Origin of the sequence: Streptococcus hepaticus (genome assembly GCF_043656315.1) — a bacterium.
Lineage (GTDB): Bacteria > Bacillota > Bacilli > Lactobacillales > Streptococcaceae > Streptococcus > Streptococcus hepaticus.
The window spans coordinates 115,344-159,546 of record NZ_JBINIY010000004.1; the positions used below are offsets into that span (position 1 = coordinate 115,344).

The window sequence follows — 44,203 nt, forward strand, 5'->3', positions numbered from 1 at the left end:
TTGACCGCGGAACTTAGCAATCAAGAGATTTTCTGCTACCGTCATGCGAGGAGCTGTTCCCATTTTAGGATCTTGGAAGACACGCGCCAGATACTTAGCACGCTTTTCAGCCGGCCAATTGGTCACGTCCTCACCCAAAATGTAGACAGATCCACTCGTCAAGGTCAAGGTCCCCGCAATCACATTGAAGAGAGTCGATTTACCAGCACCATTTCCACCGAGAATGGTAATAAAATCTTGCTCGTAAATGGTCAAATTGACATTGTCCAGAATGACTTTATCCTCATCAAAGCCATTGTTGACAATCTTTGTTGCATTTTTTAATTCGACAATTGCTTTCATCGTGATAAGGTCACCCCCTTAAAGAATTTTTCCTTGAGAACTGGAATCAAGAGACAGAATGCCAAGACAAGAGCACTAAAGAGCTTGAGGTAGTTGGTATTGAAACCAAGGACAATCACAGCCGTAATCAAGAATTGGTAGAAGATGGAGCCAACTACAATGGCAATCAGGCGTTCCAAGAGGGTTAAGCCTGTTGAATAAAGAACTTCCCCCACGATAATACTAGCAAGTCCGATAACGATGACCCCAATTCCCTTTGAAATGTCCGCATAGCCATCCTGTTGACTGACCAAGGCACCTGCAAGGGCAATGAGACCGTTTGACAAGACCAAGCCCATGACCTCCATACGGTCCGTGTTAATGCCAAAACTCTTAGCCATATCTCGGTTATCCCCCGTTGCGATATAGGCCTGCCCAATACGGGTATAAAGGAAATAAATCAAGCCACTGATGACTAAGAACACCGCAATCAAGCCCAGCGCCAGCAGATTGACATCCGCCTTAAATGGAAAAAAGTCTGGTAAGGTTTTAATGTCAAGAAGACCGAGATTGGCCCGTCCCATGAGCATAAGCATGATGGAGTTACAAGATGTCATGACCAAAATTCCAGCCAAAATCGTCGGAATTTTTCCCTTTGTATAGAGAAGTCCTGTTGCCAAACCAGCCACACAGCCTGCCAAGGCACCAGCCAAGGTTGATAAAAGTGGGTCTAGTCCCTGATTCATAAGGGTAACAGCCACGGCTCCTCCTAGTGGAAAGGAGCCCTCTGTCGTCATGTCTGGAAAGTTCAAAATGCGGAAGGTCAGGTAGATTCCTAGTCCTAGAATCCCCCATAATAAACCTTGTGATACAGATGAAATAATCATAATCGTCTCTTTCTAACATTATTTTGCTTCAACAGCAATGTCGGCTGTATTCAGCAAATCTGATGGAATTACAATTCCTAAGTCTTTTGCTGCTTGCAAATTCAAGGTTGGTGTACCAGTGTCTACCACATTTACAGGGACATCTGCTACTTTTTTACCAGCCAAGATTTTAACAGCAATTTTTGCGGTCTCTGTTCCCAAGCCATATTGGCTTTGAGCAACGGAAGCAATTGACCCTTGTTTGACCATGGTATCTACGCTTGAATAGACTGGAACTTTAGCTGGAGTTGCTGCTGAGATAACTGTTGGAAATGCGCTAGCAATGATATTGTCCTGCGGTACGAAGATCGCGTCAACTTTTCCAGTCATAATCCCAACAGTTGTCTTGATTTCATTGGTTGATGGAACTGCAAATTCTTCCACTGTCAGGCCTGCCGCCTCAGCGTATTCCTTGAAGGTTTTCACTTGTGAAACGGAGTTATCTTCACTACTTGAGTAAAGAACACCGATTTTCTTAACACTTGGTGTCACTTGTTGGATCAATTCCACCGTTTGTTTGAGGGGAACTTGGTTGGAAACACCTGTGATATTGGCTTCTGGTTTATCCAAATTTTTAACCAATTTGGCACCAACTGGGTCTGAAATGGCACCCATCACAACCGGAATGTCTGAAGTTGCTGCTGCCAATCCTTGAGCGGCTGGAGTTGCAATACCGATCACCACATCATTTTGATCGCTGACCAATTTTTTACTCATAGTCTGAATCTTACTTTGGTCACCTTCTGCATTGAGAACAGTCAGCTCCACATTGTTCCCATCGTAACCAGCATCCGACAAGCCATCTTCAATCCCTTTTTCAATCTCATCCAAGGCATCATGGGTTACAAACTGTAAAATCCCAATCTTAACAATCTTATTTTCAGCTGTCTCTGTAGACTTTTTACCATCAAAATACAGGGCACCCGCCACCAGAACAACCAAACTAATCAATGTTGCAATCAAGGCTTTATTTTTCATCTCTTTACTCCTAAAATCAATCTATTATGTCTTATATTCTTCCAATGTCCATCTAATTTTTCCTAAGCTACGCCATCGTTTGTTCATGATTTTCCCCTTTTAACTAATGACTACTTTCAATCCAAAATGAGACTAGGAAGCAACAGCAATTTCTATCAAGTAAACTGGATGAAATTGCACGCCAGTCGCTATCCTGCGAACTGGCTAGTGACTTCGTTAAGTCATCTCATAAAGGATTTTACACTAAGGAACGTAGTTTTCCAAAGGAAAACTGCGTCAATATCTCTAAGTTCAGATACGTCATACTGACTTTCCTCACTAAGAGCTATAGAAAAAGCCCCCGCATACCAAATAGTATGCGAGGGCGTCAATGACACGGTGCCACCTCACTTATGGGAATTGTCTAGAATCCTCCCATATCTCATCTCCTCTAACAAGGAGTTGCACGGTAAGGTGTGCCGACCGAACTATCATTGTTTTAAGTTCATTTGCGTGATTGATTTGGCTAGTGACTTCGTTAACTCTCCTTGCTATACCGCCAGTATAAGCTACGTCGACCTGCCTCGTACTCAGCCAAAACAGTCTACGCAAAGTATGTTATGCCAAACAATCCTTGTGAATTTAGGGCATTTTAGGACTAGGCAGTCGGGTGAAGGCAGTACTGGTGGTACGGCAAGACCGACTAACGACGTCATAAAATAGACATAAATGCACATCAGCCCATTTCATAAAACTCCGCCACCCGTTCTCAGTACCACAGGCTCCCTGAAGACTTCTGCTTTACTACTTCTTCTGATTACAGACGATTATACGTCATCCATCAGTCTTTGTCAATACTTTTGATTAAATTTTCTGAAAACTTTCTAATACCTTAAGAGTCTATTTTAAGCTATTGCCCAGGATACTGCCATTGGATTGAATAACTTCTTTATACCAGTAAAATGATTTCTTTCTATATCTAGTTAGACTGCCGCTTCCATCATCATTTCTATCAACATAAATTAGTCCATATCTTTTAGATAATTGTGCGGTAGACATAGATACACAATCAATACAGCCCCAAGAAGTATAACCCATGACTTCTACGCCATCCTGTATCGCCTCCGCAACTTGTAAAAGGTGTTCTTGCATGTATTGAATTCGATAATCGTCATGAACAGTCAAACCACCAGCCTCATCCTTCACTAGCTGATCTTTAGCTCCCAAACCATTTTCAACAATGAATAAAGGAATCTGGTATCGATCATAATAACGATTTAGTGTCAATCTTAAACCAATTGGATCAATCTGCCAACCCCAATCAGAAGCTTCTAAATAAGGATTGACCAAACCACCCAAGATATTTCCTTTTCCAGATGAATATTTTGATGGATCTGCTGCCTGAGTAATACTCATATAATAACTGAAGGAGAGAAAATCAACCGTATTATTTTTTAATAACTCTTCATCACCTTCCACGAAAGTAATCTTTATGCCATTTTCTTTAAAGTATCTTTTGGCATAATTAGGATAATATCCTCTAACATGTATATCCGAAAATAAATAGTTCAAATTTTCATAGGCATGAGCCGCCCAAACATCTTCAGGATTGGGTGTCATTGGATAGGTCGGCATAGCTAAGACCATACAGCCAACCTTACAGTCAGGAATAATTTCATGAGCAATTTTGGTAACAAGACTAGAAGCTACAAGTTCATGGTGAATGGCCTGATATAAATCTTGTTTTGAAAGTTCTTCATTCGGCAAGTCAATTCCACCACTTGTAAAAGGCAGTTCTAAGACAGAATTGACCTCGTTAAATGTCAACCAGTACTTAACCTTATCTTTGTATCGCTCAAAAACTGTACGAGCAAATTTTTCAAAAAATTGAATCATTTTTCTATCCACCCAGCCATGATATTTCCTTGCCAGATACAGGGGAGTTTCATAGTGAGAGAGAGTTACAAGAGGCTCTATACCATTCTTTAGAAGTTCATCAAAAAGTTCATCATAAAACTGTAGCCCTTCTTCATTTGGAAATTCTTCATCTCCATTCGGAAATATTCTACTCCAAGCAATTGATGTTCTAAATACCTTAAATCCCAACTCTGAAAACAGGGCTATATCTTCCTTGTATCGATGGTAAAAATCAATAGCTTGTAATTTCAAATTATCTTCCGTTGGTTCTTGGGTAGCTTCACCCAGTCCACCATTGGGGAGAACATCTTGAACGGATAATCCTTTTCCTCCTTCATTATATGCACCTTCTACTTGGTTTGCAGCTACTGCTCCTCCCCATAAGAAATTGTCTGGAAAAATTGACATATACCCTCCTCGAATTATAAGACTGCTAATAAATCATTAGCATAGTTGACTTCCTCTTTTGTCGAAAGCAAGAGAACATCCAAATATTCCTGTGTATTTGTAACAACTACAGGAGTCACTATATCGTACCCTTCTGCGACAAGCATTTCTACATCCACTTCCAACATCAGTTGACCCTTTTCAACTTTTTCCCCATCTGAAACATGACTTACAAAACCTCTTCCTTTTAGCTCGACTGTTTCTAATCCAAAGTGGATAAGCAACTCTACCCCTTCATCACTTGTTAAACCGATTGCATGTTTTGTTGGAAAAAGACTGGTAACAGCCCCGTCAAATGGAGCATAGACTTTTCCATCCTTAGGGATAATTGCAACTCCTTCTCCAAGCATTTTTTTTGAAAACGTTGCATCATTTACTTTTTCTAAAGGGAGAATTTGACCTGAAAGAGGAGAGAAGACATTTTTTCTACTTGAAATGCCAGGTGCTACTTTTTCTAAATTAACTGTTGACGTTTCTTCATCGATACCTAGGAAATAGGCCAAAATAAATGTGACAATAATTGAAATTGCCGCAGCAATCATAGCGTTAGTAATGTTTGAAGCTGCTTCAGAGTAAATAAATTGTGGCAAAGCAATGAGAGAAGGTACTGCAAAAAGGTATGCTTTTACACCTGTCAAACCAACAAATAATCCTGCTAGACCACCACCAATCATTGCTGCATACAATGGTTTTTTATACTTTAGAGTAACACCATATAAAGCAGGCTCAGTGACACCAGCAAATAAAGATGAAAATCCAGCTGCAAAGGCTATTTGTTTCGTGTTACTATTTTTACTCTTAAATGCAACTGCCATAGAAGCGGCACCTTGTGCCAAGTTAGAACCTAACATTGCTGGTAGAATCAGTACATCAGGTGTCGCGATTGAAGCTGCCAAGAAAATCGGTGCAAAAGCCCAGTGCATACCGGTCATAACGATAAATGGCATGATTGCTCCAAGAACTGCTAAAGTTAACCAACCAGCTACACCATGCATTTGTTCAACCAATTGCGATAATCCTTCACCAACAATAACGCCGAGAGGTCCAACAAGAACTAAAGCTATGAAACCTGAAACAAGCAGGACCAAGGTTGGCTGTAAGAAACTTTTTGTTATTGCTGGAGTGACCTTATTGAAAACAGCTTCAATATACTTCATTAGCCAAACCATAATAAGAATTGGAATAACTGATGAACCATAGCTAGCAGGTGTAACAGGGGCACCTAAAAAATGAAGTGGATCACCTGAAGATACCATTTGAACAAAATTAGGATGTAGCAAAATACCAGCAACCGACATGGCTAAAGCAGGTGTAACTTTGAGTTTTTGTGAAGCTGAGTAGGCCAAAAAAATCGGCATAAAGTAATATGGTGCATCTCCAAAAAAGGCTAAAAATGAAATAGATTGGGAATCCGCTTTTAAAAGCCCCAGCATCGGTAAGACAATGACTAGAACTTTTATCATACCTCCACCAAGCATAGCTGGAATAAGTGGTGTCATAGAGCCAGCGATATACTCGATGACTTGTTCTAAGACATTTGCTTTTTTAACCTGTTGAACTGAATCAGAATCAAATTTTCCTAATGCAGTAAATTCTTTATAGTAATTAGCTACATCATTACCTAAGATAATTTGATACTGTCCATTTTTCTTCATAATACCGAGTACTCCAGAAATGGATTTAACACGTTCATCGGACACGATATTCTCATCTTTCAATTCCAGTCGCAATCTAGTAACGCAATGGGTTGCACGAAGAACATTCTTTTCTCCTCCGATTGCCTCTAGGATTGCCAATGCAGTATTCTTGTACTTCATAATAGACTCCTTATGATAAATTTTTTGTTAAACGCCGAATGTGAGCAATTAAATAGACTAATTCACTTGGACTCAGTAGATAATCATATTCTAACCGAATAAAGTCCGCTACTCGAGTTCCACATTGGTACTCTCTTGGATACTTCTTTTTCATTAACTCTAAAAGATCCACATCATCTTCATCATGGTATTCATTCCCCTCTACCAAACGATGAGCAAACAATTTAACATGTGTGATGAATCGGTAGTAATCAATAGAATCTTGATTGAATTCTGTAGAATAATAGTCTTGAATAATTTGTTCAATCTTCATGATAATTCCAGTAATACGATAAGATTCTTGAAAAATATTTTCCAAATTCGCATTGACAAAATGCAAAGCGATGAAGGCTGCTTCATCAACTGGGAGTTCGACATGTAAATCTTTTTTTATGATGGATAATGCTTTTTTCCCCAGTTCAAACTCCTCTTTATAATATTTGGCAATTTCCCATCTAAGAGGGTTCGTAACGACTACTCCTTCCTTATGTCTTTCTATACTAGAATTGATATGATCTGTCAAATTGATGTAAATAATCTCATCAAAATGATTTCCAAGTGTTATCTTTCCTAAATTTATTATTTTCTCACAAACATAAACCAACTCAATAGGAACATCGATAAATAGTTCCGTAAAGCGATTCATATTATCGCTATTCTTGAGCAAAAAACTTTTTTCTATCGAAGAAGGTGGGATCGCATCTCCGACCTTCTTTCCAAATGCAATTCCTTTACCAAACAACAAGATATCAACGTTCTTATTATTTTGTGCTATGACTGCATTATGATTTAATACACGCTTTATGATCATAAATTTTCCTTTAAACTTAAAATAAAAGAACCTACTTAAAAGAAATCGACATATATCGTATCGATTCATTTAAATAGGTTCCTGCTCGCCTTAAAGCGATAACATCCTTTTATTTCAATTATTAGTTGGTACTTCTAGCTTAAAAAATTTAATAACTCTGTAACCATTTTCAATTTTAATATAAATTAAAGAATTTGTCAATAATTTATAAAAATATAAGAATACTTCTTTTAGTCCCCTTCGTTAAAAAGTCACTGATTTATGATATACTAGACTGAGTTATAGCTATTAGAAAGAGGAAAACCATGTCTTTTGACGGATTTTTTTTACATCACATGACGGCTGAGTTAAGGGCCAATTTAGAAGGTGGGCGGATTCAGAAAATCAACCAGCCCTTTGAACAGGAGATTGTCCTCAATATCCGTAGCAACCGTCAGAGCCATAAATTGCTCTTGTCTGCACATTCCGTTTTTGGCCGTGTCCAGCTTACTCAAACAGAATTTACAAATCCTAAGGTACCTAATACCTTTACCATGATTCTACGGAAATACTTGCAGGGAGCCATTATCGAGGAAATTCGTCAGTTGGACAATGACCGCATCTTAGAGTTTTCGGTATCCAACAAGGACGAGATTGGAGACCATATCCAAGCAACCTTGATTGTGGAAATCATGGGCAAGCACAGCAATATCATCTTGGTGGATAAGTCTGAACAGCGGATTATCGAGGCTATCAAGCACGTTGGTTTCTCGCAAAACTCCTACCGAACCATCTTGCCAGGCTCCACCTATATTCGTCCACCGGAGACGCATTCTCTCAATCCTTATACGGTGTCTGACGAGAAATTGTTTGAAATCTTATCGACTCAGGAACTGAGTCCAAAAAATCTCCAACAGGTCTTTCAAGGTTTGGGTCGGGATACGGCTTCTGAACTGGCCAATCATTTGCAGACAGACCGCCTGAAGAACTTCCGTGCCTTTTTTGACCAGGCAACTCAGCCTAGCCTGACAGACAAATCCTATGCTGCTCTGCCATTTGCCAATAGCCCTGAAAACCAGCCACACTTTGAGAGCCTGAGCAGTCTGCTGGACTTCTACTATCAGGACAAGGCGGAGCGGGATCGGGTGGCCCAGCAGGCCAATGAGCTGATCAAGCGGGTAGCCAGTGAGTTGGAGAAAAATCGCAAGAAACTGGTCAAGCAGGAGCAGGAATTGGCGGATACGGAGACGGCGGAGTTGGTGCGGCAAAAGGGCGAGCTCTTGACCACCTATCTGCATCAAGTGCCAAATGACCAGGCTAGTGTGACCTTAGACAACTACTATACGGGCCAGGAACTGGAGATTGAGTTGGACGTGGCTCTTACTCCTAGCCAGAATGCCCAACGTTATTTCAAAAAATACCAGAAACTCAAGGAGGCGGTCAAGCACCTGACCAACTTGATTGAGGAGACCAAGGCAACCATTGTCTATCTGGAGTCCGTTGACACCATGCTGGGACAGGCAAATCTATCTGAAATCGATGAGATTCGCGAAGAGTTGATTGAAACAGGGTATCTCAAACGCCGTCATCGTGAAAAAATCGCCAAACGTCAAAAGCCTGAACGTTATTTGGCTAGTGATGGCAAGACCATTATCCTAGTTGGGAAGAATAATCTACAAAATGATGAACTTTCCTTCAAAATAGCCAAGAAAGGCGAGCTTTGGTTCCATGCCAAGGATATTCCAGGAAGTCATGTCATCATCACTGAAAACCTTGACCCCAGCGATGAAGTCAAGACCGACGCAGCCGAACTAGCCGCCTACTTCTCCAAGGCACGCCTATCCAATCTAGTCCAGGTCGATATGATTGAAGCCAAAAAGCTGAATAAACCAAGCGGTGGCAAACCAGGTTTTGTTACTTACCGAGGCCAGAAAACCCTCCGCGTTACCCCAACTGAAGAAAAAATAAAATCCATGAAAATGTAATGCATGCAAAGCTAAAAACTCCTAGATTTGGACAAAACCGTCCTCCTAGGAGTTTTTTCTTTATTTTGCTGCAAGTTGCTGACACCAACCCAACCACTTTTCTTGGTATTCCACAGAAGATAATTTCCGATTTTCCAAATCAGCAATGCTATAGACTCCACGGTCTTGGCAGGCTTGGACACATTTCCAGTAGAAATCCCAATCCAAGTCGTCTTCATCCCAATAAACTGAAATTCCTGATTTGTAAGCCATATAAGCCCGACTATGACCGTCTGTCAGAAAGATTCTTCCATTCATTTCCTTTACAGATAAAGGGGCTAGTTGCTGGTCCGCAATCCATTCTCCAACCGCTCTTAGTTTATCTTTAGATAGGTAAAATTGACTCGGTTGCAAGGACAAAATCTCTATTTCCATCTCACTCAGCCTTTTCAATATCCTCACAGATTTCTTTGGCATTGAATTTGGCAAAAAGGTATTCGCGATCCTGAACTGGGAAGCGTTGGTCTAACTGGTCAACGGCACCAATTTCCACACGACCATGGTCAATGATATAGTCCATAACATGACCACCAAAACTATGGTCATCCGAAATAAAATGCAAATGGTATCCAGCTACACTGACTCCATGAAAGATTTCTGGCGTCCAAATCCCCACAATGGTCCCTGAGATATTTTCCGCATGAAATTCGGGTTGATGCGTAGCCACTTCCACAAACTTCTTGTCTGAACTGGACTTGGGAATCATACGAACATGCATGTGCTTAAATTCCCCTTGAATTTTAATGGAACGGAAGAGATTTTCTCCGTCATAATAAGACTCAATTCGTTGGTGTAACTCCTGATCCGTCATTTCAAAACGTTGCTTAAAAATAACTTCAGGCTGATGAAAAATAACTGCTGCATAGGGAACCTTGGTATCTGCACTGACTTCCACTACTTGGGGCTTATCTGCCATCCCTGTAGCCTGATAAGCCTTACCATCTAAAACAATCAACTCTCCGTCAATAGAATCCAGTGTTCCTAGCCCCAGATCACCATGTTCTAACAATTCTCCAACCGTCAAGGAACCACCATAAAGTCCCGCCATGAGGGCACCCAAGGTATTGTACTGAAATAATTTTTGTGTTTCCATGCTAGTCCATTACCTCATTGTAAAATTCCTGCATAGCGACATCATCTGGTACCAAATGCAAATAGCGGTGAGCCAAGTCTTTCGCCAACTGTAAATCGCCTTCTAAGCGTAACAGGCTGATATAGTCTGCCAAAAATTCTGGATTATCTGCCAAATCTTCTCGTAATTGGTCGTATATATCTAAGGCTGTTTCATCTTCCTCCAAGGCTTGGTAGGCTTTAGCAATGTTCCAACACGCCAGCACATTGTCCAAATCCTCATGGTTCAAATTAACAACTTCTTGGAATCGTTCTTGCTCCAGATAGAGATTGCTCAAGCGCAGAGTCACTTCATTTTGGTCATCCGCCACTTCTTGCGCCTTCAATAGATATTCCTCAGCCGCTCGATTATCATGCAATTCATAAGCATACTGAGATGCCAAGAGCAAGAGGACAGCATCAAAATCATTTTTATCTAGCCCTTTTTGAACCATTTCTAAGGCTTCTTCAATCTTGTGCTCCGCATGAAGAGACTGGGCGTAGGCATACTCGTAGCCCTCAAAGTCTGGATTAATGGTATCTAGCTGCTTGTAATAAAGATTAGCCTTTTGGTACTCTTCTTGGTCGTATAAAATGGTTGCCAACTCAAACACAGTCTGGTCATCATACTCTAGCTCGACAGCTTTTTCCAAGAATTCAATAGCGGCTTCAAATTTTCCTAGACTTGCATAGGCAATTCCAATTCGTTGATAAGTCGAAATACCTGTCATTTCATAGATTTCGCGATTGTCCAATTGAGCATAATGGGCAACAGCTTCCTTGAAATCCCCTAGCTCCATTTCCAACTCAGCTAAGCCAAATAGAATAATTGGTTCATCTGACAAATCAGCCGCTTCCAGTAATTTCTCACGAGCAACATCCACCAAACCTTCTGACTGATAAAGATCCGCTTTAACCACCAAAGCTTCTAAGTAAAATGGACTGTCTGGACGGATGGCTTCCAAGTATTCAAAAGCCTCTTCAACATCGCCGTCTTCGTTGGCAATTTGGGCCAAATTCAAATTCACCTCTGGAAATTCCTCGCATAAACGTAGATAAATTTCCTTTGCCTGTGGAAAAAATCCAATGGATTCCAAATAAGCTGCCAAATCAAGCAAGGTGTCCGAATCATCCTGTTCCAAGGCTCGTTTGAAATATTTATTGGCACGCGCTAAGTCTTGCTGGCCTAGTGATACCAGCATTTTTTCACTATTTTTCATTTTCTACTTCAACAACTTTCTCTTCAGCATATAAACCGCTATACTCCTTGTACCATTCAAAAATAGCTGTTACGACTACCTTGATAGAGGCATAAATCGGAATCCCCAAAAGAACACCTAAAACTCCGTACATTTGCCCCGCGGTCAAGAGGACAAACAAAATGGTAATCGGATGAATACTAAGGGAAGAACCAATCACAAGTGGTGTCACAAAACGCCCTTCAATGGTCTGCTCTACCATAAAAACAATCAAGACCTTGACCAACATAAAGGGTCCTGCAATCACTCCTAAAATCACTGCTGGAATCATGGCTAAAAAGGAACCCAAGTAAGGAATCAAGTTCAGAAAACCAGCCATCACCCCTAAAGTAATGGGATACTTCAGACCGATAATCGAAAATAAAATTGAAAACATGAGCGCCACAATCGCAGCCACCGTCACCTGACCACGTACATAATTGGACAACTGATTATTGACATCCGTCAAGACCGTCCCAACCGAAATGCGCCATTTAATCGGTAAAAACTTGGTAATCTGATCATTCAGCTGCTTACCATCCCGCAAGAGATAAAAAAGGATGAAGGGCATAATCAAAATAGCGACAATAATATGCGAAGCTGTAGAAATCAAATTACCGGCCCAGTTAACTGCGCTCGACGAAAACTTCTGAGCATAGGAAATAATCTGCGTATTCAAATTATCCATAACCTGCGTCACCGTTGGACGCAGAGCTTCAAATCGCTGATCTTTCAAAAGAGAGTTGACCTGTGACTCAATCGTCTTGATGTAATTGGGAACATTTTGCGCAAAAGAAACAACCTGTTCTTGGATATTTGGCACAGCTACTCCAATTCCCCAGACCAACAAGAGAACAATCAAAATAAAAAGAATAGAAATAGCGACCGTTCTCGAAATCTTATATTTTTCCAACCAATCCACAATAGGATTCAACAAGTAAAAAAGAAGACCTGTTAAAATCATTGGTAACAGAATGATACTCAAAAAATCCGCAATGGGGTGCAGAACAAAACTCACCTTGGTAAACATCCAAATCGTCAATAACACCAAAATCGTTACCAAGAAAAAAGTCACAATCTGATTATTGACAAACCATTGAAAAAACCAAGAATCCACAAATCTTTGCCGTTTCTCTTTCATGTTATCCTCCACAATTCATTTCTTCTATTGTACCATTTTCACTGTCTATTTTATCAGAAAAGCCCAGCATTCGAGCGACTTTCTAATAAATTTATGATATAATCATAAAAAATTACAGTGAGGAAAATCTTATGACCTTGTATTTTGGTAGCTACACACGACGCCTTTCAGCAGGAATTCAATCTGCAGATTTCGATGAAAAAACTGGAAAATTAAGTAACTTAAAACTACTTGCAACAGAAGAAAATCCAACCTATCTTGCATTTTCAAAAGCAGGAAACCTTTACTCTGTGGGAGCTGAAAACAGCTTAGGAGGCATCGCAGCTTTTACGGCTGATTTCCAGCCTCTCAACCACGTAGTTGCTGAAGGAGCTCCCCTCTGCTATGTGGCGGTGGATGACGAACGCAATTTGGTTTATGGCGCCAACTACCACAAAGGACAAATTCTTTCTTACAAAATTGAAGAAGACGGATCACTCAGCTTGGCTGATACTGTACAACACCTAGGCGCTGGTCCCCACACAAATCAAATAGCTGCCCATGCCCATTTCGCAGACCTGACACCTGACAAATACCTAGTTACCTGCGACCTAGGAACAGACTCCATCATCACTTACGATGTATCTGAAGATGGAAAATTAACTCAAATTGGTCACTACACATCTACTGCTGGTGCTGGTCCGCGTCATATTGTCTTCCACCCAACAGTCAAAATTGCCTACCTGATCTGTGAGCTAAATGCCACTATCGAAGTGCTCATTTATGATGGCGTAGGACAATTTGAACGCCTACAAACCATTTCCACTCTTCCTGATGACTATACAGGGGCTAATAATACCGCCGCTATTCGTATTTCCAAAGACGGAAAATTCGTCTACGCTTCTAATCGTGGCCATGACTCGATTGCCATCTATCGTACATTGGGCGATGCTACACTTGAACTAGTCACTATTCAGCCAAGTCTGGGACAAATCCCTCGTGATTTCAACCTAGTTGCTGATGACCGCTACCTCATCGTCGTCCATCAAGACTCTGACAATGCTGTTGTGTTTGAACGAAATTCAAAAACTGGACTGTTGACTGAAATCCCTCAAGATTTCAAAGTACCTGAAGCGGTTTGTATCCTTGAAAAATAAAGCATTTTACTTGCAACTTTCTACAATTTAGTGTTAAATGAAATTATCAATAATAAAGGAGATTCCCTATGAATCCAACAGAACTTTTCAATGAAGTAAAAGACCTTATTGCAAACAAAGACCTTGATGGTGCTAAAAAATTCATCGAAGATCATAAAGATGAACTCGGTGACTATGTAGAACAAGCACAAGATTTACTGAAAGGCAACGATTTTGTAAACGATGCTCTTGATAAAGTAAAAGGCTTGTTTGGGAAATAATAGACAGAGGCTAGGAGTCGTTCCTAGTCTCTATTTTTTTATTGACAACTACTTTATCAACACATCTACTACTTCAGTCAAGGAGGAAACCACCCAATCTACCTTGTAAAGCGAATCTTCTTGATTGTATTTTCCCAAACCAGCTTGTAACCAAATAGTTGTCATCCCTAATTTCTTTGCCGGTATCATATCATTGTCAATTCGATCTCCAATATAGATTGCTTCTTGGGGTAAGACACCTGCTAACTCCAAGGCGCTTGAAAATATTCTCACATCTGGCTTACTGTAGCCAACTGCTGAAGAACTCAGTACAAGTTGGAAATAATCAGCAATCCCCCAATTTTCCAACCGTTCCGCTAAATTCTCTTTCTGATTTGCGATGACTCCCAGCCGATAGTCGCGCTGCAACTGTTCTAAAACAGCCTTAGTATCCGGGTATAAACAATCCGTGCTATGGTCCCACTGTGGCCGTTCAACACCTGCAATGGTAAAATAAGACCAAGTCTCCCGTATTGGATCTTGATTTTTTCGGGAATACTCGACCAACTTTTCTTCAAATTCATCTAATGTTACCACCCTACCTGCACTACTGAGCGTCTTGACGCACCTTTTACTAAAAAGTCGATAAGTCTCCCTTTCATCAACTAAAGTTGAACCCACATCAAAAAATATCCATTTTTTCATTCAAATCTTCCTTTTTCAAAATTGTTCTATAAAGTACTCACTTTAGTGTAACAGATAAATCTTCATAAAAGCAAAAAAGCTAGGAAATTTCCTAGCTTTTCTTTTCTAAACCTTATTTTTTAAGGTTATCGCAGTATCAAATAATTCAATAAAATACACTAAATTATTAACCTACTTTTTACCTTTTTTATTCTAAAATGTAAAGTACAAACAAGTACGATATATTAGAGGGGTAGTAAAAAAGGTATTAAATTGATGAGTTCAGCAGGCAAGAAAACAGCACCTTAACGGGTGCTATTTTTTATCAATAAATATCTCGCCTATGCCCAAATTCAAGCGCTAAAATAACCATCTTATCATCTTGAATATCACAAATAAGCCTATAATCACCAATACGATAACGCCACTCGCTAGCATGATTTCCTGTTAAACCTTTACCATTGGCGCGTGGGTTCTCTGTGCCCTCTAAGTGCTTATCAATCCAAGCAAATAACAACCGCTGTATCTGCTTATCTAGTTTCTTAATCTGCTTTTGAGCCTTTTTAGAATACTCTATACTGTACATATTACAAGCCTAGCTCTTTCTTAAAATCAGCATGGCTAATTGTCTCTGGGTCTGCTTTGTATTCAGCATAGGCTTGTTTATAGATTTTCAAATCATACTCATCTTCAATATCACGCTCTAGTGCTTTCTTGAAAAGACTTGAAAGACTTTGCCCTGTTAATTGAGCATAACTTTTGAAAAATGTTTCTTCTTCTTGATTTAATCTAATAGTTACTGTACTCATGGTATTTTCCTCGCTTCTATGTGTTACATTGTAACACATTTTAAGATATTTGTCAATTCTCACAATAATAAAAACACCTAGTTTCCTAGATGCTAGCACAATAGCCCGGATTCGAACCGGAATCTCCTCCATCAAGGCGTAATCCCTATATACTACTCCTTGTGCTTAAGTTTATTATATCACCTCAAAATAAAAAAGGAAATAGAAAATTATAAGTAACTCTATTTCCTTACATAGCAGACGGTAATTAAATTATACCATATATCGGCTAGTTTTTACAGTATTCCACGCATCCTATTATAAACCCTAGCTTTATGGGTCTGTGCTTTAGTATAAGCATCAACCGTACCTCCAACTAATGCTCCGGTTTCAAGTACAATATCAGTTGATTTACCAACTAGCCTATCTAATTTATTACCAATTTTAAACAATTCATCAAGTGCTGATTTTTGCCCGCTATCCTTAACATTTACAGTTGCTTTGACAATGTTGTCAAGGTCTGACTTAACTTGTACTGTCTTAGACAATTTTGCTTTACCAGCACCAATAATATCCTCCGCTTTATAGCTAAAGGCATTAATGTGTTCATACATACCACCTAGAGCCTTATCAACATACTTAGTTCCTCTCTCGATACCGACAGCGACACCCATCGGCAAGAAACGCCCTACGCTGTCTCTAAACAGTCGTGATGGCGAGTGAATTTTTGCCTTCGCTCTAGCTGCTCTCTCAGCTTGCTCTACCAAGGCATTAGCAGCGGCTGTAACAGCTCCCAAAGCCGAATACATACCTTGTGCCAATCCTTGTCCAATCATTGCACCAATGTAACGCATAGAGCCTACACTAGCCATACCAGTTGAGTGAACAGCGGTCATAAGAGCTTGCATAGCGCCTATTGATTGTCCTGTGCCTCCTCTGATGCCTTGAGCGATGTTTTGAACTGTCTGTTGTCCAATTTGGCGACCTCTTGCTGTCATCTGGTTGCCAACACTTGTAATGGTTACAAGCATGGTCTGCATTGCTGATTGTACTTGTCCACGCATAGCATTAAATGCAGAGATAACAACCTGTGTACTCGATGCAATAGCCACAATGCGTGCTGTTGCTCCGCTTGCACTAGACCCAATCAAGACAAAGCCAGTAGCTGCCGTTGTCAACATGGTTGGTAGAGTGCCTATCGTTGTTGATAAGGTACTAATTTTAGTAACGAATATGGTCAATCCAGCAACAGCCATGGTTGCGGATGCTGATAAGGTTGTCATACCAGTTCCAAGCGACTGCATACCACTACCAGCTTGTGCAAGTCCTGCCGAATGACCAGCAATCTTACCGACACCTACCGCAACAGCGCCAAGCGATGCCGCCATATCGCCAAGATTAGTATTGGTGATTTTGACAACACCATTTGCCAGTAAGTTAAATCCTTTACCTGCATTGAGTGCAGCGTTTCCGATACTGTCAATAACGCCAGCAATGCCATCTAAGACAGATTTAATGGAATTTCCGACACTCTCAATAACGCCACCGATACCCTCAAAGGCTGACTTGATAGCATCACCAACACTTCTAAAGACATTCGCAACACCATCCAATGTTGTTTTGATGGCTGTACCAAATCCTTGTACGGCTGTGCTTATAGCCTGTCCTGTAGCTGTAATAGCCCCCTCTGCGTTAGCAAAGGCATCTATCATATTTGCTATACCTGTTGTCGCAAGATAGACTCCAGCGCCAATCAAAGCAACAGCTGCACCAAAGGCAATAATACCGACCGCTCCAGCTGTTAACGCTGGACCTAGTAAGGCAAATAAGCCAGCTAACAAACCAATACCTACACCTAGACCTACCAAAGCAAGTGCAGCGCCACTACCAGCAGATGCCAATTGTATTGCTGCTTGTACCAAGATATAGATACCTCCAGCGACCAAAGCAACACCTGCGCCAACCATGAGCATTGCAGCACCCATAGAAAGCCATTGAGCTGGATTTGCCATTGCTGCCGCCCTGCCAAAACCTTGAGCCATTGTTGATACAGCTGTTCCGATTCCTTTGGCGGCGGTAGCGATACCAGTACCAAGACCTTTGAAGGCTGTTGATAAACCTGTTCCGATACCTTTAGCAGCTGTTGCAATTCCTTGTCCAGCCGACTTGATAAGATTGCCAAGACCAGTAAATACCTGTGTAATAATGCCTTTTGCTTTCTGTGATTTTCCACTTGTTTTATCAAGTGCATCACCAACAGCATCTAAAGCACCTTTGCCGTTTTTACTAAACATCTTGAATGGATTCCAACCGTTCAGCATTTTAAACACTGCAAAGCTACCAGCAACAGCACCAATTGTTAAACCCCAACTCTTGACCCTCTCTGGATCTAATCCATCAAGGAACTTTTTGACAGTCTTAAATACTTCGTCTACTTTTGCTCTGAATTTCTCATTTGTGTTGTAAGCTGTTAACAAATAACCTGCTAACGCTCCAATAACCACCATAAAACTCAAAAACGGATTACCAAGTACAGCTAATTTCAGCAATTTGAATGAGGTAGTGACATCATCGATAATGCCTTTTACTGTTTTTATCCCTTTAAATGCAAAAACTGCACCAGCGACAGCACCAGCAATTTGTTTGATGGTTTCTGGTGGTAGCGAGGAAATAAAATCAGCGCCTTTTTTAGCAACATCCGCAAGATGTTTGACAATTTCCCCAAGAGATTTTCCAAGGTTTGTCAATGTATCCTCATGCCCAGAAAATGCAGAAAATACATGACTTACAGCATCTTTTAGAGCATTAAAAGCGCTAGATACTGCTGTAATTGCTCCTGTATCTTTGAAACCAGAGAAAAATTTACCAATATTATCAAAGGTTTTCATAATACTGTTTACAGTTGCCTCTGGTAACATCTTTTTCAACCCAGCCTCAATCTCTGGCTTAGAAGATGCTAGAAATGTTGAGATAGCTTTTGGTAACGCTTTAAAAGCGTTAGCTATCATAGGTACAGCGTTTTTAAATACAAATGTTGAGGCTGTCTTAGCAAGATTTCCTAAAGGTTTCTTGATGTCTGCACCTGTTGTGAGGTTTCCGAGGAAATCTTTAAAGGCTGCTCTCATAGATGAGAATGACCCCGAAAATGTCTCTGATGCCTCTTTCGCAGTTGTGCCAGTGATATCAAGTTTTTTCTGTACGATAGAAATAGCTTTAACAATATTTGCAAATGATAGATTGCCCTCCTCAACAGTCATATTGAGTTCTTCTTGGATATCTGTGTAGCTTGCCGCATCTTTTATGAGCCTGTTAAGCTCTGCTTTAGTACCACCGTAACCAAGTTTTAGGTTGTCTAGCATCTGATAGTTCCCACGCGCTAAACTTTGATAAGTTTGCGTGATCATGCCCATGTCGGACCCCATTTTATTTGCGTTATCCGACATGTCTTTTAGCGCTGTGTTTGCAAGTTCAGCAGCTGCCTCCGTATCTCCACCTAGCGACTGGATAAGAGATGCAGAGAATGATGTTACATTCTCCATGTACTCATTAGCTGATATGCCAGCTGTCCTAAATGACTCGCTAGCATATTGTTTTATCTTGTCAGCAGAACCTTTGAAAAGAGTCTCGATACCTCCAATTGATTGCTGGAGCTTTGCCCCCTCGCTTATTGCGGATGAAAATGCTCCTTTCACACCACCGGCAAGAGCATTAACACCACTCATCAATGCACCGCTAACTAAGTTTGCACCTAGTACGGATTTGAAAGTTGAGCCTAGACCACTTAAAGAGGCTTTAAGGCTATTTATATCTCCTTGGGCTTTTTTACCATCTAAATCAACTGCAATGGTAACTTTACCATCAGCCATTGCTACTCACCTCCTCTCTTTATTTTGTGTTCAAACTGATACATAGTAAAACCAGATACAGTATTAAAACCTTTTAAAATCATCCCTTTTTCATCATCAACCCAATATTTATATAGTAAATCTATAACATCATCTAGTGGGTAGTCTTTGAAGTAATCAGTATGAGCTAACATACACATAGCAAGATGAGGCAATATAAACGGTGACACGCTTTTGTCAGCCATCATCTCCCATATTTTTGAAACATTATCAAAAGAATAATCTAAACTGAATTCCCTACCATCTATCACAACATCTAATGTTGTTCCTCGTATTTTTTCTTCCATATTGCTTTACTCCTTTATAAAAATTAGATGCTCACCATCTCATGATATACCCCCATATTAGGTAAAGGCACAATGCTAAAATATAAATCAGAATAAGTTTCAAACCATTTATTGAGCTTGGTGTAAGCAACGCTCTGTGATAAGTATAGAATCCGCTGTGCTGCCCCTATGATATTGATATGATTATACACATAAACTTCTTTGATTGTTTCTAGCATATCCTCTGGGCTAGTCTGCACCCTAATATCGGTTATCTGCTTGATAGTTGCGTATTTTTTATAGGCTAGCATATCTTGATTTTTATCAGCATCAAACATTTTACGCTCAAGGACACTATACTTAGGTTGTTCCTTATCTCGCATGAAATACCACTTGAGCCATAAAATCTTCTCTCGATGTATTACAGAAATACGCTCTATTTTCTTCTTAGTCATTTCTACCTCCCAAATCATCAATCTAACAATTCTAACCATTCACTTTTAGAAATAGTTACATAGGGCTTGTTCGGTGTATGATACAAAGGCTCTAAACCTTTTTCCACCCTAATATAGTCCATCTTATCCTCATGAGTTGGAAAGTATAGTATTTCTGTTTCATCCTCACTTAACATACGGTTAGCATCATCATCAATAATAACCGGCACTTCCCACTCATACCATTTTTTAAGGTTTTCTAAAAGTTCATTATCACTAAATAGCTCGCCATCAATTTGGAAAAATTCTCCTAGGTCATTGTTTCCCTCAACAATAATAAACTCTGGCATATTTCTATTACTTAATAACTCCTTGAGTTCTCGTAACTCTTTAATTTCCTTTAGATATTTCCTCAATTTCTAGCCTCAATTCTTCAATCTGCCTTACAACTCCAAAAATTTCATGGGTCTTATATGATTGTTCAAGTATAGCCTTTGCGGCTTGAGTTCTGATAAACGGATTGACCTTACTATCCATCATAATATCATTGAGTACAGAAACAGCATTAGACGATGCTAGGTATAGCATTTGAGTTGTTTTATCCATCATCTCATCTTGCTTTATCCTCAATGTCTTTCTAACAGCTGCAATATTCAGATACTTATGCCCTGTTGCCCTAGCTATCCCTGCTTTTTCGCATGCTTTTTCTATCGTTGGTTCAGTAAGCATGGCATCTATAAACTTCACTTGTTTAGTTGTAAGGCTAACATTTTCATTTCCTGCCATCTATTACCTCCTAACATGTAAAGGGGGATAGTAACCCCCTACGAACTAAAATAACCAACCATTTTAGCTATACCCTTTTTAATGACTTGCCTAACTTTCTGCCAACTCGTAAAGGGTGATGGCTGTGAAATTTGCCCCTTTTCAAAGGCTCTGATAATTCTTTTTGAGTATAGAATAGCTGATTTAATCTGATGTTTTGGTACTTTCTCTTGTTCCAAAATATCAGCATATAAATTAAACGCTTTTTCCTCTAACTTAGTATCTTTTAGCAGATGTTGCAAAACCAGCGTAAATACCAGCGCTGTATGATACTTCTTATAAATCATCCAAGATTAACCCCTAGGCTACGCCCTGCGGCATATAACTTTTGATATGTCTCATAGTCTAGCGGTAGCTCCGTAGCTAAAGAGTGATTATCAGCACCAATAAAAGTCATTTGCCCACTGAATGCCTTTCTAAAATCTTCATTGACAATCTGTGATAGCACTTGTTTATTAAACTCTGATGGTTTCTTGGTATATTGACTAAGCAAGGAAACTGTTTTTTTAAAGCTATTTAGCGTTTGCTCTGTCAACTCCTTAACTTCTTCATTTTGTCCCCATTGCTCAATCAAATACGCATGGTATAACTCTTCAACTTCACGTAACTTACCAGGTAACTCCGTATCAAGTTCGTGTTCTAAGGCACTGTATCGACTTTCAACACGCATGATATAACTTTCTAACTCTGACACCTTATTGTCAGTTTCAAACGAGAAATTCTTTTCCCTGTTAGTTTTGGCTTGTTCTAATTCTGCCTTAGCTGCATCAAGTTTTTGTTTGTACTCATCCACCACATCACGTTTAGTATTTACTTGAGATACGATAGATTGAATTTTAGGTAATACATTTGACGTTGTCATTTTAAAATCCTCCTTATGACAAAATAAAAGAACCCAACACAATAACAAAGCTATACGCCTTGAAATTTGCATTGGGTTCTTCCTCTAGCATTATTTATTAAATTAAACCGTTAACATGCTCAGTCTTTTTATATGGCACTCCATCCCTGAAATGGATTTCAACGCTACCATGACTTACCTTGTCAACTTTTTTAATTATACCATCTTTTTCTAAAATTATCCAGCCTTGGTTTAATAACTCGGCTACTGATTCCATTGGTTGAATATCTTTAAAATCCATGTTTTCGCTCCTTTATTTCATTTTATTATAATCTGAATACCCCTAGCCTATTGATTTCACTAGGTTTTTAGGGTTCGTATACTAAAATACTACCCTTTTTGTGTACCCTATAGTTGATTTTTCAAATTGGTAAGTTTGCCACGCTTGGTTTATTTGGTCGTGGAAAGCATGGCAATTACTTCTCAAAGGGCGATTTCTCACCCCATGAAAAGTGTCTATTTTTGTTTAGGTTTGTAAGTCAGTTTATTATCACGCATTACTCTTTAGCCGATTGATTGAGTATCGCTTATCTTTGATACTAAATACTTTGAAATAGTTACCATCTAAGCCTGTACGCACACGACTTGCAACACGTTCGCTATAAAGGTTTGCTATATCATCATTACTTAGGTTAGTGGTGATAATAGTATTGTTTCGATGACTAAGCACATCAAAAATAAACTCTTCCTCCCATGCTGACTTAGATTGACCCGATGAGTTACCAAGTTTAACCCCTAAATCATCTAAAATCAGATAATCAGCCTCTTTCAGCATCCGTGAATAATAACCCTCTTTGCTAGTAAACTTAAAACTCTCTCGGATTTCTCTTAGTATCTCGGTAAGGTTAATAAATAATATACTCTTAGGCTCTCCTTTGGCTTTATACGCCTCGTTCAACTCTTTTGCAAGAGAAACAGCTAGATGAGTTTTTCCAACCCCTGTGGCGCCTGTTAGTAAAGTATTTCCATTCATGCCCTCAAGATATTTTTGAGTTTGTTCTTTTACAAAATCTAACAGCTGTTTTTCCTCTGGTGTTTCAACAATGAAATTATCAAAGGATGCCGCTTTTAAGTCTTCTGGGATGGTACTGTCACGCATAAGCACGTTATAGGTTTTCTGATAGATACTAGCGTTCAAGTGCTTTTCTATCTCTTCCCGCTCTTGCTTGTCTTTCTGCTCCTTGACGCATTCAGAACAAAACGGAGATGGCTTACGCGGTTTATCCTCCCCTGCAATTTTAACAACTCTATCCAACTGTATTAACGGGATATCATGAATGGGGCAAGTCTCCTCTAGTGTCATTGTGTTTGCGATAAATTCAGCTTGTGTTAGCATATGTAACTCCTTTTTCTAAAATGGATTTTCTTCTGACCAGTTCGCCAACCATTCTTCACGGGTTTGTGGTTCTGGTTTTGAATTATTTTGCTGTTTCTTAGCCTCACGCGCTGCCTTATTATTTCTAATAAGCTCTACCGTCAATAGGTTATCCTGTTTCCATCGCTTGAGAATAGCTTGAATATAAGCAAAATTAGCCTTACCTTGACCTACTGCCTCTCTCAATGCCTCATGAATAACATCAGCGCTAAAATCCTCTAGCATGTACTGCAATTCTTGTTGCTGAATGGGTGATAAAGGTTTACCCGTTTCTTGCTCAAAAGATTTATAGAGATTTACAAAGTCTTGATTAAGGGTAGGGGGAGTAGGTGATTGATTTTGTTCTTTATCTACTTCTACCTCTTTCTCTATATATAACTCTATACTCTTACTCTTATATTCGGGGACATCTTGGGGACTATTCGGGGACACTTTGGGGACAATGTCCCCTTGTGCTTTATCTTTCGCCCTCTGCTTACGTTTTTTTCTCGCCTCATAAGTGTCTGTACCTATCATCTCTTGAATTTGAGACATGAAAAGTTCGCCTGTTTCTTTTTTCTCAATAAGCTCAATTTCTTCAAAAATTTTCATAGCCATTTCAACTATTCCAATATCTGTGTCGGTCATTTTGGCAATAGCCACTGTGTCATAAGGTATCAACTTTGTTCCAACATACCTTATCAATAGCCCCTCATCTTCTAATGACTTTAAACATAATTTTAAGTACAAGATAATAAAGTCTTTCCCATGCTCTTGTTCCTCAAGATACTTTACTGTGTCATCATCAAAAAAATCTTTGTTAATTTTCATGTAATAATAGGTTTTATTATCTGCCACGTTTACACATCTCCTCCAATCTACGCTCATTCACTTTTCTAAAGAGTTCATATACTGGGTTATCATCTGGTATAACATAGCCCTCAATGCTATCTCTTTTTGTACCGTCTACCATTGTATGGGTTACGGTGTAATGTTCTTTAACCATCTATTTTTACCTCCATATCGTTCTACTGCTTGATTTTGTTACACACTCAATCAATTCATCACGCGCGTGCTTATCCACTTTATCGCTGATAAACACAATATCTAAACTAGGTGAATAATGCGCCTTACCCCTCCACGCATCACCATCAATAATAAACACTTTCAAAATAGACCTCCTAGCGTATTGTGAGAAAGTTAATCACATCAGAAACCTTAAAATAAAGTTTCTTGCTACTTTCAAAAGGGGATTGATACGATACAAGTCCAATATCCATCCAATTTTTTAATGTTGTTCCGGAAATACCCAGCTCATCCTTAAGTTCCTTAGCTGTAATTAGACCGGTTTTCTTTTGTAACTTCTTCTCTAGTTCTAGCTTTTGCTGTGCTAGCTTATCAACTCTATCTAATAAACCCTGTTCAAATTCAACTGAAAATGTCGCCATGCTCCCCTCCTAATTGTAATGCTTATTCGATAGCCAAATATAAGCCCCATAACGCTCTTTTACGTGGTCTGTGGTGTTTTCCTCTACTTCATCAATTTGTGGGGCTAAATCAAGCTCTATATAGCTCTCGTAATGCCATAATAGGACGAGAATAACCAAACATACGATAATCAAGATAATACTTTGTGTTGGTGTTAGGTTTAATTCATTCATTGTTACCCTCCTTGAAAAATTTATCTGATAATTCTGTGTGTTCTGAAACAAGATGCTTTAGCCCATTGGTTGCTACTGCTACAAGAGCTGTTGCTTTGTCTTGGTCAATATCAGTAATAGCCATCTCTAAAGTACTGATAACATTTTCCAGCTCTGTACATAGCAATTCATAGTTACTTAAAATTTTATCGTTCATGTTGTCTAATAACCTCCAATTCATTGTCATCATCACAATTTATCAATTTACATGCAATTAAGTCTATATCTCGATATAGCTGTTCAGTCATTTCAAAAATAACGCTAAATGCTTGTTGCATTTGATGGTGTAAAACTGCGCTATCTGCTCCAGCATTATCAGCAAGTAATAAAGCATTGCCTAGCTGTTGGATAATTTCAATACGTGGGAGTAACTCGGCGATTTGGTTGCCTTGTTGCTTAATGTTTCGTGTGCTTAATGCCATTTTGATTTTCTCCTTTGTTTTTGGTAAAATTAAAGTAGTTATAATTGACAAGGGATTGATTTTCTCGCCCTTGTTAAATACCTAACAAAACCACGCGCCTTGCCTTTGCTTGAGTTTTGTTATTTTTCCTTAGCCGTGTACGTTGGTTTGGTCGCCTGTACATGGCTTTTTGCTTGGCTTAAATTTCTTCTACTAGCCAAGTCATCACGCTTTCATAGATGCGTTTAGGAGCATCATAGTTACCATTCTCAACTTTTCCTAGAGTTGGTGGTGTGACTCCTAACTTTTTAGCTAATGCCACTTTACCTAAACGCTCAACAGCTCGTTTTTTTCGGACTTTTACAGCAATTTCTTCTGTAATAAGCATCTTTTCACTCTCCTTTCTAACGAAATTATTTTCGTTTATATTTTGATTATAACTGAAATTATTTTCGTTGTAAAGGGGTTTGCGAAATTTTTTTCGTCAAAAATAAAAAAATATGTTATAATCATTTTGGAAAGGTGGTTTTACCTAATGAATAGATTGCAAAAATTGCGAAAAGAAAGAGGCTTATCTCAAAAAGCTCTGACAGAAATGCTAAATGATAAGTCTGATTTTACTGTTACTCTACGGACTGTCCAAAACTGGGAGGCAAATAGAACACCGATAAAGTCTGCGCCTGCTCAAATACTAGCTGATTTCTTCGGTGTAACTGTCCCATATCTTCTAGGTTATCATGAGGAAACTATTGCTTTTGAATTTCCTAGTGATGAAAAAGGTTTTTATAAAGAGACTCAAAAACTAATTGATATGGCTGAGAATATTGAACAAGATAGTGATATTTATCCCCAAGTTCAGCAAGTCAAAGATATGGCTATACTGGTACGAAGTAGCCGAGAAAAAATAAAAGCTCGGTATGGTCAAAAAGTATATGAGGGACTAAGCGACAAAGAGACAGACTTTGAATTTTATAAATATCTAACTTTTTTATTAGATAAAAAAGAATATCTTAAAAGTGATCTGCTAGTCTTTCTTTCTTTGTTAGATTCATCAGATAAAGAAATTATTTTTAAAATGATTACCGAATTTAAAAAATAATAATCATTCTATTGTAATAACATGTATAAATACCTAACAAAACCACGCGCCTTGCCTGCTGATGGAAAGAAAGGTACAAATACATGAAAATCAAAGATAAAATCAAAAAGAACGGTCAAAAAGTTTACTATGCTAGTGTTTATCTAGGCGTTGACCAACTAACGGGCAAGAAAGCCCGTACAACTGTTACAGCCACCACCCAAAAGGGCGTTAGAATAAAAGCGCGTGATACTATCAATGCTTTTGCTGCTAACGGCTATACAGTTAAAGACAAGCCAACAATTACAACGTATAAGGAGCTTGTAAAAGTTTGGTGGGATAGTTACAAGAATACAGTTAAGCCAAATACTCGCCAATCCATGGAGGGATTGGTTAGAGTGCATCTATTGCCTGTATTTGGCGATTACAAGCTATCTAAACTCACTACTCCTATTATCCAACAGCAAGTAAACAAATGGGCTGACAAAGCTAATACCGGGCAAAAAGGAGCGTTTGCTAACTACTCCTTGCTCCATAACATGAATAAGCGTATTTTGAAATACGGTGTTTCTCTCCAAGTGATAACATATAACCCAGCTAATGATGTTATTGTTCCACGTAAGCAGCAAAAAGAAAAAGCTGGTATCAAATACTTAGACAACAAAGAATTGAAACAATTTCTTGATTATCTCGATACCTTAGACCAATCAAACTATGAAAACCTATTTGATATTGTCCTATACAAGACTTTGTTAGCTACTGGTTGCCGTATCGGTGAGGCTCTAGCTCTTGAATGGTCTGATATTGACCTAGACAATGGTATTATCAGCATCACCAAAACACTCAACAGATTTCAAGAGATAAACTCGCCTAAATCAAGCGCTGGTTATCGTGATATACCAATAGACAATGCAACGTTACTTATGCTCAAGCAATATAAAAACCGCCAACAAGTACAATCATGGCAACTAGGGCGGTCTGAAACGGTTGTATTCTCTGTATTTACAGAAAAATATGCCTATGCTTGTAATTTAAGACAACGCCTAAATAAGCATTTTAAGGCTGCTGGCGTGACTAATGTTTCATTCCATGGTTTCCGTCACACACATACAACAATGATGCTCTATGCTCAAGCTAGCCCTAAAGATGTACAATACAGACTAGGGCACTCTAATTTGATGATGACAGAAAATGTTTATTGGCACACTAACCAAGAAAACGCAAAAAAAGCTGTCTCAAATTATGAAACAGCAATCAATAATTTATAAGGGTTGCCCCATCTTGGGTTACCCTCTTACTATACCTAATTTTCACTAGGGGTAGTACAAAGGGTAGTAAATTCTAAAAAAGCACCTTGGGATGATGCCCCAAAGCGCTTAATATCAAGGCTTTACAGACCTTAACCTCGTAAAGAGATTATTTTTTAAGGTTGTAGAATGATTGAAGACCTTTGTATTGAGCAACTTCACCAAGTTGATCTTCGATACGAAGCAATTGGTTGTATTTAGCAATACGGTCTGTACGTGACAATGAACCTGTCTTGATTTGGCCAGCGTTAGTTGCAACTGCGATGTCAGCGATTGTTGAATCTTCAGTTTCACCTGAACGGTGCGATACAACTGCAGTGTAACCAGCTTCTTTAGCCATTTCGATAGCTTCAAAAGTTTCAGTCAAAGTACCGATTTGGTTTACTTTGATAAGGATTGAGTTAGCAGCATTTTCTTTGATACCACGTGCAAGATAGTCAGTGTTTGTAACGAAGAAGTCGTCACCAACCAATTGAACACGTCCACCAAGACGTTCAGTAAGAGCTTTCCAACCGTCCCAGTCGTTTTCATCCATACCATCTTCGATAGTGATGATTGGGTATTTGTTAACCAATTCTTCAAGGTAGTCGATTTGTTCTGCAGATGTACGAACAGCAGCACCTTCACCTTCGAATTTAGTGTAGTCGTAAAGACCTTTTTCTTTGTCGTAGAATTCTGATGATGCACAGTCAAAACCGATCATGATGCCATTTTCGCCAGCAACATAACCTGCTGCTTCGATTGCTTCGATGATTGTTTCAACGCCGTCTTCAGTTCCTTCAAACTTAGGAGCGAAACCACCTTCGTCACCAACAGCTGTTACCAAACCACGAGCTTTAAGGATTTTCTTCAAAGCATGGAATACTTCAGCACCCCAACGAAGACCTTCTTTGAATGTTGGAGCACCAACTGGTACGATCATGAATTCTTGGAAAGCGATTGGAGCATCTGAGTGAGAACCACCGTTGATGATGTTCATCATTGGAGTTGGCAATACTTTAGCGTTGAATCCGCCAAGGTAGTTGTAAAGTGGCACTTCAAGGTAGTCAGCTGCAGCGCGAGCAACGGCGATAGACACACCAAGGATAGCGTTGGCACCAAGTTTACCTTTGTTAGGAGTACCGTCAAGTGCGATCATAGCACGATCGATTGCTTGTTGATCACGTACGTCGTAACCGATGATTGCATCAGCAATTACGTTGTTTACGTTATCAACAGCTTTTTGTGTACCAAGACCAAGGTAACGAGATTTATCACCATCGCGAAGTTCAACTGCTTCGTGTTCACCAGTAGAAGCTCCTGAAGGAACCATACCACGTCCGAAAGCACCTGATTCAGTATAAACTTCTACTTCAAGTGTTGGGTTACCGCGTGAGTCAAGGACTTCGCGAGCGTAAACATCAGTAATAATTGACATTATATTACTCTCCTTTGAGTTTTAATTTGTTACATTACTATCATACTGTAAAAGCGCCTTTTTTTCAAGGAAAAATCGTTGAAAAGCCTTATTTCTAGCATGTAAACGTTTGCCTTTTCAGGCTTTTTCAATTATGTTATAATCAACTTATGACTGACTTAAATAATCTTATTTTACAAAAATCAAGCGGTGAAAATCGTATCAATCCAGATGAGCAACGTTACTATATGGGAACCTTCCGTGAGAGGGTTGTTTTAGTTGTGGAGTTTGCTGATGCTACAGAAACAAATTTTCAAAAACAATTCACGACCATTTGTGACCACTACTTGGCGGACTATTCACCTTTAACACTGAAACTCTCTCCCAAGTTGACAGATCGTCTACAGATTAGCTATATAAAAATTGCCCAAGAAAAGGGGCTGACTGTCAGTATCATTGATGAGAAAATTGCAGACTCTCCTTTTGCATTGCTCTTGCACACAGACCATGCTGTAAATCTTGAAAATATTGACCTGGCAAACAAATTCATCGCTGAAGCGAGTGCTAGCCAGTCCCCTGAAAAAGTTCCCTTATGGAAAAAACTATTTTCAAAATAGGAGCAGCCATGTACCAAACTATCTTATTTGACTTAGACGGAACTCTGACGGACTCTAGTGAAGGAATCGTGAAGTCTGTCCTCTATGCTCTCGATAAATTAGGTTATCCCCTTCCTCCTCGCCAAACTCTGCTACCTTTTATCGGACCACCACTCCTAGAATCCTTCCAAAAAGTATGCCAGATAACTGAAAAAGAAGCCCAGCTGGCCATCCAATATTACCGAGAATATTTTTCCAAAAAAGGACTCTTTGAAAATCAAGTCTATCTAGGTATTGAAGAACTGCTCTCACAATTACAAAAGAATGGAAAAAATCTGATCTTGGTTACCTCAAAACCTGAAATATTTGCTAAAGAGATTTTAAAGCATTTTCAGCTAGACCATTATTTTACACTTATTGCCGGTGCTAGTTTGGACGAAAGTCGGAATAAAAAGGGGGAGGTCATCCGCTATGCCTTAGCGCAATTGGATAATTTCGAAAACTCGACCACCATTATGATTGGTGACCGTCTGCATGATATTGTAGGTGCAAAAGAGAATCGCTTGAACTCTATGGGAGTTCTCTACGGATTTGGTAGCCGAGATGAATTAGAAACGGCTGGTGCGACCTATATTGCAGACACTACTCAACAAATCATTTCTATCCTATCAAGTTAAAAGAAGCTGAATCTACAATCAGCCTCTTTTCTGCTTACTCTTAAAAAATGAACCTTTAATTTCCTATTTTTCGTCTAAAATCTCTATTAATTTATAGAGATTTTTTTCAATGATACTGTATGGCGCCTCTGCTTGAACAATGGGTTTGGCACAAAAGGCAACCCCTATTCCAGCAGCCTGTATCATAGGAAGATCATTAGCACCGTCTCCCATGGCTATGGTTTGGCTCAGTTCCAAATTATTTTCTTTTGCCCACGTTTCGAGCATAGCCTTCTTGACATCCTTGGTCACGATATCCCCTAGGACACGACCGGTCAACTGACCATCAACTACCTCCAGATGATTGGCCTTCACATAGTCCAAGCCAAGTTCTGCTGCTAATACATCCACTGTTTCATGAAATCCACCAGAGACTACTGCTACCTTGTAGCCACGCGCATGCAATTCATCCACTAATTCTTTTGCTCCTGGTGTAAAATGAATTTTCTTCAGTATTTCTTGAAAAACAGTCTCAGGCAAGCCTTTCAAGAGAGAAACTCGTTCATCTAAGGCTTGACGAAAATCCAGTTCTCCCCTCATAGCACGCTCGGTAATATCAGCCACCTGGCTACCAACACCTGCGACCTCCCCTAATAAATCAATTCCTTCTTCTAAGATTAAGGTCGAATCAACATCCATCACTAATAAGCCTTTTATATTCTCCATACAAAACCTCATTTTTTTCTTTTCTTAAATTGTACCAAAATTTCCAGACTATGCAAGAATATACAAAAAACTGGATAAATCCAGTTTTTAATAACGAATGGCTTCGCGTGTTTTTTCATAAGAATTGACAAAACGCTCTGTCACACCTGGTTCAACCGTCTCCAATGCAAATGAAATCTCTTCAAATGAAGCTTGATAATCAAAGTCCTTTTCAAAGATAGCCAAGGCACGAGTGAAGGCTTTTTGAATTGCAGGGTCAAATGAACGATAGCGATTTGAATATTGGAGCAATTGCTCTGTCAAGGTGGCATTTTGAACAATCAGATAAGCAGTATCTTCCAAGTTATGAATGTCAAAGGTTGCGTTTTCAAGCAAGCGATTCACAACTTCAATATTGATACGTTTGTAATCCAACTCTGCTAGAAGTGCTTCAACATGATCACTCGTACGGAAGAAAATGTTGAGGAACTCTTCAGGAATACCTGGCAAATTGCGTTTTTCCATGTAACGTTTCAAGGTATGCAATTGGTTGATGTAAGTAGCAGCCTTGTTACGCGCATTTGTTTCAGAAGTTTCTTGTGATTGCAAGTACTCTGCCAAAATCAACTGCTCTTCTTCCATTTCTGTCAAGGTTACATTGGCATGTTCCAGGCGCTCTTCCAAGATAGAATAAGCAACTTGTGGAGCATCCAATTCTTCAACACTTTCAGCAACTACTTGTTCAATCGTAGCAATGCGATTTGACAACTGCTGAATACGAGACAGCTTGCTTTCAGCCAAGAGGTACGAGTGGTTCAAGCGTTCTGCTTCTGCTGCCAAAGTCTGAGTGTTTTGAACGGCATGTTCTACAAATTTTGGAAGTGTCTTGCTCAACTTGCTTGTCGCACGGTGTGAATCAATTTCTTTCGTAAATAGTTGATAGAGATGATTGATATGCTCTTGAATCTGTTGATTTTCAACTTCAGCTGCATCCAAATCAAAAGACACAATCAAAGCTGTATTTTCGCGGATAGCAACTCGGATATCTTGGAATTGAGTTTCAATATCACCTTCGGTGAAGAGGTAATTCTGCTCAATCAATTTACGGTAACCTGTTTCCAAGTCATCCAACTGATCAGGAAAAGAAGTTTCCACTTTTTCAATTAAGTCAGGAATACGATCCATGATTTGGTTGAGGGCAATCATATGTTCTTCCGTCTTATCCAAGATTTCAGAAGCTTCAATCGGATCACCTGATGAATTAAGCATCACAAATTCTGAAAATTCAACTTCAATATTCTTGAGTTGTTTTTCCAATTCAGGAAGCGTTTCGCCATAAGCATCTGTGTTTTCACGAACAGACTCTTGCAAGCTATCAAAGAGATCAAGAGCATGTTTGACACGACCTGAATTTTTCTCTTCTTGCTCTTTCAAATCTTGAAGACCGTTGCGGATCGAAGCAATATCTTCTTCCACCAAGTCAATCTGACTCTCAATGCTAGCAATAGCATTTTTAGCACTCATGAAACGGAAAGAATTATTGTAACCTTCTGCTTCAAAAATGTGATTCTCAATATCTGCAAAGGAATTAAGCGAAAGGTCAACCCATTTTTGATTCCATTCACGGAAGCTAACTTGACTTTGACCAATCAAATGCAGATTTTTCACTGCTTCCACTTCATCATTGACAGGTAGGTTGAACAAATCTTCTTTACGTTCTTCCAAAGCAACCAGACGGTTATCATTGTGCTTGCGTACAATAAGTCCCGCTACATAAACAATAAGTAATATAACAACAATCGTAATGATTAAAAAGATTGTTCCACTAGACATGTAAATCTCCTTAGATATTAGTATTTACTAGACAATATCGCTTTATTATACCATACTTTTCTAGCATATGCACTTGATTTTTTAAGAATATTAAACGTCAAGTGTGGAATAGACGGCATTTTCTTCGATAAATTCACGGCGAGGTTCTACCTTATCTCCCATGAGCATATCAAAAATCTTATCTGCTTCAGCTGCATCGTCTACAGATACACGTGCCATGAGGCGATTTTCTGGATTCATGGTAGTCTCCCACAATTGGTGATCATCCATTTCTCCCAAACCTTTATAACGCTGAATAGTTGGTTTTGAACGTCCTTCACTATATTTATCTAAGGCTGCCTGCAATTCCTCCTCTTGGTTAACACCTGGTTGAATGTACTGCTTGATTTCTGAGCCAACCTTTACTCCATAAATAGGTGGTTGGGCAATGTAGACATATCCTGCTTCTACGATTGGACGCATATAACGATAGAAGAGCGTCAATAATAGAGTGCGAATGTGGGCACCGTCAACATCCGCATCGGTCATGATGACTAGCTTTTGGTAACGAGCTTTGTCTACATCAAATTCTGCACCAAATCCTGTTCCCATAGCTGTAAATAGACTACGGATTTCTTCATTGGCAAGAATCTTGTCCATACTAGCTTTTTCAACGTTGAGGATTTTACCACGAATCGGAAGAATGGCTTGGAATTCACGGTTACGACCTGATTTAGCAGAACCACCAGCTGAGTCTCCTTCGACGATAAACAATTCTGTTTGAGTCGGATCATTTGAGGCACAATCTGCTAATTTCCCTGGTAGGTTAGAGATTTCAAGACCTGATTTTTTACGGGTCACTTCACGCGCACGTTTGGCTGCGATACGCGCCTTGCTGGCTAAAATTCCTTTTTCTACGATACGACGAGCTACCTGCGGATTTTCTAAAAGAAATTCTGAAAAGGCTTCTGAGAAGAGACGATTGGTGATTTTCACCACTTCACTGTTCCCAAGCTTGGTCTTCGTCTGTCCTTCAAATTGCGGATTTGGATGTTTAACAGAGATAACTGCTGTCAATCCTTCACGAACATCCTCACCTGTCAGATTATCTTCATTTTCCTTAAGGATTTTATTCTTCTTCGCGTAGTCATTGATAACACGGGTCAAGGCTGTACGGAAACCTTGCTCATGCGTTCCACCTTCATGTGTATGGATGTTATTAGCAAAGCTGACAACATTTTCATGATAGCTAGTCGTATACTGAATAGCAACCTCAACAGTAATATCATCCATTTCACCGTCCGTATAAATCGGTGTTTCAAAGATGACGTCCTTGTTTTCATTGAGGTACTCGACGTAGGAAGCAATCCCGCCTTCGTAATGGTACTCTTTACTCTGCTCCAAGCCTTCACGTTTGTCCGTGATAGACAATCGCAGACCACGGTTCAAGAAGGCTAATTCTTGAATCCGTTTATTGAGTTTGGCAAATTCGAATTCAGTTGTTTCTGTAAAGATTTCTGGGTCTGGTGTAAAGTGAACAGTTGTTCCTGTGCGGTCTGTTTCTCCAATAACCGTCAAATCAGCAACAACTACCCCACGTTTGTATTCTTGATAATGAATCTGACCATTTTTATGGACCTTAACATCTAACTGTGTAGACAGGGCATTTACAACTGAAGATCCTACACCGTGAAGACCACCGGATACCTTGTACCCGCCACCGCCGAATTTACCACCAGCGTGAAGCACGGTAAAGACGGTCTCTACTGCAGGACGACCTGTTTTTTCTTGAATATCGACAGGAATCCCACGTCCGTCATCGACAACTGTAATGGAGTTATCTGGTTCAATGTAGACCTCGATATGGCTCGCAAAACCAGCCAAGGCCTCGTCAATTGAATTGTCCACGATTTCCCAAACGAGATGGTGAAGTCCCTCTTTTGAAGTGGAGCCGATATACATCCCTGGGCGCAAACGAACCGCTTCAAGTCCTTCTAGGACCTGAATCTGACTGGCATCATACTCCTGTGCTTTTTCTTGTAAATCTTTGATTTCTTCTGTCATTACTCTTCCTTTTTGGGCGACAAACGCCGATAGATATTACCCTTTATTATATCACAATTTATCAAAAATTCCCAGCTAGACATAGTAAAAGAGAGTGAGATAAAAATCAATCATTTCGCAGAAATTTGATTTTCCCTCACTACTGAATTTCAAGATTCAATGAGTCTTTTGAGGTTGTAAATGAAGCGAGCTTTGTTCGCAACCCTAATCTTGATTTAGCGATGTATTAGAACCTACTCAGCAGTGGTTTTTCGGGAAAAGCTAAACTAGTCAAATGGCAAATCTTTCTCCCAACCACTGCTTTAAACTAAAAGCAAAAGAACTCGAGATTTTCATCCCAAGCTCTTTTTATCAATTACTTAAATAAATCTGTGTAAACCATACGATCTGCTTGCTCTTGACCATTTCCACCAAGTAAGTCAACCAACTGATAAGCAAATGCCAAACTAGTCCCTGCTCCACGACTGGTTACAATAGGGCCATCGACAACTACCAAATCTGTCTGGTGCTTGCCACTCTGAATCGTTTCTTCTTGACCTGGGAAACAGGTATAGCTTCTATTTTCCAACAAGCCTGCTCTGTCTAAAACGATCGGTGCCGCACAAATGGCAGCAACAAACTTCTCTGCAGCAACTGCAGCTTGCAACTGTGAAATCAAGACATCATGGTCACGAAGATTTGTTGAACCGGGCATTCCTCCCGGCAAGACAATCATGTCATATTCAGATAAATCTCCTGTAAAAACCTTATCTGCTTCTACGGTAATGCCATGAGAACCCGTAACGGATCGATCAACTAGACCAATCATTTGGCAATCAATCGTTGCCCGACGAAGGACATCAACTGGTGTCAAGGCTTCAATTTCTTCAAAGCCTGGTGCTAGGATTACTGCTACTTTTGCCATAATTTCCTCCTTATTTTTCAACACGTTTTATGGTAATTTTTTGATAAGCACGCGATTTATTACGGCGACGGTCATCCAAAAGATTGTGCTGATAGGACATCGACATAATCAACCCAACTCCTAAAAGATTGGAAATAATAGACGACCCCCCTTGTGAAATAAAGGGAAGAGGAATACCCGTCAAGGGTAGTAAACCAGTTGCAGCTCCGATATTTTCAAAAACATGGAAAAGCAACATCATAATATAGCCTGTCGAAATGTAAGTGTAGAAGCGATTATTTGACTCCAGAGTAATACGCAACATACGATAAATAAGAAGCAAATAGAGAACGATAACCGTTGCGCCCCCGATAAAACCAAAATCTTCACCGATAACGGTAAAAATCATGTCACTCTCACGTACAGGAATCAAGAGATTTGTCTTATTAAAGCCAATTCCTGACAGTCCGCCACTCCCAATCGCAATCAAACTCTGAGCCTGCTGATAGGTCGTTGATTGGGCATTTTTGAAGGGATCTAACCAAGCTGTAATCCGATTGATTTTATAAGTGTCCATTCCAAGGTTGTGTAGAAGGGCAGTTCCACCAGGCGCCGTAAACAAGATGATAAAAGCAAGACCTGCAAGCAAGACAAGACCTACAATTGGCAATAAAATCTTCCAAGAAATTCCTGAAATCAATACCATACCGGCAAAGATAGCCATGAAAACCAGCGCTGTCCCCAAATCACTTTGCAAGTAAAGAAGGACTAAAACAGGCAAGGTACAGAGTAAAAGATAAGCAATCAAGAGAAAATCTTCCTTAATTGTCCGCTCAGGATGCCGTTTATGAAAACCGACTGTCAGCCTAGCCATCATAACGATATAGGATATTTTCATGAACTCTGACGGCTGAAAAAGAGTAACTCCACCAATGGTTACCCAGTTCTGTGCCCCAGTCGTAGCCACCAAACTTGGGCTGTAGAAATACAGCGGCAAAACCATTAGGCCTAATCCCAAGATGTATAAAAAGGGAGTTACCTTCCATAAAAACTTGGTATTAAAAAACATCACTAAGGTTGCTAAACAGACACCAATCAGCATCCAAACAATTTGTTGCCCCACAACGGTTGCTACTTTCGCAGGATAATCCTGACTAACCGCTATGTAAATAGCTAATACACCAATCATTAATAAAAAAAAGACTGGTACCAACAAAGGGTAATCAATTCGATCTACAACCGATCCCTTGGTTCTATTCATATCACTTCCTCGTACTTTCAAGATTCCTTGTCTACATTATAGCAAAATCAAACCCAAATTTGAACTCCAAGACTGTGAAACTGATGTAATCTTTTTCTGATTGTTTCACTCCTTTTTCAGCATTTTCACTATGAATCAAGAAGAATGACACTTATTCTTGATATTCTCGCTAGGACAATCATTTGACTTCTTTGTTTTCAGTATAAAGAACGACGAAAAAACAACCCGTTGGGGTTGTCGTTTGCGAATCGCATTTTCGGCGCAAAGAAAAAATGGTCCACTGGACCATTTTTTTATTTGAGACCGTATTTTTTGTTGAAACGATCCACACGTCCATCTGCTTGAGTGAACTTTTGACGTCCAGTGTAGAATGGGTGTGAGTCTGATGAAATTTCCACACGGATAAGTGGGTAAGTTTCACCTTCAAATTCAACAGTTTCGTTAGTGCGTTTTGTAGAACCACTAAGGAACTGGTAACCAGTAGTTGTGTCTAAGAAGACAACAGGGCGATATTCTGGATGGATATCTTTTTTCATGTTAAAAATTCCTTTCTGCCATGGACTCTTTTTCGAGCCATAGATTATAACTCTGCTAGTATACCACAATACGAGATAGAGTTCAAGCCTTTTTGCTTATTTATTTTTAGGTTGCTGAAGCGCCTGTATCTGCATCAGTTGCTGCGTGTTCAGCAGGTGCATCGGCACCAGATGCTCCTGAATCTGCATCTGTATGTCCGTGTCCACCGTGACCAGCTGCTGGTGTATTTCCGCCAACCAATCGTTGACCTGTCGTTTCAAGATACCAATCCAACCATGGTTTGAAGTTGAAGATGATTTCATTGATACCAGCATAAGAACCGTCTGGATAGTACATAGCTTGGTAATTGTGAGTGTTGATGATTTCTGGTGGTGTACCTGGAACGATTGTCCGTACATATTCTTGGTTACCGTTACGAAGGGTCCCAATCACCCATTCCACATTTTTCATGCGGGCTGGTGGCAAGGTACCGTGAACGGTCGCCATGCGGTTTCCAACTTGCTCAGGAACACGTTTACCAAGCATTGTGTCTGGGTCTGGATGCTTGTCATTATAGTAGAGGAATTGGTTGTTGTCGTCGGCATATGTCAATTCGAATGGCATAGCTTTCAAGAACATATTGAGCTGGTTGACTGTCAAGAGACCGTTGTCCAATTTGACATAAGCATCCCCTTCGACTGCTCCTACTTGAGCTGCGGCCTTATCCAACCATTGCGGATCATCAGGGTCAATCCCTTTAATTGTGGTAGCAATAGAACCTTGGCAATGCAAGTCTTCCTGTTCAATTGGTCTTGGTTTTTGTAATTTCGAGACAACTTTTACATATTTGATAAAGTTGTCTAAGCAGGTTTCAAGGAATTTCACTGTACCCTCGTTTATAATATTTCCATTGTCATCAAAGGCTTCTTTCGCTTTTCCAAGTAAAAATTCATTTCCTGGCAAGGTATAGGCATTGACACCTGGCGCGTCTAAAATCTTGCGCAAATGAACTTGGGCACGTGACGTACCTTGGTCATAATAAGAAGCGCCGACAATCATCACTGGTTTGTCTTGGAAAGGATGTACGGCAAATGAAAGCCATTCAAGCACGCTCTTCAAGGCTGCTGTAATCGTGTGGTTGTGTTCTGGTGTTGCAATAATCACACCGTCTGCACGGGTAATTTTATTGTAGAGGAGACGGAGTTGGAAAGACTCTTCCCAATTTTCATCCTGATTAAACATTGGAACTTGGTCAATTTCTAACAATTCCAATTCAAATTTGGTTTTGAATTTACGACCGATAAATTGCAAGAGTTTACGGTTGTATGATTCCTCGGCATTTGAGCCTACAATTCCGACAAATTTCATAGTCTTTCTTCCTCCTTACAAGCTTTCCCAGTCAAAGTTTTCAGCTTCTTTGTGCAAAAGATCTTGTGCATTTGACAATTTTCCAGTAATTTTCACAAAGAGACGGAAATCGTCAAAAATAGCTTCCAACTTGCTAATGGTATCTAAATCAACCAACTCACCTTGGCCGTTAAATGCCTGCAAGGCATGAGAAAGTAAAAATTCATCTGGTAAAACAGTCGCCTTGATCTCAGGTGCATTCAAAATTTGACGCAATTGCAATTGTGCACGTGATGAACCAAGAGTTCCGTAAGAGGCACCCGTAATCATTACTGGCTTGTTGAGGAGTGGATAAATGCCGTAAGACAACCAAGCCAAGGCACTCATGAGTACCGCTGGGATAGAATGGTCGTATTCAGGTGTTCCGATAATCACTCCATCTGCGGCGCTGATTTTCGCAGCGATTTCCAAAATAGCTTCTGGAACTTTCTTATCGGCTGGTTTATTGAAAATTGGTAGATCCTTGATCTCAATCACTTCAATATCCGCTTTATCAGAAAAGTGCTGTTGAATATAGTGTAGCAATGTACGATTCGTAGATTTGGCAGAGTTTGTGCCAACCAAAGCAATCAATTTCATAATAGTATCCTTTCCTCCTACATTCGCAGAGTATACATATCATATTACTATTTTTCATTGAAAATGTAAAGGCTTTCTAAAATTTATCCGCCACTCCATCGGTAGAGATTATTTCGTCGTTAACCGTGATAATAATAGCTTCTATGCCTTGTTGTGCATTGACTTCATCATAAATTTCTCGGATAGGACGACCAAACAAGCGCGTAGTCCAAATTTCTCCATCCACTGATTTTTCAGAAACAATGGTCAAGCTAGCCACATCTGTCACAACCGGATAACCTGTCTGACTGTCAAAAATATGGTGGTAGGTTTTCCCCTCATAGATAAATGTTCGCTCGTAGATGCCGGAAGTCACCACCGATTCCTCGCCTATTTTCAAGACAGCAATATTGTTACCGCGCGGCAATTTTGGATGCTGCACACCAATCCGCCACATACCATCAGGGTTGTGCTCTGCTCGTCCAAAGGTCAAGACATTGCCTCCCAAATTGATGAGACCTCTCTCCACACCGACGCGTTTGAGGTGCTCGACGATTTTGTCCGCAATGTAGCCCTTGGCAAGAGCGCCCAAATCAATGGCCATTCCTTCTTTTTTTAAGTAAACTTGACGATATTCTGGCTCTAAAACGATGTCCTCTGGGTTGATAATACGCAACTTGTCCTTGATTGTCGCCTCATCAGGCACCTTGGCATCGTCAAATCCTATTCTCCATGCCTGAACAAGGGGACCAATGGTAATATTGAGGCGACTACCAGCTGCACAACTATGTTCCTTGCCCATTTCAATCACTTCATACAAGTCTGGAGCAACCGGAACTGGCTGGACACCCGCATTAAGGTTAACTTCCATGAGTTCAGAGGTCAGGTCATTTGCTGAAAAGCGGTCTTTGTAAAGATAGAGTAATTCCTCCACTTGATCGAGGACGGGTTCTGGATCCTCATGCCAAATCTTAGTATCAATAAAGGTTCCCATGAGGTAAATACGACGACTAGCCTCTTGCATACCGAACCGCCTCCTTGATTTCTTGGAAAATTTGCTCATTTTCTTCTAATGAGTAGGAATTTGCTCCGCTGGCAAGAGGATGTCCTCCTCCTTCATGATGCTTGGCAATTTCGTTGATGACCACAACTTTGCTACGGAGACGGACACGATAAGAACCATTTTCTTGTTCTACAAAGATTGCCCAAGCTTTTACATCTGCAATGCGCCCTGGCGCACTCACAATAGCAGCTGTTTCTGCATCTGTCACGTTGTATTCTGCCATGATTTGACGCGTCAAGACGACACGAGCCGCACCATTTTCATCTACTTCCATATGATCGTAGACAAAGCCCGTCAACTTAGCAATCTTAACATCCATTTCCTCCATTTTCCGAGAAATCCCCGAAAAATCAATGTCAAATTGACGTAAGAAAGCAGCAACTTCAAAGGTTTTGGTAGTTGTAGCAGGATAGAGGAAGCGCCCTGTGTCTCCTACGATTCCTACATATAAGCACGCAGCAATTTCTTCATCTACAGCCAATCCTTGCTCCATGGCAAAACGGCTAATCAACTCACAAGCAGAGCTAGACTTGGTATCAACCCAGAGTACATCTCCATAGACATCATCATTTGGATGGTGGTCGATTTTAATCAAAAATTCTCCACTAGCATAGCGCTCATCGTCAATACGAGCGGTATTTGCCGTATCCACAACGATGACCAAGGCACCGTCAAAATCGTGATCGGCTACCTCATCCATAGTTCCAATCCATGTCAGGGTTGGCTCTTGAAAACCAGTTGCCAAGACCCTTTTTCCAGGAAAATTCTTTTGAATTAGCCCCTTCAACCCCAGCTGGCTACCAATCGCATCTGGATCTGGACGTTGATGGCGATGAATGATAATGGTTTGGTAGGCTTTTATTTTTTCTAAAATGTGCTCTTGAACTGACATAGTCTCTCCTTTTTCTACTTCCTATTAGTGTAGCATAAAAAATAGGCTTTTGAAAATGTTTAGAATATGATATAATGGCTCTACTATCTACATTTGGAGGAAATTATGGCACTGGCAAAAATTGTCTATGCGAGTATGACCGGCAATACAGAGGAGATTGCGGACATCGTCGCAAGTAAACTGGAAGAACTGGGATTGGAAGTACACAATGACGAATGTACAACTGTGGAAACCGAAGAAATTCTTGATGCCGATATTATCGTAGTTGCAACCTACACCTACTCTTATGGAGGAGATGGGGAATTGCCAGACGAAATCGTTGACTTCTATACAGACTTAGCAGATTTAGACTTAGCTGGCAAAATCTACGGTGTCTGTGGTTCGGGTGATACCTTCTACGATGACTTCTGTAAATCAGTTGATGATTTCGATATCATGTTGGCCTCTCGTGGTGCCACTAAAGGTGCCGAAAATGTCAAAGTCGACTTGGCAGCTGAAGATGAAGACATCGCAAATTTGGAAAAATTCGCCGAAGACTTGGTTGCAAAACTTGGTTAAGCCTAAAGTTGAGAGAAATCTCAACTTTTTTCTTGCAAAAATTTTTGAAAAAGATTATACTTAACTGGTTAATTATAATCAAAGGAGAAATTTATGGCTAAAAAATCAAAAATTGCCCGCCATCAAAAACAACTAAAACTCATTGCACAATATGCTGATCTTCGCCGTGAATTAAAGGAAAAAGGGGATTACGAAGCACTCCGTAAATTGCCAAGAGATTCTAATCCAAATCGTCTCAAAAACCGTGATATGACTGATGGTCGTCCACATGCCTATATGCGTAAATTCGGTGTTAGTCGGATTACCTTCCGCGAATTAGCTCATAAAGGACAGCTTCCGGGTGTCAAAAAAGCAAGTTGGTAGCAATAAGAGGGGTAGAAAAAACCTCTCTTTTTTGCTATACTTATCCAAAAATGGAGGAATTTATGGATTTAAATCTGATTCGAGAAGAAATTGATGCCCTTGACCAAGAGCTGGTCGCCCTATTAGAAAAACGGATGGACTTAGTTACCCAGGTCGTAGCCTATAAAAAAGAAAACGGCAAAACTGTTCTAGATAGTAAGCGGGAAGAAATGGTTCTACAAAAAGTAGCTAACCGTGTACAAAATAGCGACTACACTTCGACGATTCAAGCTACCTTTGCAGACATCATGGCGCAATCACGTCGTTATCAAAGTCAGAAACTCAACCGCCATGAAGACAATTAGACTCACTCTTAAAATCGGACTCATTAGCCTACTGATTGGGATCTCCGTCGGCGCAGTGAATACCCTCTTCGGTCGTACCTTACTGGCTATCGGTGAAATTCGTTCCCACTACTTTCACTATCTAATCCCTTTTCTTGCTCTTGCCGGTGCTACTATCATCTGGGCCTATCACTACTTTGGAAAAGAGCTGCAAAAAGGGATGGGATTGGTCTTACAAGTAGGAAAGGGACAGGCAGAGGATATTCCTAAAAGATTGATTCCGCTCGTTATGGTCTCTACTTGGATAACCCATTTATTTGGTGGTTCTGCAGGACGTGAAGGCGTCGCCATTCAAATTGGGGCCACCATTTCCCATAACTTTGGAAAAAAGTGGCTAACGCTTGAAGACAAGACTTTATTTCTGACAACTGGTATTGCTGCTGGCTTTGCTGGCCTTTTCCAGACACCACTTGCTGCTAGCTTTTTTGCTTTAAAAGTCCTCCACAAAAGAACTCCCTCTTGGCAACAAGTCCTATCTATTTTCATTGCCGCCTTTAGCGCTAGTACCACTTCTCATCTCTTAGGACTAGAAAAATTCACTCACCACATCGGTCCACAAATCCTAACAGGAAAAGAATGGTTGGGTCTACTAGTGGCTGGTTTAACTTATGGTTTAATCGGTAATAGCTTCGCCCTGTTACTTAAGAAAAGCAAAGTAGGTATTGCGAATCCCTACCAGAGAATCATCTTTGGTAGTCTCATCCTATCTATCATTTTCTTTATTGCTCACCAAGGGCGCTACTCTGGGCTAGGAACCAATCTGATTGAAGCCAGTCTAACAGGACAAGTGATCTACAATTACGATTGGCTTTTGAAAATAGTACTGACAGTAGCAACCTTATCCATTGGTTTCCAAGGTGGTGAAGTGACTCCACTTTTTGCCATTGGAGCCAGCAGTGGTATTGTCTTAGCAAATCTACTAGGCTTACCGCTCGAACTAACAGCTGCATTAGGCTACGCTTCCGTTTTTGCTGCCGCCACCAATACATGGCTAGCACCGATTCTCATCGGCTGTGAAGTTTTTGGATTTACAAATCTACCGGCCTTCCTATTGGTTACTAGTCTGGCAACCTTAATTTATAGAAAAATTTCAATTTATCAGTAAGAAAAATTGTCCTAAATGGACTTTTTCTTCAAGCTGTTTTTGCTCTTAGAAAAAAGAAAAACTCCTGAAATACGATAAAATAAACGTTTCAAGAGTTAGTTAAATCATGGTAATTAAATAATTTACACCTTCTAAAAATAGAGTTTGTCTACGTTCTGAAACAAGTCTACATATTTTCTAAACTTGTTTTTTTATTATTATTCAAATACCTCTTCATACTCTCCATACCAAGCAGTGCCC

General features: G+C 39.9%; 52 protein-coding genes (1 of these 52 running past the window's edge). 11 read left to right on the forward strand and 41 right to left on the reverse strand.

The features are described 5' to 3' along the window. The 6 genes from ACHUFA_RS05310 to licT all read right to left on the reverse strand — a co-directional run. A protein-coding gene (locus tag ACHUFA_RS05310; RefSeq protein WP_394405107.1) for an ABC transporter ATP-binding protein crosses the window boundary here: on the reverse strand, positions 1-342 show its 5' end (the start). It extends 417 nt beyond the left edge of the window; only the first 342 of its 759 coding nucleotides appear in the window; it begins with the start codon at positions 340-342; its stop codon lies beyond the left edge, outside the window. Further along, positions 339-1,208 (reverse strand): ABC transporter permease, encoded by an 870-nt coding sequence (locus ACHUFA_RS05315; RefSeq protein WP_394405108.1) that lies wholly within the window; start codon positions 1,206-1,208, stop codon positions 339-341. Before ACHUFA_RS05315 ends, ACHUFA_RS05310 begins: the two co-directional genes overlap by 4 nt. A gap of 18 nt (positions 1,209-1,226) precedes the next feature. After that, the gene (trpX, locus tag ACHUFA_RS05320) at positions 1,227-2,225 is read right to left on the reverse strand and encodes a tryptophan ABC transporter substrate-binding protein (RefSeq protein ID WP_222347906.1); all 999 of its coding nucleotides are present in this window, start codon (positions 2,223-2,225) and stop codon (positions 1,227-1,229) included. Between the two features lie 879 nt (positions 2,226-3,104). Continuing rightward, entirely contained in the window at positions 3,105-4,529 is a 1,425-nt protein-coding gene (locus tag ACHUFA_RS05325; protein WP_024382428.1) for a glycoside hydrolase family 1 protein, read from the reverse strand. 14 nt (positions 4,530-4,543) lie between these two features. Then, positions 4,544-6,385, reverse strand: a complete 1,842-nt coding sequence (locus ACHUFA_RS05330) for a beta-glucoside-specific PTS transporter subunit IIABC (protein ID WP_394405109.1) — start codon at positions 6,383-6,385, stop codon at positions 4,544-4,546. Positions 6,386-6,395: 10 nt separating this feature from the next. Next, positions 6,396-7,235, reverse strand: a complete 840-nt coding sequence (licT, locus tag ACHUFA_RS05335; RefSeq protein ID WP_012775252.1) for a BglG family transcription antiterminator LicT — start codon at positions 7,233-7,235, stop codon at positions 6,396-6,398. Positions 7,236-7,540: 305 nt separating this feature from the next. Here licT and ACHUFA_RS05340 point away from each other — a divergent pair, with 305 nt between their 5' ends. After that, a complete protein-coding gene (locus ACHUFA_RS05340) occupies positions 7,541-9,199 on the forward strand; it encodes an Rqc2 family fibronectin-binding protein (protein ID WP_394405110.1) in 1,659 nt (552 codons plus the stop codon). 60 nt (positions 9,200-9,259) lie between these two features. On the opposite strand, the gene ACHUFA_RS05345 is transcribed toward ACHUFA_RS05340, so the two are convergent. From ACHUFA_RS05345 to ACHUFA_RS05360, 4 genes are read right to left on the reverse strand one after another with little or no spacing between them, the layout of a single operon-like run. Continuing rightward, positions 9,260-9,613, reverse strand: a complete 354-nt coding sequence (locus tag ACHUFA_RS05345; RefSeq protein WP_318530383.1) for a hypothetical protein — start codon at positions 9,611-9,613, stop codon at positions 9,260-9,262. A 1-nt stretch (position 9,614) separates the two neighbouring features. Next, positions 9,615-10,331 carry an acetolactate decarboxylase gene (gene budA / locus ACHUFA_RS05350; protein ID WP_222347915.1) on the reverse strand — a complete coding sequence of 239 codons (717 nt, stop codon included), beginning with the start codon at positions 10,329-10,331 and terminating at the stop codon, positions 9,615-9,617. 1 nt (position 10,332) lies between these two features. Further along, the gene (locus ACHUFA_RS05355; RefSeq protein WP_394405111.1) at positions 10,333-11,568 is read right to left on the reverse strand and encodes a tetratricopeptide repeat protein; all 1,236 of its coding nucleotides are present in this window, start codon (positions 11,566-11,568) and stop codon (positions 10,333-10,335) included. Next, positions 11,558-12,727 carry an AI-2E family transporter gene (locus ACHUFA_RS05360; protein WP_222347919.1) on the reverse strand — a complete coding sequence of 390 codons (1,170 nt, stop codon included), beginning with the start codon at positions 12,725-12,727 and terminating at the stop codon, positions 11,558-11,560. Before ACHUFA_RS05360 ends, ACHUFA_RS05355 begins: the two co-directional genes overlap by 11 nt. 131 nt (positions 12,728-12,858) lie before the next feature. Here ACHUFA_RS05360 and ACHUFA_RS05365 point away from each other — a divergent pair, with 131 nt between their 5' ends. Both ACHUFA_RS05365 and ACHUFA_RS05370 read left to right on the forward strand, forming a co-directional pair. Beyond that, the gene (locus tag ACHUFA_RS05365) at positions 12,859-13,863 is read left to right on the forward strand and encodes a lactonase family protein (RefSeq protein WP_394405112.1); all 1,005 of its coding nucleotides are present in this window, start codon (positions 12,859-12,861) and stop codon (positions 13,861-13,863) included. 68 nt (positions 13,864-13,931) lie between these two features. Continuing rightward, the gene (locus ACHUFA_RS05370; protein WP_222347922.1) at positions 13,932-14,123 is read left to right on the forward strand and encodes a hypothetical protein; all 192 of its coding nucleotides are present in this window, start codon (positions 13,932-13,934) and stop codon (positions 14,121-14,123) included. 48 nt (positions 14,124-14,171) lie between these two features. Here ACHUFA_RS05370 and ACHUFA_RS05375 read toward each other — a convergent pair whose 3' ends face one another. The 20 genes from ACHUFA_RS05375 to ACHUFA_RS05470 form a co-directional block, all read right to left on the reverse strand. Beyond that, positions 14,172-14,807, reverse strand: a complete 636-nt coding sequence (locus ACHUFA_RS05375) for an HAD family hydrolase (RefSeq protein WP_394405113.1) — start codon at positions 14,805-14,807, stop codon at positions 14,172-14,174. 304 nt (positions 14,808-15,111) lie between these two features. Further along, a complete protein-coding gene (locus ACHUFA_RS05380; RefSeq protein WP_394405114.1) occupies positions 15,112-15,372 on the reverse strand; it encodes a type II toxin-antitoxin system RelE family toxin in 261 nt (86 codons plus the stop codon). 1 nt (position 15,373) lies between these two features. Next, positions 15,374-15,595 (reverse strand): type II toxin-antitoxin system RelB family antitoxin, encoded by a 222-nt coding sequence (gene relB, locus ACHUFA_RS05385; protein WP_024532383.1) that lies wholly within the window; start codon positions 15,593-15,595, stop codon positions 15,374-15,376. A gap of 275 nt (positions 15,596-15,870) precedes the next feature. Continuing rightward, positions 15,871-19,440 carry a hypothetical protein gene (locus tag ACHUFA_RS05390; RefSeq protein WP_394405115.1) on the reverse strand — a complete coding sequence of 1,190 codons (3,570 nt, stop codon included), beginning with the start codon at positions 19,438-19,440 and terminating at the stop codon, positions 15,871-15,873. A gap of 2 nt (positions 19,441-19,442) precedes the next feature. Continuing rightward, positions 19,443-19,766, reverse strand: a complete 324-nt coding sequence (locus ACHUFA_RS05395) for a hypothetical protein (RefSeq protein WP_155778765.1) — start codon at positions 19,764-19,766, stop codon at positions 19,443-19,445. A 23-nt stretch (positions 19,767-19,789) separates the two neighbouring features. Beyond that, a complete protein-coding gene (locus ACHUFA_RS05400; RefSeq protein ID WP_394405116.1) occupies positions 19,790-20,200 on the reverse strand; it encodes a hypothetical protein in 411 nt (136 codons plus the stop codon). 17 nt (positions 20,201-20,217) lie between these two features. Further along, positions 20,218-20,529 (reverse strand): hypothetical protein, encoded by a 312-nt coding sequence (locus ACHUFA_RS05405; protein WP_394405117.1) that lies wholly within the window; start codon positions 20,527-20,529, stop codon positions 20,218-20,220. 40 nt (positions 20,530-20,569) lie between these two features. Further along, on the reverse strand, positions 20,570-20,965 hold the full coding sequence (locus tag ACHUFA_RS05410) for a replication protein (RefSeq protein ID WP_394405118.1): 396 nt from the start codon (positions 20,963-20,965) through the stop codon (positions 20,570-20,572). Between the two features lie 38 nt (positions 20,966-21,003). After that, positions 21,004-21,291: a hypothetical protein gene (locus ACHUFA_RS05415; RefSeq protein ID WP_269207554.1), complete on the reverse strand. Its 288-nt coding sequence runs from the start codon at positions 21,289-21,291 to the stop codon at positions 21,004-21,006. After that, the gene (locus ACHUFA_RS05420) at positions 21,288-21,866 is read right to left on the reverse strand and encodes a hypothetical protein (protein ID WP_394405119.1); all 579 of its coding nucleotides are present in this window, start codon (positions 21,864-21,866) and stop codon (positions 21,288-21,290) included. The genes ACHUFA_RS05415 and ACHUFA_RS05420 overlap by 4 nt, the downstream gene beginning before the upstream one ends. Positions 21,867-21,963: 97 nt before the next feature. Beyond that, a complete protein-coding gene (locus ACHUFA_RS05425) occupies positions 21,964-22,146 on the reverse strand; it encodes a hypothetical protein (protein WP_394405120.1) in 183 nt (60 codons plus the stop codon). 249 nt (positions 22,147-22,395) lie between these two features. Further along, the gene (locus ACHUFA_RS05430; protein WP_394405121.1) at positions 22,396-23,241 is read right to left on the reverse strand and encodes an ATP-binding protein; all 846 of its coding nucleotides are present in this window, start codon (positions 23,239-23,241) and stop codon (positions 22,396-22,398) included. Between the two features lie 15 nt (positions 23,242-23,256). Beyond that, positions 23,257-24,117: a DnaD domain protein gene (locus tag ACHUFA_RS05435; protein WP_394405122.1), complete on the reverse strand. Its 861-nt coding sequence runs from the start codon at positions 24,115-24,117 to the stop codon at positions 23,257-23,259. Continuing rightward, a complete protein-coding gene (locus tag ACHUFA_RS05440) occupies positions 24,107-24,265 on the reverse strand; it encodes a BOW99_gp33 family protein (protein ID WP_394405123.1) in 159 nt (52 codons plus the stop codon). The genes ACHUFA_RS05435 and ACHUFA_RS05440 overlap by 11 nt, the downstream gene beginning before the upstream one ends. 6 nt (positions 24,266-24,271) lie before the next feature. Next, positions 24,272-24,430 (reverse strand): hypothetical protein, encoded by a 159-nt coding sequence (locus ACHUFA_RS05445; protein ID WP_394405140.1) that lies wholly within the window; start codon positions 24,428-24,430, stop codon positions 24,272-24,274. A gap of 10 nt (positions 24,431-24,440) precedes the next feature. Beyond that, complete coding sequence (locus ACHUFA_RS05450; RefSeq protein WP_269207550.1) at positions 24,441-24,707, reverse strand: hypothetical protein; 267 nt, start codon at positions 24,705-24,707, stop codon at positions 24,441-24,443. A gap of 9 nt (positions 24,708-24,716) precedes the next feature. Then, positions 24,717-24,920, reverse strand: a complete 204-nt coding sequence (locus ACHUFA_RS05455) for a hypothetical protein (RefSeq protein WP_269207549.1) — start codon at positions 24,918-24,920, stop codon at positions 24,717-24,719. Continuing rightward, positions 24,913-25,116 carry a hypothetical protein gene (locus tag ACHUFA_RS05460; protein ID WP_269207548.1) on the reverse strand — a complete coding sequence of 68 codons (204 nt, stop codon included), beginning with the start codon at positions 25,114-25,116 and terminating at the stop codon, positions 24,913-24,915. Before ACHUFA_RS05460 ends, ACHUFA_RS05455 begins: the two co-directional genes overlap by 8 nt. Next, positions 25,106-25,381 (reverse strand): hypothetical protein, encoded by a 276-nt coding sequence (locus tag ACHUFA_RS05465; protein ID WP_394405124.1) that lies wholly within the window; start codon positions 25,379-25,381, stop codon positions 25,106-25,108. The genes ACHUFA_RS05460 and ACHUFA_RS05465 overlap by 11 nt, the downstream gene beginning before the upstream one ends. A gap of 178 nt (positions 25,382-25,559) precedes the next feature. Next, complete coding sequence (locus ACHUFA_RS05470) at positions 25,560-25,748, reverse strand: DNA-binding protein (RefSeq protein ID WP_018164431.1); 189 nt, start codon at positions 25,746-25,748, stop codon at positions 25,560-25,562. Between the two features lie 147 nt (positions 25,749-25,895). Here ACHUFA_RS05470 and ACHUFA_RS05475 point away from each other — a divergent pair, with 147 nt between their 5' ends. Together ACHUFA_RS05475 and ACHUFA_RS05480 are read left to right on the forward strand one after the other, a co-directional pair. Next, positions 25,896-26,459, forward strand: coding sequence for a helix-turn-helix domain-containing protein (locus ACHUFA_RS05475; RefSeq protein ID WP_394405125.1), 564 nt, complete (start codon positions 25,896-25,898; stop codon positions 26,457-26,459). A gap of 83 nt (positions 26,460-26,542) precedes the next feature. Beyond that, complete coding sequence (locus ACHUFA_RS05480; protein ID WP_394405126.1) at positions 26,543-27,706, forward strand: tyrosine-type recombinase/integrase; 1,164 nt, start codon at positions 26,543-26,545, stop codon at positions 27,704-27,706. Between the two features lie 148 nt (positions 27,707-27,854). Here the strand turns inward: ACHUFA_RS05480 and eno are convergent, their stop codons facing one another. Then, complete coding sequence (gene eno / locus ACHUFA_RS05485; RefSeq protein WP_222347925.1) at positions 27,855-29,162, reverse strand: surface-displayed alpha-enolase; 1,308 nt, start codon at positions 29,160-29,162, stop codon at positions 27,855-27,857. Positions 29,163-29,311: 149 nt separating this feature from the next. On the opposite strand from eno, the gene ACHUFA_RS05490 reads away from it, so the two are divergent. Next, positions 29,312-29,758 carry a DUF1694 domain-containing protein gene (locus ACHUFA_RS05490; protein WP_394405127.1) on the forward strand — a complete coding sequence of 149 codons (447 nt, stop codon included), beginning with the start codon at positions 29,312-29,314 and terminating at the stop codon, positions 29,756-29,758. An 8-nt stretch (positions 29,759-29,766) separates the two neighbouring features. Next, positions 29,767-30,414 carry an HAD family hydrolase gene (locus ACHUFA_RS05495; RefSeq protein ID WP_222347929.1) on the forward strand — a complete coding sequence of 216 codons (648 nt, stop codon included), beginning with the start codon at positions 29,767-29,769 and terminating at the stop codon, positions 30,412-30,414. A 63-nt stretch (positions 30,415-30,477) separates the two neighbouring features. Here the strand turns inward: ACHUFA_RS05495 and serB are convergent, their stop codons facing one another. From serB to ACHUFA_RS05545, 10 genes are all read right to left on the reverse strand, one after another. Continuing rightward, positions 30,478-31,119, reverse strand: coding sequence for a phosphoserine phosphatase SerB (serB, locus tag ACHUFA_RS05500; RefSeq protein ID WP_394405128.1), 642 nt, complete (start codon positions 31,117-31,119; stop codon positions 30,478-30,480). Between the two features lie 87 nt (positions 31,120-31,206). Beyond that, positions 31,207-32,931 carry a septation ring formation regulator EzrA gene (ezrA, locus tag ACHUFA_RS05505; RefSeq protein WP_394405129.1) on the reverse strand — a complete coding sequence of 575 codons (1,725 nt, stop codon included), beginning with the start codon at positions 32,929-32,931 and terminating at the stop codon, positions 31,207-31,209. A gap of 90 nt (positions 32,932-33,021) precedes the next feature. Beyond that, entirely contained in the window at positions 33,022-34,974 is a 1,953-nt protein-coding gene (gene gyrB / locus ACHUFA_RS05510) for a DNA topoisomerase (ATP-hydrolyzing) subunit B (protein WP_394405130.1), read from the reverse strand. A 355-nt stretch (positions 34,975-35,329) separates the two neighbouring features. Then, a complete protein-coding gene (locus ACHUFA_RS05515) occupies positions 35,330-35,878 on the reverse strand; it encodes a DJ-1 family glyoxalase III (protein ID WP_394405131.1) in 549 nt (182 codons plus the stop codon). 10 nt (positions 35,879-35,888) lie between these two features. Further along, on the reverse strand, positions 35,889-37,118 hold the full coding sequence (locus ACHUFA_RS05520; protein ID WP_222347939.1) for an FtsW/RodA/SpoVE family cell cycle protein: 1,230 nt from the start codon (positions 37,116-37,118) through the stop codon (positions 35,889-35,891). Positions 37,119-37,411: 293 nt separating this feature from the next. Beyond that, positions 37,412-37,654 carry a type B 50S ribosomal protein L31 gene (locus ACHUFA_RS05525; protein ID WP_222347959.1) on the reverse strand — a complete coding sequence of 81 codons (243 nt, stop codon included), beginning with the start codon at positions 37,652-37,654 and terminating at the stop codon, positions 37,412-37,414. A 106-nt stretch (positions 37,655-37,760) separates the two neighbouring features. Beyond that, entirely contained in the window at positions 37,761-39,002 is a 1,242-nt protein-coding gene (locus ACHUFA_RS05530) for an NAD(P)H-dependent oxidoreductase (protein WP_394405132.1), read from the reverse strand. Positions 39,003-39,017: 15 nt separating this feature from the next. Further along, complete coding sequence (locus ACHUFA_RS05535) at positions 39,018-39,620, reverse strand: NADPH-dependent FMN reductase (RefSeq protein ID WP_222347963.1); 603 nt, start codon at positions 39,618-39,620, stop codon at positions 39,018-39,020. 76 nt (positions 39,621-39,696) lie between these two features. After that, positions 39,697-40,623 carry an FAD:protein FMN transferase gene (locus ACHUFA_RS05540; RefSeq protein WP_394405133.1) on the reverse strand — a complete coding sequence of 309 codons (927 nt, stop codon included), beginning with the start codon at positions 40,621-40,623 and terminating at the stop codon, positions 39,697-39,699. Continuing rightward, positions 40,610-41,554, reverse strand: coding sequence for a DHH family phosphoesterase (locus ACHUFA_RS05545; protein ID WP_394405134.1), 945 nt, complete (start codon positions 41,552-41,554; stop codon positions 40,610-40,612). The genes ACHUFA_RS05540 and ACHUFA_RS05545 overlap by 14 nt, the downstream gene beginning before the upstream one ends. A gap of 105 nt (positions 41,555-41,659) precedes the next feature. Between ACHUFA_RS05545 and ACHUFA_RS05550 the strand changes: the two genes are divergently transcribed. The 4 genes from ACHUFA_RS05550 (at position 41,660) to ACHUFA_RS05565 (ending at position 43,963) form a co-directional block, all read left to right on the forward strand. Continuing rightward, positions 41,660-42,112, forward strand: coding sequence for a flavodoxin (locus ACHUFA_RS05550; RefSeq protein WP_222347968.1), 453 nt, complete (start codon positions 41,660-41,662; stop codon positions 42,110-42,112). 93 nt (positions 42,113-42,205) lie between these two features. Further along, entirely contained in the window at positions 42,206-42,475 is a 270-nt protein-coding gene (rpsN, locus tag ACHUFA_RS05555; RefSeq protein WP_222347970.1) for a 30S ribosomal protein S14, read from the forward strand. 62 nt (positions 42,476-42,537) lie between these two features. Continuing rightward, positions 42,538-42,819 carry a chorismate mutase gene (locus ACHUFA_RS05560; protein WP_394405135.1) on the forward strand — a complete coding sequence of 94 codons (282 nt, stop codon included), beginning with the start codon at positions 42,538-42,540 and terminating at the stop codon, positions 42,817-42,819. Next, positions 42,806-43,963, forward strand: a complete 1,158-nt coding sequence (locus ACHUFA_RS05565) for a chloride channel protein (protein WP_394405136.1) — start codon at positions 42,806-42,808, stop codon at positions 43,961-43,963. The genes ACHUFA_RS05560 and ACHUFA_RS05565 overlap by 14 nt, the downstream gene beginning before the upstream one ends. Positions 43,964-44,203: the final 240 nt, after the last annotated feature.

Excerpts from the sequence above, each read along its gene's own strand:
- ACHUFA_RS05315 (WP_394405108.1), bottom strand. The coding sequence starts at position 1,208 with ATGATTATTTCATCTGTATCACAAGGTTTATTATGGGGGATTCTAGGA.
- trpX (WP_222347906.1), bottom strand. The coding sequence starts at position 2,225 with ATGAAAAATAAAGCCTTGATTGCAACATTGATTAGTTTGGTTGTTCTG.
- ACHUFA_RS05325 (WP_024382428.1), bottom strand. The coding sequence starts at position 4,529 with ATGTCAATTTTTCCAGACAATTTCTTATGGGGAGGAGCAGTAGCTGCA.
- ACHUFA_RS05330 (WP_394405109.1), bottom strand. The coding sequence starts at position 6,385 with ATGAAGTACAAGAATACTGCATTGGCAATCCTAGAGGCAATCGGAGGA.
- licT (WP_012775252.1), bottom strand. The coding sequence starts at position 7,235 with ATGATCATAAAGCGTGTATTAAATCATAATGCAGTCATAGCACAAAAT.
- ACHUFA_RS05340 (WP_394405110.1), top strand. The coding sequence starts at position 7,541 with ATGTCTTTTGACGGATTTTTTTTACATCACATGACGGCTGAGTTAAGG.
- ACHUFA_RS05345 (WP_318530383.1), bottom strand. The coding sequence starts at position 9,613 with ATGGAAATAGAGATTTTGTCCTTGCAACCGAGTCAATTTTACCTATCT.
- budA (WP_222347915.1), bottom strand. The coding sequence starts at position 10,331 with ATGGAAACACAAAAATTATTTCAGTACAATACCTTGGGTGCCCTCATG.
- ACHUFA_RS05355 (WP_394405111.1), bottom strand. The coding sequence starts at position 11,568 with ATGAAAAATAGTGAAAAAATGCTGGTATCACTAGGCCAGCAAGACTTA.
- ACHUFA_RS05360 (WP_222347919.1), bottom strand. The coding sequence starts at position 12,727 with ATGAAAGAGAAACGGCAAAGATTTGTGGATTCTTGGTTTTTTCAATGG.
- ACHUFA_RS05365 (WP_394405112.1), top strand. The coding sequence starts at position 12,859 with ATGACCTTGTATTTTGGTAGCTACACACGACGCCTTTCAGCAGGAATT.
- ACHUFA_RS05370 (WP_222347922.1), top strand. The coding sequence starts at position 13,932 with ATGAATCCAACAGAACTTTTCAATGAAGTAAAAGACCTTATTGCAAAC.
- ACHUFA_RS05375 (WP_394405113.1), bottom strand. The coding sequence starts at position 14,807 with ATGAAAAAATGGATATTTTTTGATGTGGGTTCAACTTTAGTTGATGAA.
- ACHUFA_RS05380 (WP_394405114.1), bottom strand. The coding sequence starts at position 15,372 with ATGTACAGTATAGAGTATTCTAAAAAGGCTCAAAAGCAGATTAAGAAA.
- relB (WP_024532383.1), bottom strand. The coding sequence starts at position 15,595 with ATGAGTACAGTAACTATTAGATTAAATCAAGAAGAAGAAACATTTTTC.
- ACHUFA_RS05390 (WP_394405115.1), bottom strand. The coding sequence starts at position 19,440 with ATGGCTGATGGTAAAGTTACCATTGCAGTTGATTTAGATGGTAAAAAA.
- ACHUFA_RS05395 (WP_155778765.1), bottom strand. The coding sequence starts at position 19,766 with ATGGAAGAAAAAATACGAGGAACAACATTAGATGTTGTGATAGATGGT.
- ACHUFA_RS05400 (WP_394405116.1), bottom strand. The coding sequence starts at position 20,200 with ATGACTAAGAAGAAAATAGAGCGTATTTCTGTAATACATCGAGAGAAG.
- ACHUFA_RS05405 (WP_394405117.1), bottom strand. The coding sequence starts at position 20,529 with ATGCCAGAGTTTATTATTGTTGAGGGAAACAATGACCTAGGAGAATTT.
- ACHUFA_RS05410 (WP_394405118.1), bottom strand. The coding sequence starts at position 20,965 with ATGGCAGGAAATGAAAATGTTAGCCTTACAACTAAACAAGTGAAGTTT.
- ACHUFA_RS05415 (WP_269207554.1), bottom strand. The coding sequence starts at position 21,291 with ATGATTTATAAGAAGTATCATACAGCGCTGGTATTTACGCTGGTTTTG.
- ACHUFA_RS05420 (WP_394405119.1), bottom strand. The coding sequence starts at position 21,866 with ATGACAACGTCAAATGTATTACCTAAAATTCAATCTATCGTATCTCAA.
- ACHUFA_RS05425 (WP_394405120.1), bottom strand. The coding sequence starts at position 22,146 with ATGGATTTTAAAGATATTCAACCAATGGAATCAGTAGCCGAGTTATTA.
- ACHUFA_RS05430 (WP_394405121.1), bottom strand. The coding sequence starts at position 23,241 with ATGCTAACACAAGCTGAATTTATCGCAAACACAATGACACTAGAGGAG.
- ACHUFA_RS05440 (WP_394405123.1), bottom strand. The coding sequence starts at position 24,265 with ATGGTTAAAGAACATTACACCGTAACCCATACAATGGTAGACGGTACA.
- ACHUFA_RS05450 (WP_269207550.1), bottom strand. The coding sequence starts at position 24,707 with ATGGCGACATTTTCAGTTGAATTTGAACAGGGTTTATTAGATAGAGTT.
- ACHUFA_RS05455 (WP_269207549.1), bottom strand. The coding sequence starts at position 24,920 with ATGAATGAATTAAACCTAACACCAACACAAAGTATTATCTTGATTATC.
- ACHUFA_RS05460 (WP_269207548.1), bottom strand. The coding sequence starts at position 25,116 with ATGAACGATAAAATTTTAAGTAACTATGAATTGCTATGTACAGAGCTG.
- ACHUFA_RS05465 (WP_394405124.1), bottom strand. The coding sequence starts at position 25,381 with ATGGCATTAAGCACACGAAACATTAAGCAACAAGGCAACCAAATCGCC.
- ACHUFA_RS05470 (WP_018164431.1), bottom strand. The coding sequence starts at position 25,748 with ATGCTTATTACAGAAGAAATTGCTGTAAAAGTCCGAAAAAAACGAGCT.
- ACHUFA_RS05475 (WP_394405125.1), top strand. The coding sequence starts at position 25,896 with ATGAATAGATTGCAAAAATTGCGAAAAGAAAGAGGCTTATCTCAAAAA.
- ACHUFA_RS05480 (WP_394405126.1), top strand. The coding sequence starts at position 26,543 with ATGAAAATCAAAGATAAAATCAAAAAGAACGGTCAAAAAGTTTACTAT.
- eno (WP_222347925.1), bottom strand. The coding sequence starts at position 29,162 with ATGTCAATTATTACTGATGTTTACGCTCGCGAAGTCCTTGACTCACGC.
- ACHUFA_RS05490 (WP_394405127.1), top strand. The coding sequence starts at position 29,312 with ATGACTGACTTAAATAATCTTATTTTACAAAAATCAAGCGGTGAAAAT.
- ACHUFA_RS05495 (WP_222347929.1), top strand. The coding sequence starts at position 29,767 with ATGTACCAAACTATCTTATTTGACTTAGACGGAACTCTGACGGACTCT.
- serB (WP_394405128.1), bottom strand. The coding sequence starts at position 31,119 with ATGGAGAATATAAAAGGCTTATTAGTGATGGATGTTGATTCGACCTTA.
- ezrA (WP_394405129.1), bottom strand. The coding sequence starts at position 32,931 with ATGTCTAGTGGAACAATCTTTTTAATCATTACGATTGTTGTTATATTA.
- gyrB (WP_394405130.1), bottom strand. The coding sequence starts at position 34,974 with ATGACAGAAGAAATCAAAGATTTACAAGAAAAAGCACAGGAGTATGAT.
- ACHUFA_RS05515 (WP_394405131.1), bottom strand. The coding sequence starts at position 35,878 with ATGGCAAAAGTAGCAGTAATCCTAGCACCAGGCTTTGAAGAAATTGAA.
- ACHUFA_RS05520 (WP_222347939.1), bottom strand. The coding sequence starts at position 37,118 with ATGAATAGAACCAAGGGATCGGTTGTAGATCGAATTGATTACCCTTTG.
- ACHUFA_RS05525 (WP_222347959.1), bottom strand. The coding sequence starts at position 37,654 with ATGAAAAAAGATATCCATCCAGAATATCGCCCTGTTGTCTTCTTAGAC.
- ACHUFA_RS05530 (WP_394405132.1), bottom strand. The coding sequence starts at position 39,002 with ATGAAATTTGTCGGAATTGTAGGCTCAAATGCCGAGGAATCATACAAC.
- ACHUFA_RS05535 (WP_222347963.1), bottom strand. The coding sequence starts at position 39,620 with ATGAAATTGATTGCTTTGGTTGGCACAAACTCTGCCAAATCTACGAAT.
- ACHUFA_RS05540 (WP_394405133.1), bottom strand. The coding sequence starts at position 40,623 with ATGCAAGAGGCTAGTCGTCGTATTTACCTCATGGGAACCTTTATTGAT.
- ACHUFA_RS05545 (WP_394405134.1), bottom strand. The coding sequence starts at position 41,554 with ATGTCAGTTCAAGAGCACATTTTAGAAAAAATAAAAGCCTACCAAACC.
- ACHUFA_RS05550 (WP_222347968.1), top strand. The coding sequence starts at position 41,660 with ATGGCACTGGCAAAAATTGTCTATGCGAGTATGACCGGCAATACAGAG.
- rpsN (WP_222347970.1), top strand. The coding sequence starts at position 42,206 with ATGGCTAAAAAATCAAAAATTGCCCGCCATCAAAAACAACTAAAACTC.
- ACHUFA_RS05560 (WP_394405135.1), top strand. The coding sequence starts at position 42,538 with ATGGATTTAAATCTGATTCGAGAAGAAATTGATGCCCTTGACCAAGAG.
- ACHUFA_RS05565 (WP_394405136.1), top strand. The coding sequence starts at position 42,806 with ATGAAGACAATTAGACTCACTCTTAAAATCGGACTCATTAGCCTACTG.